General features: G+C 56.4%; 53 protein-coding genes (2 of these 53 cut by a window edge). 19 read left to right on the forward strand and 34 right to left on the reverse strand.

All coding sequences use genetic code 11. From position 1 onward, the window contains the following. From nifJ to HUV30_RS17845, 4 genes are all read right to left on the reverse strand, one after another. Positions 1-1,952, reverse strand: partial view of a pyruvate:ferredoxin (flavodoxin) oxidoreductase gene (gene nifJ, locus HUV30_RS17830; protein ID WP_174406849.1) — the 5' portion only. The gene continues 1,699 nt to the left of window position 1, outside the view; 1,952 of the gene's 3,651 nt are visible here — the first part of the coding sequence; the start codon lies at positions 1,950-1,952; its stop codon lies beyond the left edge, outside the window. A 492-nt stretch (positions 1,953-2,444) separates the two neighbouring features. Continuing rightward, the gene (locus HUV30_RS17835) at positions 2,445-3,956 is read right to left on the reverse strand and encodes a sigma-54-dependent transcriptional regulator (RefSeq protein ID WP_174406850.1); all 1,512 of its coding nucleotides are present in this window, start codon (positions 3,954-3,956) and stop codon (positions 2,445-2,447) included. Between the two features lie 126 nt (positions 3,957-4,082). Next, entirely contained in the window at positions 4,083-7,514 is a 3,432-nt protein-coding gene (locus HUV30_RS17840) for a PAS domain S-box protein (protein ID WP_243452239.1), read from the reverse strand. 91 nt (positions 7,515-7,605) lie between these two features. Then, entirely contained in the window at positions 7,606-8,079 is a 474-nt protein-coding gene (locus HUV30_RS17845) for a hypothetical protein (protein WP_174406851.1), read from the reverse strand. A 189-nt stretch (positions 8,080-8,268) separates the two neighbouring features. Between HUV30_RS17845 and HUV30_RS17850 the strand changes: the two genes are divergently transcribed. From HUV30_RS17850 to HUV30_RS17860, 3 genes are all read left to right on the forward strand, one after another. Then, a complete protein-coding gene (locus HUV30_RS17850) occupies positions 8,269-8,772 on the forward strand; it encodes a hypothetical protein (RefSeq protein WP_174406852.1) in 504 nt (167 codons plus the stop codon). 9 nt (positions 8,773-8,781) lie between these two features. Next, the gene (locus HUV30_RS17855; protein WP_174406853.1) at positions 8,782-9,957 is read left to right on the forward strand and encodes an HDOD domain-containing protein; all 1,176 of its coding nucleotides are present in this window, start codon (positions 8,782-8,784) and stop codon (positions 9,955-9,957) included. Between the two features lie 434 nt (positions 9,958-10,391). Next, a complete protein-coding gene (locus tag HUV30_RS17860) occupies positions 10,392-10,742 on the forward strand; it encodes a YbjQ family protein (RefSeq protein ID WP_174406854.1) in 351 nt (116 codons plus the stop codon). Positions 10,743-11,040: 298 nt separating this feature from the next. Here HUV30_RS17860 and HUV30_RS17865 read toward each other — a convergent pair whose 3' ends face one another. The 9 genes from HUV30_RS17865 to HUV30_RS17905 form a co-directional block, all read right to left on the reverse strand. Continuing rightward, positions 11,041-12,054, reverse strand: coding sequence for an FAD:protein FMN transferase (locus tag HUV30_RS17865; RefSeq protein WP_174406855.1), 1,014 nt, complete (start codon positions 12,052-12,054; stop codon positions 11,041-11,043). Positions 12,055-12,067: 13 nt separating this feature from the next. Further along, positions 12,068-12,949: an RnfABCDGE type electron transport complex subunit B gene (rnfB, locus tag HUV30_RS17870; protein ID WP_243452240.1), complete on the reverse strand. Its 882-nt coding sequence runs from the start codon at positions 12,947-12,949 to the stop codon at positions 12,068-12,070. A gap of 70 nt (positions 12,950-13,019) precedes the next feature. Then, on the reverse strand, positions 13,020-13,592 hold the full coding sequence (locus HUV30_RS17875) for an electron transport complex protein RnfA (protein WP_174406966.1): 573 nt from the start codon (positions 13,590-13,592) through the stop codon (positions 13,020-13,022). A gap of 16 nt (positions 13,593-13,608) precedes the next feature. Next, the gene (gene rsxE, locus HUV30_RS17880; protein ID WP_174406856.1) at positions 13,609-14,283 is read right to left on the reverse strand and encodes an electron transport complex subunit RsxE; all 675 of its coding nucleotides are present in this window, start codon (positions 14,281-14,283) and stop codon (positions 13,609-13,611) included. A 29-nt stretch (positions 14,284-14,312) separates the two neighbouring features. Next, the gene (rnfG, locus tag HUV30_RS17885; RefSeq protein WP_174406857.1) at positions 14,313-14,891 is read right to left on the reverse strand and encodes an RnfABCDGE type electron transport complex subunit G; all 579 of its coding nucleotides are present in this window, start codon (positions 14,889-14,891) and stop codon (positions 14,313-14,315) included. A gap of 3 nt (positions 14,892-14,894) precedes the next feature. Continuing rightward, positions 14,895-15,854 carry an RnfABCDGE type electron transport complex subunit D gene (locus tag HUV30_RS17890; RefSeq protein ID WP_174406858.1) on the reverse strand — a complete coding sequence of 320 codons (960 nt, stop codon included), beginning with the start codon at positions 15,852-15,854 and terminating at the stop codon, positions 14,895-14,897. Next, on the reverse strand, positions 15,854-17,035 hold the full coding sequence (locus HUV30_RS17895; protein ID WP_174406859.1) for an NADH:quinone oxidoreductase subunit RnfC: 1,182 nt from the start codon (positions 17,033-17,035) through the stop codon (positions 15,854-15,856). The genes HUV30_RS17890 and HUV30_RS17895 overlap by 1 nt, the downstream gene beginning before the upstream one ends. Before the next feature lie 9 nt (positions 17,036-17,044). After that, positions 17,045-17,812, reverse strand: coding sequence for a cytochrome c3 family protein (locus HUV30_RS17900; protein ID WP_174406860.1), 768 nt, complete (start codon positions 17,810-17,812; stop codon positions 17,045-17,047). Positions 17,813-18,268: 456 nt separating this feature from the next. Beyond that, positions 18,269-20,041 (reverse strand): methyl-accepting chemotaxis protein, encoded by a 1,773-nt coding sequence (locus tag HUV30_RS17905; protein WP_243452241.1) that lies wholly within the window; start codon positions 20,039-20,041, stop codon positions 18,269-18,271. Positions 20,042-20,408: 367 nt separating this feature from the next. Between HUV30_RS17905 and HUV30_RS17910 the strand changes: the two genes are divergently transcribed. Further along, positions 20,409-20,873, forward strand: coding sequence for a hypothetical protein (locus tag HUV30_RS17910; RefSeq protein ID WP_174406862.1), 465 nt, complete (start codon positions 20,409-20,411; stop codon positions 20,871-20,873). 90 nt (positions 20,874-20,963) lie between these two features. Here HUV30_RS17910 and HUV30_RS17915 read toward each other — a convergent pair whose 3' ends face one another. Beyond that, positions 20,964-21,356 carry a Ros/MucR family transcriptional regulator gene (locus HUV30_RS17915; RefSeq protein WP_174406863.1) on the reverse strand — a complete coding sequence of 131 codons (393 nt, stop codon included), beginning with the start codon at positions 21,354-21,356 and terminating at the stop codon, positions 20,964-20,966. Between the two features lie 651 nt (positions 21,357-22,007). On the opposite strand from HUV30_RS17915, the gene HUV30_RS17920 reads away from it, so the two are divergent. From HUV30_RS17920 to HUV30_RS17950, 7 genes are all read left to right on the forward strand, one after another. Further along, positions 22,008-22,247 carry a hypothetical protein gene (locus HUV30_RS17920; protein WP_174406864.1) on the forward strand — a complete coding sequence of 80 codons (240 nt, stop codon included), beginning with the start codon at positions 22,008-22,010 and terminating at the stop codon, positions 22,245-22,247. A 6-nt stretch (positions 22,248-22,253) separates the two neighbouring features. Continuing rightward, complete coding sequence (locus tag HUV30_RS17925) at positions 22,254-23,630, forward strand: cobyrinic acid a,c-diamide synthase CobB (protein WP_174406865.1); 1,377 nt, start codon at positions 22,254-22,256, stop codon at positions 23,628-23,630. Beyond that, positions 23,608-24,285: a precorrin-8X methylmutase gene (locus HUV30_RS17930; protein ID WP_174406866.1), complete on the forward strand. Its 678-nt coding sequence runs from the start codon at positions 23,608-23,610 to the stop codon at positions 24,283-24,285. Before HUV30_RS17925 ends, HUV30_RS17930 begins: the two co-directional genes overlap by 23 nt. A gap of 890 nt (positions 24,286-25,175) precedes the next feature. Continuing rightward, complete coding sequence (mnmM, locus tag HUV30_RS17935) at positions 25,176-25,829, forward strand: tRNA 5-(aminomethyl)-2-thiouridylate-methyltransferase MnmM (RefSeq protein WP_174406867.1); 654 nt, start codon at positions 25,176-25,178, stop codon at positions 25,827-25,829. 85 nt (positions 25,830-25,914) lie between these two features. Continuing rightward, positions 25,915-26,190: a hypothetical protein gene (locus tag HUV30_RS17940; RefSeq protein ID WP_174406868.1), complete on the forward strand. Its 276-nt coding sequence runs from the start codon at positions 25,915-25,917 to the stop codon at positions 26,188-26,190. Between the two features lie 207 nt (positions 26,191-26,397). Further along, positions 26,398-27,312 carry a radical SAM protein gene (locus HUV30_RS17945; RefSeq protein ID WP_205245254.1) on the forward strand — a complete coding sequence of 305 codons (915 nt, stop codon included), beginning with the start codon at positions 26,398-26,400 and terminating at the stop codon, positions 27,310-27,312. Between the two features lie 325 nt (positions 27,313-27,637). Beyond that, the gene (locus HUV30_RS17950; protein ID WP_174406869.1) at positions 27,638-28,735 is read left to right on the forward strand and encodes a putative NPN-dependent ornithine cyclodeaminase; all 1,098 of its coding nucleotides are present in this window, start codon (positions 27,638-27,640) and stop codon (positions 28,733-28,735) included. A 63-nt stretch (positions 28,736-28,798) separates the two neighbouring features. On the opposite strand, the gene HUV30_RS17955 is transcribed toward HUV30_RS17950, so the two are convergent. The 14 genes from HUV30_RS17955 to fliR form a co-directional block, all read right to left on the reverse strand. After that, entirely contained in the window at positions 28,799-29,746 is a 948-nt protein-coding gene (locus tag HUV30_RS17955; protein ID WP_174406870.1) for a chemotaxis protein, read from the reverse strand. A 96-nt stretch (positions 29,747-29,842) separates the two neighbouring features. Beyond that, positions 29,843-30,688 carry a 4-hydroxy-3-methylbut-2-enyl diphosphate reductase gene (gene ispH, locus HUV30_RS17960; RefSeq protein WP_174406871.1) on the reverse strand — a complete coding sequence of 282 codons (846 nt, stop codon included), beginning with the start codon at positions 30,686-30,688 and terminating at the stop codon, positions 29,843-29,845. 30 nt (positions 30,689-30,718) lie between these two features. Beyond that, the gene (locus HUV30_RS17965) at positions 30,719-31,753 is read right to left on the reverse strand and encodes a tRNA dihydrouridine synthase (RefSeq protein ID WP_174406872.1); all 1,035 of its coding nucleotides are present in this window, start codon (positions 31,751-31,753) and stop codon (positions 30,719-30,721) included. A gap of 50 nt (positions 31,754-31,803) precedes the next feature. Next, the gene (locus tag HUV30_RS17970; protein ID WP_174406873.1) at positions 31,804-32,766 is read right to left on the reverse strand and encodes a hypothetical protein; all 963 of its coding nucleotides are present in this window, start codon (positions 32,764-32,766) and stop codon (positions 31,804-31,806) included. 90 nt (positions 32,767-32,856) lie between these two features. Further along, complete coding sequence (locus tag HUV30_RS17975) at positions 32,857-33,276, reverse strand: hypothetical protein (RefSeq protein ID WP_174406874.1); 420 nt, start codon at positions 33,274-33,276, stop codon at positions 32,857-32,859. A gap of 171 nt (positions 33,277-33,447) precedes the next feature. Beyond that, a complete protein-coding gene (locus tag HUV30_RS17980) occupies positions 33,448-33,780 on the reverse strand; it encodes a hypothetical protein (protein ID WP_174406875.1) in 333 nt (110 codons plus the stop codon). Between the two features lies 1 nt (position 33,781). Next, entirely contained in the window at positions 33,782-34,501 is a 720-nt protein-coding gene (locus HUV30_RS17985; protein ID WP_174406876.1) for a flagellar basal body-associated FliL family protein, read from the reverse strand. A 53-nt stretch (positions 34,502-34,554) separates the two neighbouring features. Further along, positions 34,555-34,935 carry a chemotaxis response regulator CheY gene (locus tag HUV30_RS17990; protein WP_174406877.1) on the reverse strand — a complete coding sequence of 127 codons (381 nt, stop codon included), beginning with the start codon at positions 34,933-34,935 and terminating at the stop codon, positions 34,555-34,557. Positions 34,936-34,955: 20 nt separating this feature from the next. Beyond that, a complete protein-coding gene (locus tag HUV30_RS17995) occupies positions 34,956-35,771 on the reverse strand; it encodes a FliA/WhiG family RNA polymerase sigma factor (RefSeq protein ID WP_174406968.1) in 816 nt (271 codons plus the stop codon). Continuing rightward, positions 35,725-36,540, reverse strand: coding sequence for a MinD/ParA family protein (locus HUV30_RS18000; protein WP_174406878.1), 816 nt, complete (start codon positions 36,538-36,540; stop codon positions 35,725-35,727). The genes HUV30_RS17995 and HUV30_RS18000 overlap by 47 nt, the downstream gene beginning before the upstream one ends. A gap of 18 nt (positions 36,541-36,558) precedes the next feature. Further along, the gene (locus HUV30_RS18005; RefSeq protein ID WP_174406879.1) at positions 36,559-37,659 is read right to left on the reverse strand and encodes a flagellar biosynthesis protein FlhF; all 1,101 of its coding nucleotides are present in this window, start codon (positions 37,657-37,659) and stop codon (positions 36,559-36,561) included. Then, the gene (flhA, locus tag HUV30_RS18010; protein ID WP_174406880.1) at positions 37,659-39,779 is read right to left on the reverse strand and encodes a flagellar biosynthesis protein FlhA; all 2,121 of its coding nucleotides are present in this window, start codon (positions 39,777-39,779) and stop codon (positions 37,659-37,661) included. Before flhA ends, HUV30_RS18005 begins: the two co-directional genes overlap by 1 nt. Before the next feature lie 56 nt (positions 39,780-39,835). Continuing rightward, a complete protein-coding gene (flhB, locus tag HUV30_RS18015; protein ID WP_174406881.1) occupies positions 39,836-40,906 on the reverse strand; it encodes a flagellar biosynthesis protein FlhB in 1,071 nt (356 codons plus the stop codon). Positions 40,907-40,918: 12 nt separating this feature from the next. Further along, positions 40,919-41,710, reverse strand: a complete 792-nt coding sequence (fliR, locus tag HUV30_RS18020; RefSeq protein ID WP_174406969.1) for a flagellar biosynthetic protein FliR — start codon at positions 41,708-41,710, stop codon at positions 40,919-40,921. Positions 41,711-42,029: 319 nt separating this feature from the next. On the opposite strand from fliR, the gene HUV30_RS18025 reads away from it, so the two are divergent. Continuing rightward, entirely contained in the window at positions 42,030-42,629 is a 600-nt protein-coding gene (locus HUV30_RS18025; RefSeq protein WP_174406970.1) for an IMP cyclohydrolase, read from the forward strand. A 63-nt stretch (positions 42,630-42,692) separates the two neighbouring features. Beyond that, the gene (hflX, locus tag HUV30_RS18030) at positions 42,693-44,594 is read left to right on the forward strand and encodes a GTPase HflX (RefSeq protein WP_174406882.1); all 1,902 of its coding nucleotides are present in this window, start codon (positions 42,693-42,695) and stop codon (positions 44,592-44,594) included. A 73-nt stretch (positions 44,595-44,667) separates the two neighbouring features. Here the strand turns inward: hflX and HUV30_RS18035 are convergent, their stop codons facing one another. From HUV30_RS18035 to HUV30_RS18045, 3 genes are all read right to left on the reverse strand, one after another. Next, complete coding sequence (locus tag HUV30_RS18035) at positions 44,668-45,663, reverse strand: hypothetical protein (RefSeq protein WP_174406883.1); 996 nt, start codon at positions 45,661-45,663, stop codon at positions 44,668-44,670. Then, a complete protein-coding gene (locus tag HUV30_RS18040; protein WP_174406884.1) occupies positions 45,653-47,179 on the reverse strand; it encodes an AAA family ATPase in 1,527 nt (508 codons plus the stop codon). The genes HUV30_RS18035 and HUV30_RS18040 overlap by 11 nt, the downstream gene beginning before the upstream one ends. A gap of 221 nt (positions 47,180-47,400) precedes the next feature. Then, complete coding sequence (locus HUV30_RS18045; protein WP_174406885.1) at positions 47,401-48,552, reverse strand: iron-containing alcohol dehydrogenase; 1,152 nt, start codon at positions 48,550-48,552, stop codon at positions 47,401-47,403. 362 nt (positions 48,553-48,914) lie between these two features. Between HUV30_RS18045 and HUV30_RS18050 the strand changes: the two genes are divergently transcribed. The 6 genes from HUV30_RS18050 (at position 48,915) to HUV30_RS18075 (ending at position 54,135) form a co-directional block, all read left to right on the forward strand. Continuing rightward, complete coding sequence (locus HUV30_RS18050) at positions 48,915-49,793, forward strand: AraC family transcriptional regulator (RefSeq protein ID WP_174406886.1); 879 nt, start codon at positions 48,915-48,917, stop codon at positions 49,791-49,793. Between the two features lie 209 nt (positions 49,794-50,002). Then, the gene (locus HUV30_RS18055; RefSeq protein WP_174406887.1) at positions 50,003-51,535 is read left to right on the forward strand and encodes an RHS repeat domain-containing protein; all 1,533 of its coding nucleotides are present in this window, start codon (positions 50,003-50,005) and stop codon (positions 51,533-51,535) included. Continuing rightward, positions 51,525-51,710, forward strand: coding sequence for a hypothetical protein (locus tag HUV30_RS18060; protein WP_174406888.1), 186 nt, complete (start codon positions 51,525-51,527; stop codon positions 51,708-51,710). The genes HUV30_RS18055 and HUV30_RS18060 overlap by 11 nt, the downstream gene beginning before the upstream one ends. 112 nt (positions 51,711-51,822) lie before the next feature. Beyond that, positions 51,823-52,005, forward strand: a complete 183-nt coding sequence (locus HUV30_RS18065) for a hypothetical protein (protein WP_174406889.1) — start codon at positions 51,823-51,825, stop codon at positions 52,003-52,005. Between the two features lie 1,020 nt (positions 52,006-53,025). Beyond that, positions 53,026-53,535 carry a hypothetical protein gene (locus tag HUV30_RS18070; RefSeq protein WP_174406890.1) on the forward strand — a complete coding sequence of 170 codons (510 nt, stop codon included), beginning with the start codon at positions 53,026-53,028 and terminating at the stop codon, positions 53,533-53,535. A 9-nt stretch (positions 53,536-53,544) separates the two neighbouring features. Beyond that, the gene (locus tag HUV30_RS18075) at positions 53,545-54,135 is read left to right on the forward strand and encodes a hypothetical protein (protein ID WP_174406891.1); all 591 of its coding nucleotides are present in this window, start codon (positions 53,545-53,547) and stop codon (positions 54,133-54,135) included. A gap of 144 nt (positions 54,136-54,279) precedes the next feature. Here the strand turns inward: HUV30_RS18075 and eno are convergent, their stop codons facing one another. The 3 genes from eno to HUV30_RS18090 form a co-directional block, all read right to left on the reverse strand. Continuing rightward, entirely contained in the window at positions 54,280-55,578 is a 1,299-nt protein-coding gene (gene eno, locus HUV30_RS18080; RefSeq protein WP_174406892.1) for a phosphopyruvate hydratase, read from the reverse strand. Positions 55,579-55,650: 72 nt separating this feature from the next. Beyond that, positions 55,651-56,442, reverse strand: a complete 792-nt coding sequence (locus HUV30_RS18085) for a type III pantothenate kinase (protein WP_174406893.1) — start codon at positions 56,440-56,442, stop codon at positions 55,651-55,653. A gap of 116 nt (positions 56,443-56,558) precedes the next feature. Continuing rightward, positions 56,559-56,774 carry the 3' end of an SRPBCC domain-containing protein gene (locus HUV30_RS18090; protein ID WP_174406894.1) on the reverse strand. Its footprint extends 237 nt past the window's final position, so the window shows 216 of its 453 coding nt (coding positions 238-453); the start codon falls outside the window, past its right edge — the gene reads right to left on this strand; the stop codon is at positions 56,559-56,561.

Genomic DNA, 56,774 nt, shown 5'->3' on the forward strand with positions numbered 1-56,774 from the left:
TTGTCACCCTGCTGACCCAGAATGGGACGAACAACGTTCTTGATGAAATCAGGAGCGTCATCATCCTTGGTGCAGCAGCATGCGGCTTCAGCCCAGGTGGCGGGGTACTTGACTTCGACGAGTGCGTCGACAGCCTTGTCCACAGCCTGGATGTTCATGTTGACGATCTTCTCGCCCTTCTTGCCGTAAGCCTTGTGGATGGACTTCTTCAGCAGTTCGATAGCCTTTTCGAAGGGCATGACGTTGGCGAGCTTGAAGAACGCGGTCTGCATGACCATGTTGATGCGGCCGCCAAGGCCCACTTCGCCGGCAATCTTAACGGCGTCGATGTTGTAGAACTTCAGACCCTTCTTGGCGATGGTACGCTTCATGGAAGCAGGAAGTTCCTTTTCCATGTCTTCGAGGGTCCAGTGGGAGTTCAGCACGAAGGTGCCGCCGTCCTTGATACCTTCCAGAACTTCGTACTGGTGAACGTAAGCGGACTTGTGGCAGGCCACGTAGTCGGCGTTGTTAACCAGGTAGGTGGACTGGATGGGGGAGTTACCGAAACGCAGGTGGGATACGGTGAAGCCGCCGGACTTCTTGGAGTCGTAAGCGAAGTAACCCTGTGCGTACATGTCGGTGTTGTCACCGATGATCTTGATGGCTTCCTTGTTGGCGCCAACGGTGCCGTCTGCGCCAAGGCCGAAGAACTTGCACTGCACGGTGCCTGCGGGCACGGTGTCGAGCACGCCGCCCACTTCAAGGGAAGAACCGGAAACGTCGTCGGTGATGCCGACGGTGAAGTGGTTCTTGGGACCGGCAACCTTCATGTTGTTGTACACGGCCAGAACGTCGGCGGGGGTGAATTCCTTGGAACCAAGACCGTAGCGGCCGCCGATGATGGTGGGCATTTCGCCGCGTTCCATGAAGGCAGTGCAGATGTCGAGGTACAGGGGATCGCCCAGAGAGCCGGGTTCCTTGGTACGGTCGAGCACGGTGATGGTGGTGGCGGATGCGGGCAGAACCTTCAGCAGATGCTCTGCGGAGAAGGGACGATACAGACGAACCTTGATGAGGCCGACCTTTTCGCCCTTGGCGAGCAGGTAGTTGACCACTTCTTCAATGGTTTCGTTTGCGGAACCCATACAGATGATGACGCGCTCGGCTTCTTCGTGACCGACGTATTCGAACAGACGGTACTTACGGCCGGTCAGGTCGCCAACCTTCTTCATTGCAGCTTCAACGTGAGCGGGAACTGCAGCGTAGTAGGGGTTGCAGGCTTCGCGTGCCTGGAAATAGATGTCGGGGTTCTGCGCGGTGCCGCGGATGTGGGGATGTTCGGGGTTCATGGAGTTCTGACGGAACGCCTCAACCTTTTCCCAGTTCACCAGCTTGGCGATATCTTCGTAGTCGATGACTTCGATCTTCTGCAGTTCGTGCGAAGTACGGAAGCCGTCGAAGAAGTGGCAGAAGGGAACGCTGGACTCAATGGCGGCCAGGTGGGCTACCAGAGCCATGTCCATTGCTTCCTGAACGGAGTTGGATGCCAGGAAGGCAAAACCGGTCTGGCGGCAGGCCATGACGTCCTGATGGTCACCGAAGATGGACAGTGCATGGGAAGCCAGAGCACGGGCGGAAACGTGGAAAACGCCGGGAAGAAGTTCACCGGCGATCTTGTACATGTTGGGAATCATGAGCAGCAGACCCTGCGACGCAGTGAAGGTCGAGGTCAGGGCGCCTGCGGCGAGAGAGCCGTGAACGGCACCGGCTGCACCGGCTTCAGACTGCAGCTGGCGAACTGCTACGGTCTGACCCATGAGGTTTTTCTTTCCCTGCGCTGCCCATTCATCGGCAGATTCGCCCATGTTGGAGGAAGGGGTGATGGGGTAGATGGCGGCGGTGTCGCTCAGTGCGTATGCGATATACGCGGCGGCGGTGTTGCCGTCCATGGTCTTCATCGTCTTGGCCATTAGAATAACTCCTTTTTCTGACCTTGAAGCATGGTGTCATGCTGTCCCGGTTGCCATTTCCAGGCAGTGATCTTCTATGATCATCAGCATCGGGTGCGAGTTTTTTCCCCGTCTCGCTCCCTGCGGTTGGTTGGCTGTGAAACCGGTTGTTGCCTTAACAAGAACTATGCCATAGTGCGCGATATTAGAAAGTTGTATTATTCCCCCGCGTTACCTCCTTTATCAGCGTGCGGCCTGTGGTGGGGCACACGCGATTGTCTGAAAAAAAAGACAGTCGTCCTGATGTAAAGGCACACCCGTTACAACTTAGCCATACAGGGTCTGGGTCTCGCGGGTGCTCAGCTCCTGGGTAATCCCGGAGTCTGAAAAAACAGACTAACTATGGGTGAATGGGATTTCATACAGCAAAATGAGCGCACAAACAATAGGGAAAGAAGCCTCCGATCCAGCACCGGAAGACTTTTGTAAATGCTACACCATAGCTTCGTAAAATTATAGGGTGATATTATTCTTTTTCAGCAAGGCGTAGAAGTGTGAGCGGGAAAGGCCGGAAAGGCGGATAATCTCCTGCACGTTGCCGTCTGTCTGCGCAATAATGGCCTCAATATATTTGCGTTCCATCAAATTCTTGAAGTCCTTCAACTCAGGTATTGGTCCATCCAATAGTGAATCGCCGCAGGTGGCAGTGTCTTTTTTTCCAGACAGAGAATAGGAGGCGCTGCCATCTGCCGGTGCCGGGCTCCGGCCGGGGGCGGGCACGGCCTGCGGTGTAATGCCGTACACCGGCGATTCCACCTTTGCGGCATGGGAGCTCCCTCCGCGGGTGAGGTTGGCCTTGGCTATTTTGATGCGCAGGTCCTGCGGCAGGTGCATGGCGTAGAGCATGGATTCCATGCCGGAAGCCACAAAGGCCCGTTCCAGCACGTTGAATAGTTCACGCACGTTGCCCGGCCATTCGTAATTGGAGAGCATGGTGAAGAAGTCGGACGAGAATCCCTTGTTGGGCACGCCGTACTGCTCGCACAGTCTGTTTATGTAGAACATGGCGAGGGGCTTTACGTCTTCGCAGCGCAGCCGCAGCGGGGGCAGCTCGATATGCATGGTCTTCAGGCGGAAGAGCAGGTCCTTGCGGAATTCGCCGCGCTCCACCATCTCATCGAGATTCTTGTTGGTGGCCGATATGAGGCGAAAGTCGCTCTTTATCTCCTGTGTGCCGCCCACTGGGCGGAACACGCGCTCCTGCAGAAAACGCAGGAAAGATTTCTGAATGGAAAGCGGCATCTCGCCCACTTCATCAAGAAAGAGGGTGCCCTTGTCGGCAACCTTGACCAGACCGTCCTGATCCTGCTGCGCGCCTGTGAACGCACCTTTCTTGTGGCCGAAAAGGGTGGATTCCACAAGGGTTTCAGTCAGCGCGGCGCAATCAACCACCACAAACCGGTTGTTTCGGCGCAGGCTGTTGGCGTGCACTGTGCGCGCGGTGAGTTCCTTGCCGGTACCTGTTTCGCCGGTGATAAGCACGTTGGCATCCGTCATGGCCGCCTGTGCCACAAGATTGAAGCAGGTGCGCATGGCATCGCTGGAGCCGATGACGTTCTCAAGGTTCAGCGCAACAGGGGCAGAGCCCTTGCTCTGTTTTTCTTCGCGGTATTGCAGCGCGCGCTTGAGCGTGAGGGTGGTCTGCTTTATGGGCGTGGGCTTGACCAGAAAATCCCATACACCGCCCTGAATGGCGAGCTCTGCGCCATCGGGGTCACCCTCGCCGGTGAGTATGATCACTTCGGGTGCGTCGGGCGTGCTGCGTATCTGCGGCAGGGCGGTAAGGCCGTTGCCGTCCGGAAGGCGTATGTCGAGAAACACCACGTCGAAAGAATCTTCCTGCAGGGCTTTCAGGCCGTCGGTAATGGTATGCTCGGCCCGGTACTGGTAGTTCAGGCGGGCAAGCAGGCTCTGGATAGTCTCGCAGATGTGTCTGTCGTCATCTATGACAAGGATCTTGGGCATGGTTCTCGGGCTGTTGGCTGTGTTCGGTGTGCGGGAAATACTCTTCAAACTTTTAGTGATACTGTCTTTTCATCATCATCGTAAAAGACACTTTTGTCCAGAACTGCGGTGCGCAGGAAGAGGGTGCTATACCGATCGCTGGACAAGGATGCGGTGTATGGCGTCTGCCAGCATGATCTTGTTGTAGGGCTTGCTGATAATGGTGCGGATGGATGGAATGGCCCCCGCCCCCTGCGACGCGACATCGCGTCCGGACACAAGGATGATGGGCAGGCCCGGTGCAATGATGGTAGCTTCTTCGGCAAGCTCCAGACCGTTTATGTCCGGCATGTCAAAATCGGTTATGAGCAGGTCAAATGCCTGCGGTGCTTCCCGCAGCAGGGCCAGAGCGTTTCTGGGGTGCTCGGCGGCATGCACGGAATAGCCCAGACTTTCCAGTACTCGCGGTATGGTGTGCAGCTGATCTTCATCGTCTTCCACAAACAGAATGTGTCCGGCACCGGCAACGGGTTCGCCAAGCGGGCCATCGTCCGGTGCGGCAATCTGTTCCATGCAGGGCAGATATATCTCGAACGCGGTGCGCTGGTTCGGCTTGCTGTTGACCAGAATGCCGCCCCTGTGCGCCTTGACTATGCCGTGCACCACGGCAAGGCCGAGTCCTGTGCCTTCTGTCTTGCCCTTGGTGGTGAAGAACGGATCAAAAATCTTGTCCAGAATTTCGGGTGGAATGCCCGGCCCGTTGTCTGCCACCGTAATCATGAAATAGTTGCCGGTTGCAACGTTGAGCAGCTTGGCTATCTCGTCTTCCAGCCGCACAAGGTCCAGACTGAGTTCAAGGAACCCGCCCAGATCACGCAGCGACTGGAACGCATTTGTGCACAGGTTCATCACCACCTGATGAATCTGGGTGGGGTCGGCATGCGCCACGGCGGGGAATTCCGGCAGGCGTTCGCGTATCTCGATGTTGCGGGGCATGGACGCCTTGATGAGGCCGGAGGCTTCGGACAGCACTTCATTCAGATTGGTGCTCATGAAGCCTTCCAGCGAGGGGCGGCTGAAGGTGAGAATCTGCTTCACCAACTGGCTGCCGCGCTGTGCGGCCCTGAGTGCGCGGGTCATGTCGCTCCACGTCAGGGAATCCTCGTCCACGTCCGAGAGCGCAAGCTCAACGGAGTTGATGATGGACGTGAGAATGTTGTTGAAGTCGTGGGAAATGCCCCCGGCCAGCGTGCCGATGGCTTCCATCTTCTGCGACTGCAGCAACTGGCGTTCAAGGTTGATGCGCTGGGTGATGTCTTCCGCCGCCGTGAGCAGCCCCACCACCTCGCCGTCGTCACCGTGCAGGGGCACGCGGTTGGTCTCAAGCCACACCTCGCCGCCCAGCGTGTCCGTGATGGAAAGGCGCGTCTGGTACTGGGCGCTGTTGTCCGCCACCACCTTGGCTTCGGCATCGAACAGGGCTTCCGCCTCTGACGGGTTGGGGAAGATGTCCATGTTGGTCTTGCCGATGAGCGCATTGGTGGCGGTAACACCGAAGAAGTTCATGAACGACTTGTTCGCGCCGAGGTAGCGCAGGGTTTTGTCTTTCCATGAAACCAGCTGGGGAATGTTGTCCAGCACGAGCTGGAGCATGCGCTCGGATTCGCGGCGGGCCTTTTCTGCCCGTTTGCGCTTGGTCACGTTTTCGGCAAAGCCTTCGAGCAGATCCACGTTGCCGAGCCGGTCGCGGATGATTCTGATGGAGATGTTGGCAATGAGGGATGAGCCGTCGCGGGTGGTTATGGCCTTTTCAAAGGTGCGGATTTCTTCGCCCGTGGCGCTGTCGCCCGTGAGCTTCAGCTCACTGATGAAATGGCGGGGAATCTCCGGCATGTTTTCCAGCAGATCCTGCTGGGAATCGTATCCGGCCATCTTGGCGAGGGCGGGGTTAATGTCCACAAGGTCGCCGTCCGGCTTGATACGGAAAATGCCCAGCGGAGAGTTTTCAAATATGGAGCGGTATTTTTCTTCTGCCGCGCGCAGGCTGTCTTCTGCCTTTTTACGGTCAGTGAAGTCGAATATGATGCCCACGAGTCCCGCAATTTCCTTGCGGGCGTTTATGTTGGTGGCCTTGTGCAGAATGATGTTGTGGGGCAGGCCGCCGAGCGGACCGCTCGCGGGGGTAATGGTCTGTTCGTAAATCTCTACGCCGGGTTCGCGCAGCAGCACGCTGTCCACCGAGTCATGCAGCTGCGAGAGGCCCAGTCCCTGCAACTGCCATTCGTTGCGGTTGAGAATCTCTGCGCGTGAAACATTGAAAAAGCGTTCGAATGCCACGTTGCATTCCTGATACCGCCCATACTTGTCTTTGGAATAGATGGGTATGGGAATGGTATCCATGAGCAGCCGCAGGAAGGAAAGCTGGTCCTTGATGCGCAGTTCGACCGAGCGCTTTTCCAGCACGTTCATGACCAGTAGCACCAGCGTTACCGTCAGGATGACAAGGCTGACGATGATGGTCCAGAAAACCTGCTTGTTCAGTTCATAAAACCGGCTGGGGGCGTTGATAACGATGGAGCCCTTGGGCAACTGGCGTTCGCTCACGTGCATGCGTTTGAGTTCGTTGTAGTCGAACTCCCACGGCTCGTCGCTCTGTGTGACCACGGGAATGTCTCTGGGGCTGGTGCCGTTGAGCACCTTGAGAGCCAGACGGGCGGCGGCCGCACCGTGGGCCTCGCCGGAGAGCAGTTTGCCGCCCACTATGCCGTAGCCGAGCAGGAAGGACCAGTTGGAATAGAGCGGGGCGTTGGTGTTGGCGCGAACCTTTTGCAGCAGTTCACGGGCCGAGAAGAATTGCCCGTCTATGTCGCGGTACATGGGAATGAAGTAGAAGAAGGTATCCTGCCCGGCCTGTCTGACGCGGCTGAGCATCTGGTCCAGGGTGTATTCGTCCCAGTATTCGACCGTGAGCTGGTCCTTGAAGAAAGGCAGCGCCTGCTGAATCTGCGTGCGTATGGCCTTGCCGGTGACGGACTTGTCACCGATGACCACCATGTGGTGCATGCCGGGATGCAGGCTCATGGCCGTGTCCAGATTGGCGAGCACGTCAAAAGATTCCACAACGCCGGTGATGTTGCGCCCTTCGATACTTGCGGCATTGAAGTCGTTTACCCCGCAGAAAATGAGCGGCACGCCGGGGAACAGCTCTTCGCCGTACTGGAGTATGAAGTCGTAGGCGATGTTGTCGGAAACAATGATGGCGTCGAAGTGCTTGTCGCGGAACTTGTCGCGGTAGAGGCTTACCAGCGTCTGTACCGTGTCTTCATAATGGAACTTTTTCGAGTCCATGTATTCGACCTGCAGCACAATGGCATAGTCGCTCTGCTCCAGCGATTCCTTGACGCCGGTGAAGATGTTGTCCGACCAGGAATAGCCGTTGTGATATGAATTCAGAAACAGAATGTTCTTGCGCACCTTCTGGGCGGCAGAAGCATGCACAGGGAACAGGGCCACGGCGAACAGCATCAACATGACCGCAGCAAGGAAAGCGGAAAGGGTACGGGAACGGAATAGGGTCACAGGGGCCTCTGTGCTGCGGGGTTGATGTCATGCCGGCCCATGCAGGGCGCAGGAAAGGTGTGTTTCATGAAACAGGGGGTTATGGGGCAGGCTATTCCGGCGATTTGTCTGCCGGGTCGTTTGCCGGATCGTTTGTCGGATAGCTTGCCGGATTGTCTGTCGGATCGTTTGCCGATTCATTTGCCCGTTCATTTGGTAATTCGTCCGGCTGGTCGCTCGGCTGCCGGGCTGGCTGCCCGTCACTGTGCTGGTCCGGAGTCGTGGCGTCTGCCGCGGGCCGGATATCGTCAGCGAGCAGGGATTCTGCCTCGGCGCAGGCCTCTTCCCACCCGCAGCCATGCAGCGTGCCGCAGAGGTCCTCGCCGGCATAGCGTGCTGCGGCGCATATCTGCGTGCGGATTTCATGGGCGTGCGTCTTTATCCATTCCAGCCCGTGGCGCTTGTACCGTTCTGCAATACCGTAGAGTATGGCGTTGTACAAATGCAGTTTGGTCGCGGGAATTTTGTCTGCGCCAATAAGCGTGATGACCTCCCACGGAAGGTCAAGCTTTTCAAGTGTGTTCATTGTCTCGATCGTATCCGGTTGCATGCTGAATGTGAGGTGGGTGATGATTCCTTGCACCTTGGACGGCATCACCTATGCGCCCATTAATGAAGCAGCATAGCCAAGTCGTCAAGCTGCTTGGTTCGCGGTGGTAGCGTGCCTGCGGGGCAAAGGGCCGGAGGGCATCTTCAAAAGTGTATGTATATTGCCATGGAAGATGATTCCTGTAACTATGTGGAAATGAAAAAGACCATCGTGACTGAAAAGAACAGAGAAGAGTTTCGCTACATGCTTTCAGTGCTCGGCAACGAGGCCGAGGTGTGGAAGAGCCTGCAGGGGCAGTTTGCCGTGCTGCATCAGCGTACACAGGCTGTTTTCGGCATCGGTGCGCTGGCCATTTCCGTTACGGGGTTTTCGGGCCATCGCATCGTGGCAGCGGGACCGTGGAGCGGCTATCCGCTCATCATCGGGCTGGTGTTCGTGCTTCTGAGTCTGGCTGTGGCTCTGAACGGCGTGGTGCGGCTGCACTGGATATCCGAGCTGCGCGGCGATACCACCGCAGAAGGATTGGCGCTGGTTATTGCCATGCGCAACCGCAAGACACGGTTCTTTCTTCTTTCCCTTAAGATAGTGCTTTTCGGCCTTGTCTGGTATGTCATTGCTGTGGGTGTGTATCTGCTGAAGGCGTCACTCGGGCAGATTCCTATTCTATAAGGGAGGAACATGCAGGATTCCGGCAAGCCTATTTCCCGCAAGGGAGTACAGACAGCCCGTCCGGATGCTGCGGTTTCTGCCGTACCCGCCGGTTCGGAGGGCTCAGCCCTTCCTGAAGGCGGGCAGGATCCGCTGGTGCATGCGGCCAAGGTGTGTGCCGCGCGCTTCAAGTTTGCGGATAACCGGCACCCGGTGAATGCGGCCCTCTTTGACATGGCATTGCGCTGGTGCCTCAAGGATACGGTAGCCTGCACCCTGTCTTCCGACGTTGCTCCTGCGGGCGTGACTGGCGCAACCGGTGTGACTGGTGCGCCCGGTATGACTGGCGCGGGCGCGGATCGTACCTCTCTGGACCCGCTGGATGTGCTGCAGGGCGACATGAAGCTGCCCTCGCTGCCGCAGATCGTGCTTGAACTGCAGCTGATCATCAATAATCCGGAAAGTTCCGCCTGCGACGTGGCCGCCGTGGTGAGCCGCGATGCAGGGCTCTCCGCCTTTCTGCTCCGTCTTGTAAACAGCGCCTTCTACAGCTTTCCTTCGCAGATAGACACCATTTCCCGCGCCGTGACCGTGGTGGGCATGAAGCAGCTCAGCAACATGGCACTCGGTGTTGCTGCCATGGATGCCTTCAAGGAAGCCGGAACAGGGCGGTTTGACATGAAGTCCTTCTGGAAGCATTCCATTGCCGTGGGGAGTATCGCCCAGCGGCTTGCGGAAAGGGCAAAGCTGCCGGAACCGGAACGCTACTTCGTGTGCGGTCTGCTGCACGATATCGGGCGGGCGGCGCTTTGCACATCCCGGCCGGGCAAGGCCTCCCTCATCATGCGGGTGGCGCTGGAAAAGCGCATACCCCTGTATGCGGCGGAAGCCGAGGTGGTCGGGTTCGATCATGCCCGTCTGGGCGGCATCCTGCTGCGCAAGTGGAATTTCCCCTTTTCGGTTACTATGGGGGTGCTGCATCATCATCTCCCCGAAAAGTCCGAAAAGTTCCTTGAGCCGCATGTGGTGCATGTGGCGGATATCATGGCCAAGGCCATCGGGCTGGCTTCGACCGAAGAGGCTCTGGTTCCCCCGCTCAGTGAAGAGGCATGGAGCCGCATGGGGCTTTCCGTTGCCGATCTTCAGGCAGTGGAGAATGAGCTCGACGCGTTGCTTGCCGACATGTTCAGCGTGCTGCTCCACTAGCGCGGGGCAGGCTGCCGCTGTTTCCTCTCTTATTCCCTTACTCCCTTGTCCTTTCTCTACCCGCATCGGTTGCTCTGGCCGCGTGGTGTCAATTTTCCGTACGCTGCGCGCATGGTGACATGCATCGAGCTTGCATCGGGCTTGCCTCCGGCTGCAGACCGCATGAACCGGTCCATGAACCGATTTGTGAACCGATCTGTGAACTGATCTGTGAACTGGGCGTCCTTATTTTCCGCCTTACCATGTTACCTGTACGCCGTACGAGGACGGGGGGGACCTCTGTGTTTCCCGTGAAACAACGCTGTGTTTCCGGCTGGTTGTCGAGTATGTAACCGCATAGGGGGAATTTTCGGTCATTCTGGCAAGGGGTTTGCACAGTCTGAAGCATACTGACAACAACATGGCGCTGCGGCGTCTGTGATAAGGAGGATGCCATGCTGTTTTTACTTGGTGGGAACGATAAGAAGGCCCGCAAGGCGGATGCCCCTCGTACGGAAAACATGGAAGTGGTGAAGGAACTGTTCATGACGGGACGTTTTCCCGTGGTCACCACCGAAGTTCTTGAAGGCAGAGCGCTGGGCAAGGTGCTCGGTCTGGTTGTCTGCCGCGGGTATGATTCTGACGAAGCCTTCTTCGGCATGGCCGCCCGCGCCGTGAACAAGGGTGCGCAGGCCATTATCGGCTACAAGGAAAACGTGGCTTTCCACCCTGACGGAAGCAAATATTTCTGCTGCTACGGCACGGCCGTACAGTTCGAGAAGCCCAAGAAGTCCATTACGGTCTAGCTGGTGCTTCGTTCAGGCACGGGAGTTTCTTGCTGGTCTGCGGGATGCAGGCCGGAAGGAATGGAGTGTCTCCATGCAGGGGGGGCCGGATCGTCAGTAGTTTGACGTACAGACTCCGTGCCGCTATCCGGATTCAGGAGCTGACTCCTGCTTTGTGAAATGACGTATGTGATAAGAACCGTCTCCGGCTGGGGGCGGTTCTTTTTTTGCATTGTTTCGTAATGTAATCGGACATGAGAACCGGACATGAAAAAGGCCGCCCCGAGGGGCGGCCTTTCATATTGCTGTGCTGTTCAGTCTAGGCCCAGCGGGGGGTAGCGAACTGCTCGCCGGTTCTGGCGATGATGAGAGCTTCGCGCCCGGGCAGGCTGTTGATGAACTGCAGGCCTTTGCGGGTCTGCATGATGCTCACTGCAGTCGCCAACGCGTCGGCTTCCATGACGGTGGGAGCGGTAACGGACACGGATGCCACGTTATTGGGGCTCTTGCCGGACACAGGGCTGACGAGGTGTGAGTACATGTGCTTCTTGTCGTAGAAGACTTCGTATCCGCCGGAGGTGGCAACGGCACCGGTGTTCATGGAGATCACGGTGGGGTAGTTGCCGTTCTTGGCGGGGTCTTCAATGGCGATGGTCCAGGGGGTTGCCTTGTCCTTTTCGCCCATGGTGCGGATATCGCCACCGGCATTGATCATGTGGTTCACGGCACCATGTGCCGCGAGAACGGCGGATGCCTTGTCCACGATGTAGCCCTTGGCGATGCCGTCCAGCGTGATGCCCATGCCTTCGCGGTCCAGACGGATGCTGCGGCCGGAAAGCTTGAGGTCCTGCTGGCCGACCAGAGACAGCGCGTGTTCGAACTCTTCTCTGGACAGGTCGAGTGCACCGTTCAGGTTCTGCTTGGCGCGGAACAGGTCCACAACAGGCTGCACGGTCACGTCGAAGGTGTTGTCGGTAAGGCTGCCGAAACGCTTGGAACGGTCCATCACTTCGGCAAGCTCGGCGGGAATGCCGGATACCTTGCCATCCTTGTTCAGCACGGACACGGGGGTGGAAGCGTCAAAGCGGGAGAACACGGCTTCAAGGCGTTTGATTTCCTCAAAGGCGCGGCCCACGGCTTCCTCACCCAGCTGCTTGGAAGGATGCAGTGCGGTGATGGTGACAATGGTGCCCATCATCAGGCGGGTCTGGTGCACCGAGTATTCCTTGCCGATGCGGGCAGCTTCGGAAACCACGGGGAGCACACCGTTAACGGCGGCGCCGAGGCCGAGCAGGCCGCATGCCTTGAGGAACTGGCGACGATCAGTATTCATGCTCTTCGCTCCTTTAGGCGGTGGCTTGGGGTTGCTGTTCCGGAGCAGCTGCCGCGGCAGCGACAGCGGCTTCTGCCTTATGCGCCACGCTGTTGTGGCACATGAGGCGCAGAATGCTGCGGGGACATGCTTCCACACAGGCTTCTTCACAATCGGGGCCATAGGCAAGGCAGGCCACGTGATCGATCCTGATGTTGCCTTCCGCATTGGAAATGGCGTTGGCAGGACACTTCTTCACGCACTTGCCGCAGTTGATGCAGCCGGCTTCGCACACGTTCATGACGTCTTTCATCTTGTCCAGGGTGGAGCAGAAGACCTGAACGCGGGCGCGACGGGGAATCATTTCCAGAATCTTGTTGGGACACACGCCCACACAGGCGCCGCATGCGACGCACTTTTCGGGATCAATGCGCACCAGTCCGCCTTCAAGGTACATGGCGTTGAAGTTGCAAACCTTCACGCAGTCCCCGAAGCCGAGACAGGAGTACTTGCATGCATCGGGGCCGTCCTGCAGCTGTGCGGAGGCCGCACAGGAGTCAAGGCCCTGATACTCGTATTTTTTCTTTACCTTGCCCTCGTCCTTCACGCAGCGGCGGAAGGATATCTGGGGTTCGGCACTACCGGCAGCCTTTCCGGCAAGCTCGGCAACCTTGGCAGCAACCTCCGGACCACCGGCGCAGCACAGGCCTGCGGAAACCGAGGGGTCCTGAATAACGGCAGCGGCATAGGCGTCACATCCTGCAAAACCGCAACCGCCGCAGTTGGCGCCCGGCAGCGCTTCGGATACGGCTTCCACTCTGGGGTCTTCTTCCACGTAGAACACGCGGGAAGCCACGGAAAGCACGACCGAGGCGATGAAGCCCAGTGCGAGCAGAGAAAGTACAGATGTCAGCATAATGCTTATCCTTGTGGTTATGCCCCCGTATCAGGGGGTCAATTACCTCTTTGCCCTAGACGTCGTATGCCTAGATCATGCCCGAGAACGCCATGAACGACATGGACATGATACCCGCCAGCACCAGTGCGGCAGGAACGCCGCGCATGGCGAGAGGCAGACGGGAGATCTCCAGCCGTTCGCGGATTGCCGCGAGCAGGATCAGCGCCAGCATGAAGCCGAGGCCGGTGGCAAACGAATAGTAGGTGGACGTGCCGAGGTCGAAGCCTTCACGCTGTACCACGATGGCCACGCCGAGAACGGCGCAGTTGGTCGTGATGAGCGGCAGGAATATGCCGAGAGAGCTGTACAGCGGGGGAACGGCCTTCTTCAGGAACATTTCCACCAGCTGAACCAGTGCTGCAATGACCAGAATGAACATGATCGTCTGCAGATAGTCCAGCCCCAGGGGTACAAGCACGTTGAACTGAATAAGCCAGGTAATGGGGGTGGCGATGATCATAACGAAGATAACCGCCGCGCCCATGCCGATGGACACGCCCTTTTCCTTGGAGCAGCCAAGGTAGGGGCACTGACCAAGATACTGGGCAAGAACAACGTTGTTAACAAAGACCGCTGATATGAGAAGCAGGAAGTAATCCATCATGATTCAGTACCTCCTAATCTCTGCCCATTGCACAACCGCGACAGGATTCGCAGCCGGGCATGGGGTTTTCGGCGGGCTTTTCACCGCGGCGCATAGCCTTGCGGATGCTCATCAGGTTCATGCAGGCGAGGATAAGACCGAGCGATACGAACGCGCCGGGAGCCTCTACCATGAAGTGAACCGGATGGAAGCCGGGGCCGAACAGGTGATGACCGAACAACGTGCCGTATCCGAGAATTTCGCGGAGGGCGCCGAGGAAGGTCAGCGACATGGTGAAGCCTATGCCCATGCCAAGGCCGTCCGCAATGGACAGGTGCACGGGGTTTTTGCCTGCAAAGGCTTCCGCGCGGCCGAGGATGATGCAGTTAACAACGATAAGGGGCACGAATATGCCCAATTGCTGGTAAAGGGGGTAGGTGTACGCCTGCATAAGCAGTTCCACCGCCACAACGAGCGAAGCTGCGATGGCGATGTAACAGGCGATACGTACCTTTTTGGGGATAATGTTACGAATCAGCGAGATAACGGCGTTGGACAGGGCAAGAACGAAGATAACTGCAAGACCCATCCCGAGACCGTTGTTGGCGGATTTCGTAACGGCAAGCGTAGGGCACAGTCCGAGCATAAGCCGGAACGGCGGAATTTCCGCCCACAGACCCTTGGAAAACTCTTTCCACATGCTGGCCATTGTATTCTCCTTTATCGGTTCACGACCGGCTATTTCCAGGTGCCCGTGGCTTCGGACTTGATGGCCTGATACACCTTGGCAGCGTTCTGAACGGCAGTCACAACACCGGTGGAAGAGATGGTAGCACCGGAAAGTGCGTCAATCTGTCCACCCTTGGACTTGAGGTCCACATTCATGGGCTGCTTCTTGAACTGTTTGGTGAATCGGGCATCCGCTACCACGGTGCCGAGACCAGGAGTTTCCTTCATGGTCGTAACGCCGATACCGGCAAGGGTGTCGTTTTCCACGTTAAAACCAACGATAACGCCAATGTCACCGCCGAAGCCTGCGCCGAAGTCTTCAAGGGCGATGGCAACGAGCTTGCCGCCCTTGATGGCGGGAAATACGTTGATTTCCTTGCCGGTGGCGGGGTTCGTGAACTTCTTGCGGTCCGCAATGGGGTCGTTGTCGGTGTCGGCCAGAACCTGCTTGATGGCCGGACCCTGCACATAGGTGAGAACCTGGTTCTCAATGGCGGGGGCGGTCAGCTGCTTGAGGTAGGATAGACAGAAGCCGGAAAGACCGCAGATTGCGGAAAGCACAACGATCATTTTGATTATTTCACGCATGGCTTACCTCGCTCCGAACGGTTTGGGCTTGATGAGGTCCACCAGCGGGCTGACCATGTTGGCGAGAAGAACCGCAAACATGACACCGTCGGGATACTTGCCGTAGGTCCGGATGAGAACCACCAGCACGCCGCCGACAATGCCGTATACCAGACGGGATACGTTGCCGTTGGGCGAGGAGGAGGAATCCGTCATCAGGAAGAAGGCTGCCAGCATGGTGGAGCCGGTCAGCAGGTGGAACACGGGGTTCGCATACAGGGTGGGGTCTATGGCGTAGTAAAGGCCGCCGAGACCCAGCACACCGATGATGAAGCCCGCAGGAATCTGCCAGCGGATGGTGCCGCGGATGATGAGATAGATGCCGCCGATGATCAGGGCACCCACCTGCATTGCACCCAGAGCGCCGAGCTGATCGCCGGAGAGCAGGGCGGGAATGCTGAAGTTGCTCACCTGCGCAGCACCGAAGTACTTCAGCTGGGTAAGCGGGTTCACCATTTCGGTGTTCAGCATGGTCGCGTTCGGGTCAACGAACAGCGGCCAGGAAACGCGGCAGAAGGCCCAGCCCACTGCGGGACCGACAACCGGAGAACCGCCCAGTTCGCCGAAGAGCATTTTGCCCATCAGCATGGAGACGGCAGTGCCGGTTATAACCAGCCACCAGGGTGCACCGGCGGGGAGCAGGAAGGCGAAAAGCAGGCCGGTTACAACGGCGTGCAGGTCGTCTACCATCACTTCGCGGTGCATGGCCTTGGTTGCGAGAACTTCAACAACAACTGCCGTGGAAACGGCAAGAGCCATTACCCGTGCTGCTTCCATGCCATACCAGTACAGGGCACCGGCAATGGCGGGAGCAAGGGCGATGAGGATGTTGCGCATCATGCCCTGAATGCTTGTGCCGCAATGGAAATGGGGCGCGGCACCTACAGCCAGAATGGGCGCGGTTGGCAATGCTTCGTTGGACATTATGCAGCCCCCTCTGCACCCTGCAGGGAACAGGCGCTTACCTGAGCTTCCTTGAGGGCGATCTGATGTTTGCCGAGCCTGATCAGCTGCAGCATGGGACGGCGGGCCGGGCAGTAGTATGCGCACAGGCCACATTCCATGCAGACGTCAATGCTCTGGTCGGAGCACTGGTCGAACTGACGGAATTCCACATAGCGGGTAATGAGGTTGGGCATTATCCGCGAGGGGCAGTGCAGCACACACTCGCCGCAGCTTATGCACTGCTTGTTGGTCACGGGAGCGAAGGTGCCCTTCTTGATGAGGAAGAGACCCTGCGTATCCTTGCCCACGCCGCGCATGAGGTCGGCTACGGCAGTGCCGCGCATGGGGCCGCCGACAATGATCATGTCGCCGTCGGCAATGGTGTGGCCGGCGTGCTGCAGCAGGGTGCTCACGGGGGTGCCGATGGTGACCATGTAGTTCACGCCCTGTACGCTCACCACGGTTTTGGTGAGGGGCATGCCGGTCTGGGCAACCTGGCCGAGGTTGAACAGGGTATGCAGGGGCAACACCCGCACACCGGTGCTCTTTTCGCTGCCGGTGGCCTTGGCGATAAGCAGTTCATCAAGGCTGTTGGGATATACGGGCTTCACGGCAACATTGGTAAGGCCCGAAAGGGAGGCGGCTGAACCTTCTGCACAGGCCAGCATCATCTTGCTGGCGGGAGAGAGCTTTCTCAGCACGGCAAGGCCGGCTTCGATGGTTCCCTTGTGCTGCCCCAGCAGGGTTTCGGCAAAGGTGATGCCGGGCTCGGGGTTCAGTCCGTTGATAATCAGGGTGTCGCACTTCTTGATCAGGGGGCGCACATCCACGCCCAGTTCCTTCAGTGCGTTGGAAAGCGCATCGCCGGTAAGGGCGGACACGTCTACGGCTGCTACGGATGCGGGTTCGGCGGGTTCCTGCGCGGCAATGACTATGCTGTCTGCGGTGATGTCGGTCACCACCCCGGCTATGCCGGCGTGCATGTTACCTGTCTTGGCGTTCTTGTGGTCGGCCACGAGTGTACCCGGAACCACTTCTGCCTTCTTCTTCACGGTCTTGAGTTCATGACCGGCAAGAGGAATGCGCAGTTCGGCGGGAACAGGACCTTCCTGAAAGCTACCCATGTCTCCGTAGGTCAGAGAGAAAACAGCGTTACTCATATTGCTCTCCTAACGGAAGTGACACTGGTTACACTCGCCCTTTTTGTAAGGGCCGGCATCCTGCTTTTCGTGGCAACCCATGCAGCTGGCGTGAAGGGCGGTCATCCGGCTGGGGATGACTTCGGTCACGCCCTTGTCAGTGTGGCAGGAAGTACACTTGGTGAACTTCTTGTCCATCTGGCCGGCCTTGAGTGCTTCCTTCTGGTTCACTTCGCCGTGGCAGTTGCTGCAACCCTTGAGTTGCGCCTCGAACATTTCCGCGTGGCAGGACTGACACTTCACGTGCACGGCATCGCGCAGGGCGGGCATCTTTCCATCTGCTTCGGCCTGGTGGCAGTCCGCGCAGTTGGTGGGCTCCGGTTCAATGTTCGTGTCAGCGTGGTGGCAATCCGTGCAGGAGGCGATATCCTCATGCATTTTGTGACCCCAGTCGTGGTCCTTGGCGAACTCGACATGGTGACAGGTCGCGCACTGGAGGTCCTTGGTAAAGGATGTCTGATGTTCCTTCACCCAGGCATCGGTGACGTTGGCCCCATGGCACTGACCGCAGGAGAGAGGTTCCGTATCTCCGGCTGCGGTCTCATGGTGACAGGTTTCACAGGCTGCGCCGTAATCCCTGGTGTGGGCCACATGATTGAAAATCACCTTGCCGCCGGCATTATCCATGAGAATGCGGACGGGGGTGGTTTCCGACTTGGTCGGAGTCATGTAGCCGAAAAGGGCGACGGCTGCCAGAATACCGGTCAGCACGGCGATGGGAAAGTATCTCTTTGGCAAGGTACACCTTCCTCGAAACTTGGTGTTAAACCTAACTGTACGAAATGCGAAAGATATCTGTTGGCGTCGATTGCTTTAGACCATTTTGCGAATTTTGAAAAGATCGGGTGCTTTTTTGTGTGCTCACTCATAAAAATGGGACTATGATCCTGTTTTCAGGTGGTTAAGCAGTTATGTGAGTACTCAAACGCTCCGCAGAGGCAGTAAAAAAACATAATTTACTGCAAATAATGCCAGAGGAATGACGTTCTTTTGTGATGATGCCGACCGTTTTTCCTCTTCCATCGAGGGCGGGCTGAAATTTGATGTGCGGGCATCAGAATGCATAATTGATGGTGCCGGATGATCGTATTATGGAAGCGTCGCGTGGGTGCCGCAGAGCTGCACGGTAAAAGGCCAATAAGAAAGCCCCCGCAGGGTACCTGCGGGGGCTTGTTTGTCGGTTTTGCGGAACTGTTAGCTTTGCTTGTTCATTTCGCTGATCAGGGCAGCCAGATTTTTTGCCAGTTCGGCAAGGCTGTTCACAGCTTCAGCTGCCTGCTGCATGCCGTCTGAGGTTTCTCCAGCGATGCGGCTGATGTCATCAATCGCGCGGTTGATCTCTTCACTGGTGGCGGACTGCTGTTCGGCGGCCGTGGCAATGGCACGGACCTGATCGGAGTTTTCCTCGGAAAGGGTCACAATCTTCTGCAGGGCCTTTCCTGAGTCGTGCGCCAGAGATGTTGCCGTTTCAACGCTGGAAGCTGCCTCGTCCATGCTGCGGATGTTGTTGCGGGCGCTCTGCTGAATGGCATTGATGGCCTGCCCCACTTCCTTGGTGGCCTGCATGGTTTTTTCTGCCAGTTTGCGCACTTCGTCGGCGACCACCGCAAAGCCTCTGCCTGCTTCACCTGCACGGGCAGCCTCGATGGCCGCGTTAAGGGCCAGCAGGTTGGTCTGGTCGGCAATGTCGCTGATGACGTCCATGATGCGGCTGATGTCGTCCGCCTGCTTGCCGAGCTGGGTCATCTCACCCTTCAGGCTCTGTGCCTGCTGGTGAACCTTGCTGATGGCGGTAACGGATTCTTCAACAATCTTTGCGCCTGTCAGGGCCTGTGCCTTGGCGGCTTCGGCGCTGGCGGCAGAGTTGCCGGAACTGCGGGCCACTTCCAGAACCGTGGCGTTCATTTCTTCCATGGCGGTGGCTGTTTCGCCGGTGCGGGTCGACTGCTGGGCCATGCCGTCGGAAACATCGTCCACCTGTGCGGCAAGCGCCTCGGTTGCCAGCGATACCTTCTGAGCTATATCACTGGCTTCCTGCGCCACATGGGTTATGGTGGTGAGCAGCGTGGAAACCTTCTGCTGCTGCTGATTGGCCTCCGCAAGGGCGGATTCCGCCTGCTTGGTTGCCTGTGCTGCCTGCCGGTTCTTTTCTTCTGCTTCCAGCATTTTGGCGCGCAGGGTGTCCACCATCGTTTCAATGGCACCCTTTACCTTGCCGAGTTCGGCCGAGAAATTTCCCTCGGGTTTGGCATTCAGGTTGCCACCTGCAACAGCAGAAGCAAAGTTCTGGATGCTGAGCAGAGGGTTGATGACGCTCTTGTTCATGAGCAGCCAGACAACGCCGAAGATGATGGTCAGAATCACGGCAGTGAACAGCGATATGGTTATCTTTGCCTGGAATATCTGGTCGTTGGCTTCTTTGAGGGGCGTGATTATTTCGAACGCACCGTGAATTTCTCCCTCTCTCCAGCCTTCCTTTATGCCGCCGACCACGTCTTTTTCGCCTGCCGGATCACCGTGGCAGTAAAGGCATTCCTTCGTGAGACGCACTGCGCGGAAATAGCGCACGGCATCATCTGATACCAGCACCTTTTCAGAAAGATTTTGAGCCTTGAGCTCTTTCAGTACGGCAAGTTCAAGTGCTGTGGGGGTGTTCTTCGGGTTTCTCGGAGAAACTTTGGGAACCCGCAGTTCATAGCCTGCTTCTTTGGCCTTGAGTGCGGCAGTCTTCATGGCGGTGACAATGGGAACCGCTTCGAGAATCTTGTCGGGCGGAAGCTGGTCGAATGGTACAATAACGCCCAGGCTCAGTTTGTTTGACATCTCTTCCCGCGCTGCTTCCGCCATAAGCACGAGAGAACGGCTTTTCTTTACCTGTGCCGCAATGGCGTTGGTTTTGATATCATCCACCCGTAGCCAGGCCATGATGAAGGATATCACCACTGGACCAAGCAGTACCAGCAACATAATTTTCCAACGAATGCTCATGTTCTTCACGAAGGAACCCCTCACTTGCTGTATCGATATCTTTTTGCGATCAGGCTGAAAGCGCTGTGACAGATGGGCCAAAAATAGAGTAATGGCTATTTACGCTGCATATTGAACCGGAATTGGAGCAACTGTAATGGCTGTCAAAAAACTATTGGTATTGTTGGTACCATATTCTTTTTGCAAACAGCGTGCAATCCGCTGTCGTTATTTTCTGTATGTCTTATTGCTTATATTGTGTCCGGTCGCCGTGCGGGGTGACACCGGTGCCCTGTTGACTGCGAATGCACCTTTGAACGCAGCACGGAGCAGTGCCGGAAGCGGTGCGTCTGTACTTGGGACACGATTGGGGGATTCTGCAGCTGCCGTGCTCGCGGCGCATCCGCAATCGCGTGTGGAAGAGTGGCGTAATGGAAAAGGGGTACTGATGGGGCAGCGCCTTGTAACCCGGCAGGGATATGCGGACGGCGGGTTCTTTCAGGTGTTGCTGACGCGCAAGGAACTGGGCGGTGTTGTCTGGTCCGTTACAAGGAATATCCGCACCCATGTGGCGGGTCAGAGCCCCGAAGTGCTGCTGGAGGCATATGTTGCAGAGTATGGCCCGTACGAGCTGCTCTGCACACAACGTTTTACGGAACATGCCGTCTATCATGTGTACTGGCTGAATGCCCCGGACGACTGTTCCGTGGCGGGGGGGCGGCCGGAGAAGCCGTATTTATATTTGAATCTTGTGACAGGAAAATGGACAGAAGAATTGCTCATGCTCGTGGACCCAGCCCTTGGCAGAGCAAACGGCAACAGCGCGGAATAGGGGCCAGGCTCATTTCCAGTCTGCAATAGGGGGCAGGAAATAGAAAAAGGCATCGTGCGATGCCTTTTCGTAAAAATCGTGTGACAGGGGCTAGTCCTGATTGCGGCGTTCCCACAGCTTCATGTCCTTCATCTTCTTGCGGCGTTCCCGTTGCAGGGACTTGCATACAAGGGGGGTGCCCTTCTTGTAGCCGCACTTCTCACGGTACTCTTCAACCGTCAGTCCGTGAGTGGCGAGATGTTTTTTGGTCAGAATCTTGAAAGACTTGCCACATTCGACACAGGTGATGGTCTTTTCCTTGATGGCCTTCTTGGGGTCCATTTCCACCGTGTCAGTATCATCGCCCGCGGCACAGCCTTCGCTGATGGCTTTAATGCCGTCAGCGAGTTTCTTGACCATGGTGGTGATTTCCTCTTCCGTCATGGTCCGGACACTGGCCTGAGCCTTTACTATTTCAAGAGCTTCTTTCAGGTAGTTTTCCATTCTTCTGCTCCTCCGGGTGGGACAGTGGCACGATTTTCTCAACAGTGGTGAAGAAGGATCGTGACTCCGGCGTTTTATTTCAGAAAACATCGAAAAGTGCAATGCTTTTTTGAATATAATGTTATTGGTAATGCGGATGCGATGTCGTAACGGTAATAGAGAGACCGGTTTAAATAAGGGAAAGGACAAGAGGGGATAGTTGCCATTGAAATATGTCTCCATGCTATGAAGTAGCGTACGGAATGAATGTGGATAAGGGTTTATGATGCAGCTGATGTGGATTACTGCGCCGATTTGCGTGATCTTATGCAGTTTTGAAATTTGTCCGGGTTCCTCTGATGAAGTTTTGCGCCGTAAATCACATGATAATGACGTAGGAAGAGTGGGACTGCAGGCGGGTATCTGATGCCCGCAGGCGTTTGGTCTAGACGGCATTCCGGAACGCCGGAGGAGGTTGGACCTCTCCGGAAGAACAGACGGTTGCCGAAAGCTGCAGGGCTTGGAGAAACGGGAAGCTGCCATGCCGATCCCCTGTGGAGAAGAAGAGAAGCAGATTGGCTGCAGGCTTAGTGTTCCGGCCGGATGGACGTTTTTGAGCAAAATGCGTAAAAGGGGGAATCAATGCCATAGTCACATCCGGAGCCGAACCATATGAAGTACATCATGTTCGAAGATTTTTCAGGTCAGCCTGTCCCCTTCATCTTCCCCCAGAGAGTCGACCACGCCGATATGCGTGAACAGATGCCTTATACCAAGGTTATCTCCGCAGGGTATGTCATCATGGAGCGGGGGGAATTTACCTGCTTCGGATCTGCTCCTGAGTTGCAGGTAAGCGCTCAGCCTGACGATGCGGAAATAATGGCACGTAAATTTTCCCGCAGGGAGCTGTAGCAGTTCATGACCAGAATGCTTGTAGTGGGGGGAACGCACAGTGGGTGCGGCAAGACGCTTGTGAGTCTTGCGCTCATGGCCGCTCTTGTGCGGCGCGGACTCAAGGTGCAGGCGTTCAAGGTAGGGCCGGATTTCATCGATCCCGGCCATCATGCCATTGTCACCGGGCGCACCGGCCACAATCTTGACGGCTGGATGACCGATGCCGGGACGGTGCAGGATATTTTCACCCGACACACCATTCAGGCGCAGGACGTACCCGATGTCGCCATTATCGAGGGCGTCATGGGGCTTTTTGACGGCGCTTCCGGCAGCAGCGAGTCCGGTTCCACGGCCGAGATCGCCAAATGGTTGAACGCGCCGGTGCTGCTCGTGGCCGACGCCCGCTCCATGGCCCGTTCCGCAGCCGCGTTGATACAGGGGTATACCTCGTTCGATCCGGGCCTGACCTTTGCGGGTGTTCTGTTCAACAGGGTGGGAAGCGATAATCACGTATCCCTGCTTGCAGAGGCCATGAAAACCTATTGTCCCGACGTGCATCTTGCCGGCTGCCTGCAGCGTGATGACACGCTTGCGGTGCCTTCGCGGCATCTGGGACTCATGACTGCAGATGAGCATCCGCTCTCGGCAGAGCACAGGGATGCCATGGCCGACTGGATAGAAAGCGCTGTGGATATTCCCGCCTTTCTTTCCCTGTTGCCGGAGCTCTATCCCGGGCTGCCGCGCGTGACCCCCAAGGTGCCTGTGCGCGCCCGAATCGGCGTGGCGCGTGACGCCGCATTCTGTTTCTATTATGCCGACAACCTGCGGCTTCTTGAGGAAGCCGGAGCTGAGCTGTGTTTCTTTTCCCCGCTTGAAGACGAGGATCTGCCCGAGGGAGTGAGCGGCCTGTATTTCGGCGGCGGCTACCCCGAAGTGCATGCCGAAGCATTGGCAGATAACGAGTCCATGCGGCGGGCCGTGTTCCGTTTTTCAGAGAGCGGCAAACCGGTCTATGCGGAATGCGGCGGATTCATGTATCTGATGCAGGGCCTGCGCACCGGCGCAGGGACACTGCTGCCCATGTGCGGTTGCTTTGCAATGGAATGCCGCATGGATGTGCGGTTCCGTGCGCTGGGGTACCGTGAGATAACAACCATGGCGCCTTCCATTCTGGGAGCGCCGTGGACCGTGGCGCGCGGGCATGAATTCCACTATTCCCACATTTCGGAAGAAGATCCCGAGGCGCTCGCCATATACAAGCTGCGCGACCGGCGGGACTGGCGCCCGCAGTCGGAAGGCTTTGTCCGCAGAAACACCTTGGGTTCATACGTCCACCTCCATTTTGCCTCGAATCCCGCTCTTGCAACGGCCTTTGTGGATGCCTGCGCCGGAGCGCGGTAAAGGAAACAGCATCTTGACCACGCTTCAGCCTTATTTTACCCCCGAGACCATCGAGGCGCGTTCCTTCGAGATCATCGACAGCGAAGTGCCGGAACCCCGCCCCTTTGCCGGTGCGCAGTGGGAGATTGCCCGCAGACTCATTCACACCTCGGCTGATTTTGATCTGCTGAACCATATCGCTTTTCATCCTCAGGCTGTGGAAGCGGGACTGAACGCCCTTGGCAACGGGTGCACCGTGTTTACGGATACGGAAATGGCCCGTTCCGGCATGCCCCTGCGCCGTATGGAGCCTCTGGGCTGCACGGTGCAGTGTCTGCTGAACAGGCCCGATGTGGTGGCGGCTGCCAAAACGAACGGCACAACCCGCGCTCATGCCGCCATGGATGCGGCCCGTGGCGAGCTGCAGGGATGCATCATGGCCATTGGCAACGCACCCACCGCGCTTATCCGCCTGATGGAACACCTTGCAGCCGGAGGGCTGGCTCCTGCCCTGATTATCGGCATGCCCGTGGGATTTGTGAACGCCGCAGAGTCGAAGGAACTTCTCGTGGGTCAGACCGCAGTGCCCTATATCACCATTCGCGGGCGCAAGGGGGGCTCACCCCTTGCCGCGGCAACGGTGAATGCACTGGCCGAGATGGCGCTGCGTACATAGATGTTGGCCTCTGCCGGTGAAACGGCACTTCCCTTGCTCTGTCAGGCTGGTGGAAGCTCTCTTGCACAAACTGCGAACGGCCCTTTCGGGCCGTTCGTGTTTTCCGGCGGGGGAACCGGACTGTTAAGGGAGTTTCTGGAGTTGAGGAGATGAGCTGGAAAATTTGTTCCGTCTCCTTCAGGGCGGGGAAGCTTCGAATCCCCGCCCTGATGCGTTGAGGAGATGAGGTGAGTGCTTAGGGAGGTTCCAATGCGTTTACTGGGTATGTACAGGGTGTTCACTTTCGGGAGTGAGGTGGCGGCCAGCTTCAAGCCACCACCTCATAAGGAGGCGAACTGATTGCCGTTGGGCTTCTGAGGAGGTGGCAATCTGTTCTTGTATGAAATCAATCATGGGAGTGAGTTCATGATTGGTGAAAGGGGATTGAGTATATGTTGAATTGCGTTGCATTTGTGCTCCGTTTGTTGTGAGCAATAGAGCATGGAGCGTGCCAAAATGTGTTGTTCTTTAAAATCAGTGCATTGCGGCTGTTTGTGTTTGAGTGGTTGTGCAATGGAAGGTGCAAGGAGTTGCGCGCAGGGTGAAAAACCTTGCACAATATGCACAGGACCTCAGCGTTGCACATGGTGAAAATTATGAAGAGTGATGCGCTGTTGAGATGTGGTGAGGGGCTGGAACCGGTTTCACCTGTTCCGTTTTGACCGGTCCGGAGCTCTGCTGTCTGTACTGTCGGTGCTGCGCTGTGTCGGGTTGTCTCATACCGGATTGATCGTATGCGGCCTTTGGGGTGCCTTTGGTATAGGTCGTCACTGATCCAAGGGCTGTTGATGATACGTTGCAGCGGCCGCAGCGATGGCGTAGGACCAGCCCATGCGATCGGAGGAAATTCTATGAGGCCGTCTGTTCTCATGTCCGTACTGAATTTGACCAAGCAGTTCGTGCGGCAGGCCATGCAGGTATCACCGGCCGGCGATGCGGATGCAACCCTGTTTGCCGTGGACGGCACCGTTGGCAACGGCCATGACACCCTGTTTCTGGCAGAGCTTGCCGGTGCGCAGGGGCATGTATATGGTTTTGATATTCAGGAAGCGGCTCTGTCCAATGCCCGCAGGCGTCTGGCCGCCGCCGGTGTGGACGGGCGGGTCACCCTGTTCCATGCGGGGCATGAACAGGCAGGGAAGTTGATACCGCCAGCCGTGCACGGGCGGGTGCGTGTTGCCATGTTCAATCTGGGGTATCTGCCCGGAGGCGACAGGACCATAGTCACACAGCCGCAGGCCACCATTGCCGCTCTGGAAGCTGTGTTGTCCATGCTGAGTACGCATGGCATTGTGACCGTGCATGTCTATACCGGTCATGAGGGTGGCAGTGCCGAAGGAGCCGCTGTGTTCGGGTGGGCCTGCGCATTGCCGTGGGAGGCATTTCGCGTTGCCCGCTACGAGTTCTGCAACAAGACCCGCAATGGTGAGGCGCTGCTCGTGATCGAGCGGCTGGCCGGAGCCGGACCGGACTTTTCCGAACCTGCTTCTGTTCAGAGCAGTTGACACGCAGGCTGTAATGCAGGCACATTTCCGGCTTTCGCGGTATGCATTGCCGCAACCCGTTTTGCAGGAGACACCAGGAGACACCATGATGAGCACTGAAAAGGTTTGGCCCGACATTACGGATGACGATCTGTGGCTCGCCGTGCAGGCTGATATAGAGGCCCAGTACCCCGGCCGCTTTACCATGGAATATGTGCGCGACGCCTTTGAGCGTACCTGCGCAAAGTATGACAACTATGTGCCTCTGGACCGGTTCATGAAGAAGGTGCGCATGGTCTGCCTGTGGGAACGTCCTCTTGTTCCCCACAAGATTCTGCATCCGGAAGATTTTCAGGATGAAGAGACACAGGAAAATTCCTGATTTCATGTTGTATGATTTCAAGGCCGCCCTCGGGCGGCTTTTTCATTGCACGGGAACCTGCCATAGCCGTCCGGCATAGAAACGGGGAATACCGCGGGCGGGTCTGATAGGCAGGATAAATGCTCTGGATTCGTGGGGGGGGATTGATGTAAGGTGCGCGGCAGGCAGGCACTTTCCGGTCTGTCATGAAAATCGCCGGATGGAGGCATGATGATTCAGGAACGTACTCAGGCTTGGAATTTTACCCCCAAAGGGGAGCCCCGCGGCTTCATTGAACCGGAAACTCTGCGTGAACTCTGGTTTCACACCGGAACCAACTGCAATCTTTCCTGCTCCTTCTGTCTGGAAGGATCTGGGCCGGGAGTGTTCCGGCTTGATGAAATATCGCTGGAAGATGTGGCCCCCTATCTTGATGAAGCCGTGCGCCTTGGCGTGGAACGATTCAGTTTTACGGGCGGCGAACCATTTATGGCCGCCGGCTTTCCCGCCATTCTGGAATATGCCGCCAGCCTGCGCCCCTGTCTGGTGCTGACCAACGCCACCCGGCCCCTTTCGCGTTCGCTTGCCACCATCGCGCACCTTGCGCATGGGGCCAATCCTGTATCCTTCCGCGTCAGCCTGGACCGCCCCGACCCTGAACAGCACGATGCCGCACGGGGCGAGGGCAGCTTCGAACGGGCGCTGCACGGCCTGACTGCGCTGTATACGCTGGGATTCAGCGTTTCCGTGGCCCGCCATGCCGACAGGGATGAGGACGCGGCAGCGGTGTCCCGTCGCTACGCTGCCCTGTTCAAGAATGCCGGTCTGCCGGAGAATCTGAATATTGTGGCGTTTCCCGATCTCGGACGCCCGTCAACCTCGCCGGAAGTACCCCAGATTACCACCGACTGCATGACCCGCTATCACACTGCGGAAAGCCGTTCCCGCTTCATGTGTGCCTTCAGCAAGATGATCGTGAAGCGCGGCGGCAAAATGCAGGTGCTGCCCTGCACGCTTGTAGATGATGACGAGGAATATTATTTCGGGACCGATCTTGAGGCAGCGTTGAACGAGCCTGTGAGCCTGCGGCATCACCGCTGTTTCAGCTGCTTCGCCTATGGTGCTTCGTGCAGCGAATCGTAATGGCCGGATAGCCGGACCTGATCACCGGCGTTCTTCGGGCCTTCGAGTTGTTTAAGCCTCCGGAAATCCCTTTCCGGAGGCTTTTTCTATGGGGCTTGTTTTCCGGCAGCTTTGAGCAGAGCACGGCGTTGCGAGCGGGGCAGGCAGGTCAAAGCGGCTTCGAAAGCCGGATGTATGCAGGTATGGCGATCCGGCGAATTGGCTGCCCGGTTGTTCTGGCGGGATGACCGTTGCGGGACGGAGGGGTTCCTTTCATCCCGTGAGCATGGTAGAAGCATGGTATCTTTAAGGCTTGGCGTCAGTCCCGAACCCCATGGAGGTGCCCATGTCCCGTTTTGTCCTGCCCGAGTATCATCATCCCGACTTCTCTTCTCCCGGATTGCGCGATGCGCCGGTTGCCCGTTTTGCCCCCTGCGTGCGGGCCGGAGTTGCGCCTGCGGACTATCACGCCACAGCGATCTATCCGGAGTATGTGCAGACGGTGAAGGGCAAGTGGATTCTGCTCAGGCAGTCCCGCATGGACTGCGTCATACGCAAGGTTAACGATGATACGCTGGAAGTGGTGGAGTTCCGGCGCCTCAAGGTGGGCGATCTGGTTGCGGTGGGCCGTCGTGAAAACGGCGAAGACGGAATCTATGTTCACACCACGGGCTTTATGGGGGCGGATGCGGAAGCGTGCGAGAAGTTCGCCTTTCGTACTTCCACAAGCAGAGAAACCTCGTTTTCCATCGATTATGACACGCTGTATGAGATTCTGCGCCACGACCGGAAGAACGGCTTCATCCTCTGGGTCGGCGGTCCGGCGGTGATCTTTGATTCCGATGCCCGCAGGGCCTTTGCCTCGCTGGTGGACAAGGGCTATGTGCACGGCCTGCTGGCCGGTAACGCACTGGCGACCCACGACCTTGAAGGGGCCTTGTATGAAACCGCGCTGGGGCAGGGTATCTATTCCAAGAAGCAGGCATCCATGGGGCATTATCACCATCTGGACGCCATAAACGCCATCAAGGGATACGGTTCCATTGAACAGGCTGTGCATCAGGGGGGTGTGCTCAATGGAGTGATGCGCGCCGTGGTGGAAAACAAGGTGGACTATGTGCTTGCAGGTTCCATACGCGACGACGGGCCTCTTCCCGGAGTGGTGGGGGATGTGTATGCCGCGCAGGATTGCATGCGCGCCCTCGCCCGCAAGGCCACTACGGTCATTGCCATGGCCACCCAGCTGCATACCATCGCCACGGGCAACATGACCCCCTCGTATCAGGTGATGGAGGACGGCAGCGTGCGGCCCGTGTATTTCTTTATTGTGGATATGTCAGAATTTGCGGCGGGCAAGCTGGCGGATCGCGGCTCACTGACTGCCCATGCCATTCTGACCAACGTGCAGGACTTCATCGTGAACCTGAACAGGGCGTTGGTGTGAGGCGGCCGGAAGCCTTGTATGCAAAGATGAAGGGCGGTGCCTTGCGGCACCGCCCTTTGAATATCAGTCTTGCTGTGACGCCTGAATCAGCGCCAGCGCGCGTTGCGCAAGGTGTGTTACCTCGGGCTTGGATACCTGATCGTCCGCCCCGACGGCATCGCCCTTGTGGCGAAGCTTGTCGGTGATGAGAGACGAGAACAGGATGACCGGCAGCTTTTTCAGGCTCGGGTCTTCCTTGATGCGCTTGCAGAGGTTGTGTCCGTCCATGCTGGGCATTTCAATGTCGGAGACCATGACCTGCACGTAGTCGGTGATGTGGCGTCCTTCGTTTTCCGCCTTGGCCTTGATTTCGCAGAGGCGGTCCCAGGCTTCTCGGCCGTTGGTCATGGCTTCCACATCAAAGTTGGCCTTTTCCATCAGGTCGCGCAGCATTTCGCGGATAAGGCCCGAGTCGTCTGCGATGATGGCGCGGTAGCGCACGTTGGCGGACCAGTCTATGGCCTCGTCAAGGCGCAGACCAAGGGCGGGGTTCAGGTCAGCCACGATTTTTTCAAGGTCGAGCAGGAAGATGATGCGCTTGTCGATCTTCACCACGCCGGTAATGGAGTAGTTGCTGAGCGATGCCACATATTTGTTCGGCGGTTCCACTTCTTCCCAGCTGATGCGGTGGATGCGGTTGACGCCGGACACCTGAAAGGCCGTGCAGACATTGTTGAATTCCGTGACGATGACCTTGGGGGGTTCCACTTCGCCGCGGTTTTTGTTCAGCCACTTTGAAAGGTCTACCAGCGGAATGATGTGATTGCGCAGGTTGAATGCACCAAGGACGCTGGTGTGCTGTCCTTCAGGCAACTCGGTAACGTTGGGCATGCGGATAATCTCAAGCACCTTGGCGACGTTCACACCGTAGTAGCCGCGATAGGTTTCTCCGCCGACCTCCACCTCATCGAGGAAGAACTCGACTATTTCCAGTTCATTCGTGCCGGACTCCAGCAGAATGTTCGTCTGCATATTCCCTCCCGTACCCTGGGATCAATGTGTCAAAAGAGTATCCGGAATGATTCCGGCGATAACGTCTGTGTCGGGTGCTGGTATGCTCTTCTTCTACTATAACGCTTCCAATTTTTTTTGCATAGCGTCAATTATGTGCTTCGGGGTGGATGCACCCGCCGTCAGGCCGACTACGGCGGCACCCTTGAGCAGTTCCGGATCGAGCTCTTCCGGTGTCTCCACATGCACGGTAGGGCAGCCCTGAGCCTTGGCAACGTCGGCAAGGCGGCGTGTATTGCCGCTGTCGTAGCCGCCCACGACAACCATGGCGTCCACTTCCCGTGCCAGGGCTATGGCTTCTTCCTGCCGTTCACGGGTGGCATCGCATATGGTTTCGAGAACAGGTAGATTGTCACCCAGTCTCTCGCGTAACCAATCGACTATTTCTGTAAAAACTTTACGGTCTTGGGTTGTCTGAGCGGCAACGCAGTATTTTTTGTGCGCTTCGAAATGATAATTTTTCAGCTCGTCGAACTCGCCGAACACAAAGGCGTCATCTCCGGCATAGCTCATCAGGCCACGCACTTCCGGATGGTCCTTTTCGCCGAACAGCAACAGCGTGCACCCTTCGCGCAGTTTGCGGGCAATGCCCAGCTGGGCGCGTTTTACCTTGGGGCAGGTGGCATCCACCACGTCGCGGGCATGGCTGTGCAGGGTGGTTTCCACGGTATGCGGAATGCCGTGTGCGCGGATGATGACGCGCTCGTCCTTATGGGCGTCGCCGGGGTCTTTCAGGCAGCGCACACCCAGATTTTCATAATGATGCAGCACCTGCGGGTTGTGGATAATGGGGCCAAACGTGGCAATGGCTCCCTCCTGTCTTGCGACTTCGGTATCCAGCTTTTGCAGGGCGAGGGAAACGCCCATGCAGAATCCTGCGGTTTCAGCTCTGCGAACTTTCATGATCTTCCTCTTGGTGTGGGGCGAGCGCGTTCAGGGCATGGCTATGCGCTGCGGTTCAAACTCCGCGCCTTCTTCGTTCCAGCGGATGAAAAATGTTTCCAGCAGCGAATCCAGTGTTTCCCAAGTGGTGCATTCCGTCAACTGGTTGCGCATGTGCCGCGCACCGGGAAAGAGTTTTATATATCGCGGCACCAGAGAACGCATCTTGAAGAGGGCGGTCTTGTCCGGGCAATGCTTGCGGGCCAGTTCCACGTGTCTGCGCAGAATGTGCATGGTTTTGACCGGATCAGGGCGCACAAAGCTGCCCCCCTGCATGAGGGTGGTGAATTCTTCGAAAATAGCCGGATTGTTCAGGGCGCCACGGGCAAACATGACGGCGGATACGCCGGTTTCGCGGACGCAGCGCACGGCGTCTTCCGCGTGGAACAAGTCGCCGCTTGCCACAACGGGAATATCGACAGCCTCAACCAGCTCGCGCAGGGCGCTCCATCGGGCTTCTCCCGAGAATCCCTGTTTTGCATAGCGGGGGTGCAGGCTCAGCCAGCCCGCGCCCACATCCTGCAGGCGTTTGGCAAGATCGAGATAGACTTCGCTGCCTGCTTCCCAGCCGAGGCGGAATTTGAATCCCACACGCCCTTCGCCAGCCATGCGCACCATGGTGCGGGCCACTTCCACGGCATTAGGCACATCGCAGAGCATGGCGGCACCGCAGCCGGTTTTCACCACCTTGCGGACCGAACATCCCATGTTCAGGTCGAACCACGTGTAGCCTGCCTCCACCAGTGGTTCCATGGCGCGTTGCATGATATCCGTGTCGTTGCCGAAGAGCTGCAGCATCATGGGGGCATCTTCTGGGGTGGTTTCAAGCAGCAGTTCCGTGCCGGAACTCTTGTAGTAGAGCCCTTTGGCGCTGACCATTTCGGAGCAGACCACATCCGCTCCGAACTCGCGGCAGAGGAGGCGGAAGGCAAGGTCGGAATAGCCCGCGAGCGGGGCAAGCCATGGTTTGTGGGGGGCAATATCAAGGCCGCTGTCGTTGCGGCGTGTTGGCATTTCAATAGTCATGATCAAGGATTCCGGAGTGACCCGTGAAAACGGGAGTGTCGTAGCGGGCGTTACGCCCGTCTGTTCAGTGAGCCGGACGTGCCGCCGGAAAGTCCTGCCGGTCGCAATATGCTTGTGAGCACGTCATGGATACCGGCCGGCAGCGGGCCGCAGCCCAGACAGACAATTGGCAGAAGCTGCTGCGGGCGATGCTCGTCCCGGATGCGGCATACCGTTGCCGCAAGTGTTGCCACCGGTTCCGACCTGCCGGAGGGAGGGCCGGAATGTTCAGATCGGGCGCGTTCCAGAAAGAGCCTGTAGGCCATCCTTTCCGTTCCTGCAAGACATTGTATGAGTGTGCGTCCGCATGCAGGGAGCTGTGCGCTGGCGGTGATGCGTGCTGTTCCGGTGTTATCGGACGACATCAGAATTTCCATGGCGTGTGCTTGGGGCATGAGCCACGGCAGATAGTGCAGGGTTCCGGAGCGGGTGGCAGCGAGCAGCAGGTTGACGTTCAGGCGATGCTGCTGCACCTGCGTGAACAGGGAGAGTGCTTCGGCATCATCCGAAACGAAGGTGGCAAACGCCGTAAGCGCGGCCGGGGCTGCATCGGGGATATCGGCGGGGGAAACGATGGATGGCCAGAGGCGGGCGTGCAGCATGGCATCGAAGGCATCTCTGGCTTCGAGATACTGACGGATGAGATCGGCCGGAGAAATGCTCTGGTTGGCGGCTGCGGTTTCGTCCCCGTCCACTTCCTTCAGGATGATGTCCGGTACCAGTTGTTCCACCAGAAACCGCAGGGGAACTCCGGCTTCAGGCTTGGTCTGCAACTGGGCCAGCAGTTCCTGCCCTCCCACATGCACCCATGCCATGCCGCCCCGCACCCAGCGCAGCACCTTGCCGTGGAGAATCTGCCCCACATGGTGAGAACGTCGAAAGGCGGCTGCCCTGCCTGCGGAATCCTGTCCTGCGGAAGGGGATTGGCCTGCGTCCTGCCAGTAAAGAGGCGATGTTCGGTTAAGCGGTCTCATGGTTTGCTGGCGTGTGCCGGACTCCGGCAGGCGGAATCGGGAAATGGATAAAGAGGGAGCAGGCTGCAGGCGTTACGGGAATACCCCGTGCTAGCGTCCTGCCTTCATGAGAATCAGTTCCACCTCGTCCACGGAAAGACCGGTGGCGCGGGCAAGTTGCTGCGGCGAGTGCCCCTTGCGGTTGCCGTCCAGAATCATCTCGCGAAGAAACTGCGGGGAGCGGCTCAAACTTTCAGCCTGTTTGATAAGTTTTTCCAATCCTGCGGCACGGGCCTCCAGCTGAATGTCCAACTGCCGGAGCTGTTCCTGGCGCTCTGCGAATGATTCCATCAATTCCTGCTCAAGCTGCGCGTTGAAGTGCATTTTGGTGAGCAGGGTTTCCTGCTTGGCCTGCATTTCGTTGAGCAGGGATTCGGAGCGCTTGAGGCGGAGAAAAAAGACGAAAAGCAGGACGAGCAGTAACAGTTCGGTCAGACTCAGAGCAAGGAGCATCCAGTGGGCAAATTGCATGGCGTTTCACAGGTGGGCCGCTTGCGGCGATAAAATGTTGTCGGAAAAGCCGCAGCCGCCTGCCTGTGCCGCGACTATGCGTCCCGTTTCGTGAAGGGGCATGGTGTCGGCGCATCCGCTAAGCGGTCGGGCTAGCCGGAGCGTTGCACGGTATGCAGGTTCCGGGGCGGGTCAGACCTTCACGTTGAGGATGTTGCCCTGCCACGGGCTTTTTGCCGAGCGTTCCGGCTGTTCATCTTCTTCGTCTATATCCGGTGGGGGCTTGGCTCTGCGCTTGCGGGGCTTGCCGCCAGATCCCTGACGGCCGTCCTTGTCCACCACTGCCTGCGCATCCTTGGACTGCGGTGTTTTTTCCACCGACTGTTGCTCACGCTTGAGCTCTTCCGCGGCGTTTTGCTTGGCGGCTGCTTGCTGCGCCACAGGATGGACCATTTCGTCGTGGGCTATTTTTTCCACATGGGCCATCTGCGCAAGAAGAACAGGCAGGCTGGAGTCCAGCGACATGTTATTTCACCAGATAGTTTTCTATAAGAAGATCCTCGAACTGGCCGTTGTTCATGTACTGATTAATCACGGCCAGAAGGTCGGCCTTAAGTACATCCACATTAGTCTTATCGGACAAAAAGATCAGATCTTTGTTGCGCAGGTAGTAGAAAATCGCATCTCTGAGCACGGTTTTCTTGGTGCCTGCTTCCCAAGAGAGCTTTTCGTTCTCGGTAGGGGCGGCGAATTTGCATACCAGAAAGCGTATGTGGCCCTCTGCATCCTTCATTTCCACCCAGAAGGGCTCCCATGAAACCACAAAGGAGTCCGGCTTCTGCGGTTCCGGCTCTGGTGCCTGATCGGGCTGTATAGTCATAACCTGCGGTTCAGGCGGCAGTTCCGGTCGCGGTGCAGGCTTGAGCACAAGCCACGCCACGAGAATGAGCAGCAAAACGCCCACACCTGCAAGAGAGATAACTATCTTTTTGTTGCCGAGCAACGCCTTCAGGGCGTTGGGCTTTTTTTCGGAAGCGGGTTCGAGGCTGACAGGCTCGGGTGCGGCCAGCGGCGGAGGGGCCTCTTCCTCTTCGTCATCTTCAAGGAAGGGGGCATCTTCAAGGTCGAGTTCAACCTTGTCGTCGGCAGGAGCGTGACCGCCACCATCCGGCACGCTCAGCTCTTCAGTGTCGAGCTGGGCCTTTTCTGAAAAGAGGCCGTCTAATGAAAGATCTTCATCTGCCATGAGCGGATACGGTTACAGGACAAAGCCCTCCGCCGGGGCGGAGGGCAATTGGCCTAGGGGAAAATCTTGTCGATTTTCTGCTTCATGGTTTCAGCGGTGAAAGGCTTTACGATGTAGTTCGAAACTTTCGCCTGCACAGCTTCAATGATGTTTTCCTGCTGGGCTTCTGCCGTAACCATGAGGAAGGGCAGATCGCTGAATTCTTCGCTGGCCCGAACCTTGCGGAGCAGTTCGATGCCGGTCATGTTCGGCATGTTCCAGTCGGAAATGATGAACTCGATCTTGTCCTTGTTGAGCGTTTCCCACGCGGTGGTGCCGTCGTCGGCTTCCACAATGTTGGTGAAGCCGAGCTGGCGCAGGATGTTCTTTACGATTCTGCGCATGGTGGAGAAGTCGTCAACGACAAGTACTCGCATACTGGGATCGAAAGCCATGCGGAACTCCTTAAAAAACGTTAAATGCTTTCGGTGTTGCCATACGATGTATGGAATTCCCGGCGCAACCGCTGCAGAGCCTGAGTATGCAACTGAGATACGCGGCCCTCGGTTATGCCCATAACTTCGGCGGTTTCACGCATATTTAATTCGTCACTATAATAGAGTGACAATACCAGCTTTTCCCTAGGTGTCAATTGATCGATAAGTGACGCAACCCTTTCAATCAGTTCCTGAAGTGCTGTGGCCTGAAAGGGCTCTCCGTCTATGGAATCGCGGCCTTCGGTGGAAAATGTTTCCTGAATGGCGTCAAGGCTCAGGCATAGCTGGTTCTGCAGTGCCTCCAGTCCGGTGCGGACATCTTTTTCGTCCAGTCCGGTGGCCTGCTGCAGTTCTTCTTCGGTGGGGATGCGGCCCTTGTCGTTTTCTATCTTATGAATGGCTTCTTCAAGCTGCCGTACCCTGTGCCGCAGGCTGCGGGGGAACCAGTCCAGCCTTCGCAGTTCGTCGAGCATGGCACCGCGGATTCGGCTTTCCGCGTAGGTATCGAACTTGATGCCCATCTTGGGATCGAACTTGCCGAGCGATTCCATCAGCCCGAGCGTACCCGCACTGATGAGTTCGCCCAGTTCCACGTTCTTGGGCAGTTTGGCCTTCAGGCGCAGGGCAAGGAACTTGATCTTGGGTGCATAGTGCCGGACAACGGACTCCTGCTGGCGGGGAGACATGTCCACCCACGCAACGGCACCGGTCTCAAGCAGTTCCCACGGCTCAGTGCCGCTTGCGGGACTATTGCCTGAAGAGGAGCTTTTTCCAGAAGAACTTGATATTTCCATCAAGGTTGGCCGATACTTCCCAGTTTTGAATGGTCTTGGCCACCTGCTGCACTGCAGTGCATGCGGGGCCGCCTTGCGGATTGGCGCAGAAAGGCCGCTGATTCACCACCGCCTTGCGCACTTCCGGATCGCGGGGAATGTAGCCCAGAAGGTCGAGCGACACGCCGGAGAGGAAGTGGTCGCAGGCCGCATACAGTCGGGTGTACATTTCCTTTGCCGTTTTCGGGTCGGGTGCCATGTTCACCAGCACCTTGAAATGCTCAACGCCGTGATTAAGCTTCATCACCTTGATGAGGGCATAGGCATCCGTCAGCGAGGTGGGTTCGGGCGTGAGCACTACAATGCGTTCCTGCACCGCAAGGTTGAAATACAATACGTTATCGTTGATGCCGGCGCCGGTGTCAACAATCAGGTAGTCCACCTTGTCTTCCAGCGCGTCCATGGCTTCCAGCAGTTCCAGCTTCTGACCGGTGGTGAGCGAAAGCATTTCGCTCATGCCGGACGAGGCGGGCAGGATTTTGAAACCGTAAGGAGTGTCGAAGAGAATGTCTTCGAGCTTAGCCCCTTCATGGAACAGATGAAAGAGGTTCCTGGTCGGGGTCATGCCCAGAAGGACATCCACGTTGGCAAGGCCCAGGTCGGCATCGAGCAGCACCACATTCTTTCCGGAACGGGCAAGGCTGCAGGCAAGGTTGACGGATATATTCGTCTTGCCTACGCCCCCCTTGCCGGAGGTGATTGAGAAAACCAGAGGAAAATCGCCCTTCATGTGAGGAACTCCGTAAGATCACATACCGTTGCGCGGGTCGGCATCACAGGGAAGCTGGTGCTTGAACAGAAGCCTCCAGATGGTGACGTCGCGAGCGGCGATAAGTGTATTCTTCAAACCCGGACCGAACGAGAGAGCGGACACCGGCAATCCGGACGATGCTGCTAACGATACCAATGCACCAAAAGTACAGGCTTCGTCCAGTTTCGTCCAGATAATGCTTCCCGGACAGTCGGTTACATATTGACGCATGAATGCGGTAAGCTGCGCGGGGGCGTAAGAGGGCGTAAGCACAAGATGCACGGCAAGGTCGCGTGCGGTGCCAAGCCCCAGCTTGTCCGCTATGGTTGAAAATGTGTCGTTTCTGCCGAGGCCCGGCAGATCTATGAGCACTTTGTCATAGTCGCGGGTTTCGCGCAGCATGTTGGCAAAACTGACGGGGTCGCCCGCTTCAAGATAGGTTATGTCGGAAAGTTCCGCGTAGTGCTTGAGCAGCAGGCGGCCGTTGCCCCGTTCGCAGTCGGCGTTGACAATGCAGATGCGTATGTCGGGGCGGCGGCTGCGCAGGCTGATGGCCATGCGGATGAGGGTGCTTGTCTTGCCGGCACCGAAGGGGCCAGTCAGGGCGTGGCAGTGCTGGGGCCATTCTTCTTCACCCCACGGCTGCAGCGGCACTATTTCGGAAAGCGGCACCAGCACGGAAAGGTTGGGGCTCTTGTGCAGCCTGCGGAAGAGTGAGAGCAGCACGACATTGTCCACGCCCTCGCGTTCGAGATATTCAAGCGCCACGCGCTGGCGCGGGGCAAGTTCATCCAGCTGAATGCCCGGCTTCATGAGCGCGAGCAGATGTTCGCGGATTTCACTCCACTCACGGTGCCATTCGTTCCAGCCGGTAGGGGTGCCGCTGCCGTTTCCGTTGCCATTCCCGTTTCCGTTGCCGGAACTCATTTTTTTGACAGACGTTGCGGAGCGCTCCAGACCGGCAGTCATTTCGCACCAGGGGCCGCCGTCATCGGCTCCTTCGTGCTTGGAGAGAATAACCGCTTCAAGCCCCATCTCCTGCTTGATGCGGGCAAGGACGGTTTTGGCGTCCGGGCCTGTAAAAGTCTTGACCTGCATTACTTCAATCCTACGCTGCCCACTGAAGTGAGCCTGATGTCAGAGGGAATTTCCGCCTGCGAGATGACCGGCACCGTAGGCAGGAAGCGGATGAGCAGCTGCGCAAGATGCGGGCGGGACACCGGAGAGGTCAGCAGAACGGGCTGACCGTCCGTTCCCACGGCATTTTCCACGCTCTGGTTGACGGCCTGGATGAGGCGCTGGGCCGTTGCCGGATCAAGCGCCAGATACGAGCCGCCATCGGAACGACGGATGGCCTCTTGTACGGTTTTTTCCACAGAGGGGTCCAGCGTAATGATGGGCAGAACGCTGCTGCTGTCCATGTAAGGCTTCACGATGGTGCGTGACAGGCGTTCGCGCACATATTCCGTGAGCACGTCGGGGTCCTTCACGCCGGGGCCGAAGTCGGCCAGCGTTTCCACGATGGAGAGCAGGTCGCGGATGGACACGTTTTCCCGCACCAGATTCTGCAGCACCTTCTGCACCACGCCAAGGGAGAGAATGCCGGGAACCAGCTCTTCCACAACCTTGGGGGCATGCTTGGCAAGGTTGTCGAGCAGGCTCTGCACTTCCTGCCTGCCGAGGAAGTCGGACAGGTGGCGCTTGAACACTTCCGTAAGATGGGTGGCAATGACCGTTGAGGGGTCCACCACGGTGTAGCCTGCGAGCATGGCTTCTTCCTTCTGGCTCTGCGGAATCCACAGGGCGGGCAGGTTGAAGGCGGGTTCGCGGGTTTCTATGCCCTTGATGTGATGCTTTGCATCGCCCGGGTCCATGGCAAGGTAGTGGTCTATGAGAATTTCCGCTCCGGCCACGGTGTTGCCCTTTACCAGCACGGAATACTGGCCTGGCTTGAGCTGCAGGTTGTCGCGCAGGTGCAGCGAGGGAACCACCACGCCCACATCCAGAGCGAACTGCCTGCGGATGGAGCGGATGCGGGAGAGCAGGTTGCCGTCCTGTTCTTCGTCCACCAGCGGGATGAGGCCGTAGCCCACTTCCAGTTCCAGTGCGTCCAGCGGCAGCAGGGCCTGCACTTCTTCGGGAGTGTCGAGGCTCTGGGAATCTGCCTTGCCGCTCTTGCCGCCCTTTGCGCCCTTCTGCGCTCCGGCACGGTCCACAATGCCGTTGTTGGAATCGCTGACCAGTTTGGCGATGAAGAACAGACCGCAGGAAAAGAGCATGAAGGGCAGGAAGGGCATGCCCGGCACCAGCGCGAAGACGATAAGCACGAAGGCTACCAGCTTCAGGGCGCGGGAGTTGAAGGTCAGCTGGCCGATGAATTCTTCGCCCATCTTTGCTTCTGCCGCAGCACGGGAAACAATGATACCTGCCGAGGTGGAGATGATGAGTGAGGGAATGGTGGCAACCAGACCGTCACCGATGGTGAGCAGGGTGTAGGTGGTGAGCGCGTCCTGCCAGGGCATGTCCTTCTGGACTATGCCGATGAGGATGCCGCCGATGATGTTCACCATGGTGATGAGCAGACCGGCGGTCACGTCACCCTGAACGAACTTGCCCGCACCGTCCATGGCGCCGTAGAAGTCTGCCTCGCGGCGGATGATGTCTCGTTTTTCGTTGGCGGTTTCTTCGTCGATGAGACCGGCGTTCAGGTCGGCTTCAATGGCCATCTGCTTGCCGGGCATGGCATCAAGGGTGAATCGGGCTGCCACTTCCGCGATACGCGTGGTACCCGCCGTGATAACCATCTTGTTGAGAATGAACAGAATCCAGAAAATAACTGCGCCGACGACGTAGTTCCCGCCGACGACGAATTCACCGAAGGATTGAATGACCGAACCGGCGGCGTTTGTGCCCTCGTCGCCATGCAGCAGAATGAGTCGGGTGGAGGCGACGTTAAGGGCAAGGCGGAGCAGCGTGCTCACCAGCAGCAGGGACGGGAAGATGGAAAATTCCAGCGGGGAGAGCATGAACATGGACGTCACCAGAATGATGAGCGCCAGCGAAATGCTCAGGCTGAGCATGATATCCAGAAAGAAGGTGGGCAGCGGCACCAGCATGACGAAGAGGATGGTGACCACGCCGCCCGCCAGCAGAATGTCACCATGTTTGGAAAATCGTTCGTAGTTGATTTTCGGTGCTGTTATTTCTGCTTTTGCCATTTTTCCGACACCTTTGATGGATAGCGAGTGTGTTTCGTAAGAAGCCGGTGTTTGTCCTAACCTCTTCTACTTCCTTTGAATTTGTGCAGGCTTGCGAGTATGGATGCCACAGCCTTGTACAGATCCTCGGGAATCATGTCCCCTACTTCCACCGACTTATACAAGGCACGTGCCAGAGGGACGTTTTCCCGCAGGGGAATGCCGTTTTCGCGGGCAATTTCCTTGATCTTCTCGGCGAGGTGGTCGGCACCCTTGGCCAGCACGCGGGGGGCCGGTGCCTCCAGCGCATCGTAGCGGATGGCAACGGCGATATGGGTGGGGTTGGTGATAACCACGTCGGCCTTGGGTACGTCCTGCATCATGCGGCGCATCATCACCTGCAGCATCTTCTTGCGCTGTTCGGCCTTCACCTTGGGGTCGCCTTCGGCCTGCTTGCGTTCGTCCTTGACTTCGTCCTTGGTCATCTTGAGGTTTTCTTCATAGTCCCAGCGGGTGAACCAAAGGTCGCCGATGGCAATCAGGATCATGGGTACCAGCGCATACAGCACCATGCGGTGGCTGGTTTCCAGCATGTAGACGCTGAGTCCGGCTGCATCCATGTAATAGAGCGGCAGAAAGTTGTGCATTTCGGCCTTGAGCACCAGATAGGGGGCAAAGCCGATGGCCACGGCCTGCAGCAGGCTTTTACCGAGCCTGAGCAGGGTCTGCGGCGAAATGAACATGCGTTTGAGGCCCGCTATGATGTTGAACTGCATGCCCTTGAACTTGAATACTTGTGTTGTCCACAGCTTGCCGACCTGCAGGCGCATGTTGAGATAGGCCAGAAACCCGATGAAGATGAGAAGCGGCAGCAGCATCTTGGCCAGCTCGATGGATAACCACTGCATGAGGTCGTAGATGCTTTCGGGAGTGACGGAAAAGGTCATGCTTTCACGCAGGAAACGGACCATGATCTTGTGCAGGCTGTCATAGATGACGCCGATCCATGCGTAGAGCCCATACATGCCCGCGACAACGGAAACGACCTTGCCGAGCTCCTGCGATTTCGGAACATTGCCTTTGTTTCTGGCTTTTTTGCGATGCTTGTTTGTCGCTCGCTCTGTTCTGCTTGGGTCCTTCTGTGGCATGCCGGAATCTCCTTATTTGGGAAGCGGAGACATGGCGTCAATGAGATGGCTGAACAGGGGCCCGATCTCAATGATGAAGTCGCCGATGCGCCGGGACATGATGGTGAAGAGAAGGCCCATGAAGAAGAAGCCTACACCGATCTTCAGGGGAAAACCGAGCTGCAGAAGGTTCATCTGCGGTGCGGCACGGCCCATGAGGGCGAGTGCCAGCTCCACGAGAAAGAGGGCAGCCATGACCGGGGCGGCTATTTTGACTGCCAGTGTGAACATGATGCCGGAAAGGTCCAGAATCTGGTGCACGATGGCCGGGCCGATGACCAGCTGGCCGGGAGGAATGGCCTCGAAGGTCTGGGCAAGCGCCCTGAGCATGTGCAGGTGGCCGTTCAGCGTCATGAAGGTGAGCAGCGAGACCAGGTAGAGAAAGTGCGAGGTGATGGAAACCGTGGTGCCGGTCAGCGGGTCGGCCACGTTGATCATGGTGAAGCCCATCTGGAAGCCGAGAATCTGGCCGCCGGTCTGGATGCCTGCAAAGATGAAGTCCACTGCAAGGGCCAGCACCAGTCCGAGAACGGCTTCGGAAGCCATTATCCGGATAAGGTCGAAGGGGTGTTCGGGCATGGCCTGCCCCTTGATTGCAAGTGCCGGGAAAAGAGCCAGCGTCAGCACAATGCAGAGCGCCGCCTTTACCGACTTCGGGGCGCTCTCTCCACCGAATACGGGGAGCATGAACACCACAAGGCTGAGGCGCATGAATGTCAGCAGGAAGCTGAAAAATTCGGTGGTATTGAAGTTGAACAGGTCCATGCCGTCTGATTTGCAAAGGGCGAGCCACTCACGCGTTGCAGATGCGCGCCAAGGATTTTCAGGGGTTGAAAGGCAACCGGCCGCGTTTTCGTCCATGCATGAGTCATGCTTTTGGCGGTGATCCGTTTATGCGGTTGCCAGCTCCTGAGATTGCCAGTTCCTGCGCTTGCGCTCGCTACAATGCCGGAAGCGTGGTACAGAGAGTACAGGGAAGGCTGCGTCCATGGCTGGCATGCCGCCATGGGCGGGCGGGCTTGCCATCGGTCCTGTATTCTGGCAAGCCACGGGGACCATTGAACTGTGCATATATGGAGGACGCATGGACCTTTTGCCCATTAAACGAGCATTGCTCAGCGTGACCGACAAGTCCGGGCTGGTGGAGTTTGCCACCTTCCTGCACGAGAACGGCGTTGAGCTGGTATCTACCGGCGGCACGGCACGCATGCTTACCGAGGCGGGGCTGAAGGTCACGCCCGTGAGCAAGGTTACCGGTTTTCCGGAAATCCTTGGCGGACGCGTCAAGACGCTGCACCCGCATATTCATGCGGGCATCCTTGCCGACAAGGATAACCCCGAGCATCTTTCCACGCTGAAGGAACTGGGCATTGCCGCCTTTGATCTCATCGTGGTGAACCTGTACAACTTTGCAGAGGCCGCCCGTAAGGGACTGGATCTCAGAGCCGCCATCGAGGAAATTGATATCGGTGGTCCCTGCATGCTGCGCGCAACCGCCAAGAACTTCCACAGCATGCTGGTGCTGCCCGATCCGGCAGACTACGCTGAGGTTTCTGCGGAACTGAAGGCCAACGAAATGCGTGTGGGGCTGGAATTCCGCCGCCGCATGGCTGCCAAGACCTTTGAGCGCACCTCGAACTACGACCGCATGATTACCGACTACCTGTCTTCCAAGACAGCGTAGCCCGCGCACCGGCAACACCGGTACGTGCCATGTGTCTGACGTAACCGCCTCCGCAGGCCGGGCATGACCCGCCTGCGGGGCGTTCGCGTATTCGGGAGCCGCAACGGCGGTTCCCTGTTTCACAACCCGTTCCAGAAGGAGCACGCCATAGCTTCCGTTCTCGGCAACACTCAGGGGCTCAAGCCCAGTCAACTCAAGGCGCTGCAGCGGCTCTATACCCGCAGATACCCCTCGCAGGGGGGCTACACGCTTGAGCAGGGGCGCGAACTTGCCGCGCTTTCCGCCAGCATTGCCCGCCAGATAGGTCTGCTTATCGACCGTCAGGGGCGGCCGCAGCTGGTCATCGTGGGCGACACCGGTGCCATCTACATTCCCGAACTGCCCCGCGCCCGTCTGGGCAGCGGGCGTCTGCGCGGTCTGCGCCTCATGCATACCCACCTCACGGATACGCCGCTGTCGCAGGAAGACCTGATGGACATGCTCTTTCTGCGGCTCGATTCAGTGAGTGTGCTCACGCTGGACGAGTTTGGCTCTCCGGCGCGGTTTCAGTTTGCGCATCTGCTGCCCACCCGGCAGGAAGAGGACGATGACACCGGGGCAGAAGAAGTCGTTTCCGTCAGCCGCCGCGCGCCGCGCAGGGGAGAAGTGTTGCCCGACGGGCCCAAGCCCTACACCCTGCACGACTTGGAGCCGTGGGACAGGGTTGAGGTGGACTTCAATGTCCAGACCGAGGCGCTGGAAGATGAAATGGCGCGCGCTCTCACCGATGCCCGCGTGGCCGACGGCGATGGAGAACGCGCCGTTCTGGTGAGCGTGAGCACCCAGCCGCGCAAGGTGCAGGAATCCTATCTGGAAGAGCTGCGCGAACTGGCCCGTACCGCAGGCATTGCCGTGGTGGGGCAGATCATCCAGCGTGTGCCGCAGATGAACCCCAAGTTCATCATGGGCAAGGGCAAGCTGGCCGAGCTTGAGGTGCTGTGCCTGCAGGGGAACGCCGGACTTGTGGTCTTTGACGGCGAACTGTCGCCTGCGCAGCTGCGTAACCTGACGGATGCCACCGAGCGCAAGGTGCTGGACCGCACCCAGCTCATTCTCGATATTTTCGCCCAGCATGCAACATCGCGTGCGGGCAAGCTGCAGGTGGAAATGGCCCAGCTGCAGTACACCATGCCCCGCCTTGTGGGGAAGAACCGCGCCATGGACAGGCTGATGGGCGGCATCGGCGGCCGTGGTCCCGGTGAAACCAAGCTGGAGACGGACCGACGCAAGATCCGCGACCGCATTGCGCGCATCAAGGGCGAGCTGAAGACGCTGAGCAAACAGCGCTCATACGCCCGCGACCGCCGCGCAAAGGCCCGCGTGCCTGTGGCCGCACTGGTGGGCTATACCAACGCGGGCAAGTCCACCACGCTGAATACTCTGACCAACTCCGATGTGCTGGCGGAAAACAAGCTTTTTGCCACGCTGGACCCGACCACCCGCAGGCTTCGTTTTCCGATGGAGCGCGAGTTGATTCTCACGGATACCGTGGGATTCATCCGCAGTCTGCCCAGAGAACTGAAAGAAGCTTTCGAGGCCACCCTTGAAGAACTGGAAGCCGCCGACCTGCTGCTGCACGTGGCGGATGCCGGACATCCCGAGGTGGACAAGCAGATTACCGCCGTGGAATCCATTCTGAACGAACTGGGGCTGCACGATATTCCCACCATACTCATTCTGAACAAGTGGGATACGCTGGACGAAGAGGCCCGTCAGGGCATGCGGTATTCCTACCCGCAGGCCATACCCATCAGCGCGAGCAGCGGCGAAGGGCTGGATGATCTTTCCAAGGCCATTGTCTCCCGCGTGGACTGGGAGCGCGGGCTTGTGCAGTATCAGGGCATCATGGCCGAAGAGGTCGTGGAGGATGTCCCCTATGATGAATGGGACGCCTGGGACGGCGACGGCAAGGGAATCATTCAGTAGCAGTGATGTTGTTTGAAGTATGTGAAAAGGCCGGAGCGGCGACGCTCCGGCCTTTTGTTAGTCGCGAAATAAATCATAAAAATAGATTGCTGGCTAGCGATGTGCGGGTAGTGATGAGATCGCGAGAAAAGTCATGCGAGTCTGTATAGGCAAGGTAGTATTTAGTGTTGTTTTTTACTCCTAAAAGTAACCGCCTTGGGCCACTGGTTTTAATCCCCGTACGTGTTGGGGGGAGTACATCTATTCGATAAAGTGTGTATCCATTGATTAGTTTGGGTGTGTTTGGGTGCCAGTCTATGCTGTGCGTGATGGCTCTTCCTTCAGGGGATGTTCTGCTTGGATATGCATATGATCTGAATAATGAAAATACAATGTGCTCTAGCGGTGTTGTTGACTTCCGGATGTCGTGGATAATGTCAGGATGTAGGAGATAGCTGTCTTGTTTGGGTAGGAGATTTTCTGGGGTATCGTGTAAACATGCGAGTAGATAGGATAATATTTTGATTTTGTTATGGTCTGTGTCGGGTTTGGATGTGTACCATGTGTCTATTGTTGTCTGGCATATCTGTTTTATTCTTGTCTTAAATGTGTTTATGTTGTTGGCTGTTATTTGTGGTATGTTTATTGTTATTGAGCATGGTTTGCCTCTTCCGCATGCATTGCAAGTTTCTTTTTTGATTGTCTGTGCAGTTCCGCCTATAGAAAAAGGGAGTTTTTCATTGTGAACTGTTGATGCAATGAAGTTGTATATTGCTGGTGCGGTGTGTTCGTTTGGAAATAAATTTAATGTGTTGGTGTTTTTGCATCCATCTCTATGTGGTGATTTGACAAATCCTATGTTGATTTGTGGGTCAGACTCTATTGTTTCCATAAACATATTTAGCAACATGTTGGAGTGAAAAGCTGGCTTAATTTCTATAGGAATGGCAAGAAAAATTAAGCTCTTGATATTTTGTATTTCATTTTTTATCGTATAAAAAAGCTCAGCGTTTGTTTTGTTTGTCGGGTCCCATAGAGATGCTTCTATTTCTGGAGATGGGCAAGCTAAGGTGGTGAAGCTATTGTCCATTGGACAGTCTCGCTATTCGAATGTTGTTGAGTTCTTCGACCATTTTCTTTTTTTCATTTAAAAAGCCTTCTGGTTGGTTTTTGATAAATCCCAACTCATCGAATGAGATGCTTTCGAGGTTTGACGATCCATTTTTTTTGTTTACCCAATACATTTTTATCTTGTCTGAAGTATCTTGGTATTTTACGCAGTTGAATATCATTTTGTCTATGAGGTATTCACTGTGTGTTTCGATTATTATGTGTTTTCCAGTGAGTGCAAGTTGTAGAAAAAAGTCTGCAAGAATTGATTGTATTGAAGGATGTAGGTGTGTTTCTGGTTCATCTACAATATATATATTGTTATTTAGGCCAGATAGTATTTTAAATATCGTTGGTATGAGTTGGCTTGTTCCGAATCCAACGTTGTTTATAGGGGTATATTTCCCTGATATTTGAATGAATATTTCTGTACTTATTCCAGGGATTGTTTCTTGTATTTTTACTTTTTCGGCGAGCTTGAATTTTTCAACAAGCCAGTAGTTGATTGCTTGTTTTAAGCTCCCTTTTATGGGTTTGTTGTTTTCAATGTCGTAGGCGTAGTTGATGTATGTATTTCTGATTCTATTATATCCGCTTAGCGGAGTCTCTTCAGGGTCAAGGTATATTCTTTTGGGAAGACCTCTGAATGGGGGTATGTGTATTGTTTTTTCTATGGTTGGGGTGTGGTGTTCGTCCTGTAGTGATGTTGTGTTTAGAAGTGTTATCTGTTCAAGGTGTATACTTTGATCATACATTTGTTCTTTAATTTCTTCAAAATCTATGTGTTCTTGTATTTCTTCTAGGTAAGCGCATTTCATATCTTCAAAATGAATATTAAATTTATTCAGTTTCCTATCTGAAATATCGATACAAAGCGCATTGCTGAAAGTTACATTGTTTTTGAAAATTCTGCATATTTTGCAGAATCTTTCGTCTTCGCTTGTGTCGTTGTGTATTTTTAATTTGTTTTTTACAATAGATAATCCATGTTTTTGTAATATGTTGCTAAGGTCGTAGCTGGAAAAAGATAGTATCTCATTTGCGCTGATTTCCCATGTGTCATTTTTTAAGCTTACACAGTAAGAGCCTATTTTGTTATGTGTTGTATATTTTATTTTAGATAAGAAAAAGTTTATTCCAAGTTCTTCGTTGTATCCTGTTGACTGTTCATTCTCTGGAAGAGAAAATGTGTATTCAATTTTTGATTTTTCATTAATTTTAAAATAAAAATATATTGATTTATCATTTTCGTCGCTCAAAATTTCTGAGTTTGTTCCTAGTGTGACGAGGCTCCCGTTGAGTTTTAAGAAAGGTAATTTGTTTCCTTTTATGTCATAAAAGTTATACCCAAATGATTGCTGTAATAAGAGGATGGCTTGGTATATTGTGCTTTTACCTGAGCTGTTAAGGCCAGAGAATAGTGTGATATTTCCAAATGGAATTTCGGTATACTCTGAGAACGATTTGAAGTTTCGTATGCCAATTCCCGTTATCATGTTTGCCTCAATGTTGTTGATTGTTATCAATTTGTGCTTATTATTTTTCGACTATGTTTTTCAAGTCTTTTGTGTTGGTAGTAATGCCGTTATGTTTCGCCGTATAGATTATTCCGACGATGCTGGTAGTTTTTTTACTCCTTATTGACAGCAAGTTATCCTATAAATAAGGCCGGAGCGCACCCGCTCCGGCCTTTTATATTTGCGTATCCGCTTGGTAACTACAGGGCCAGCTTCAGGATGGCGCGGCAGTCTTCGGGGGTGATGTCTCCGCGCTCACCCATGCCGGTGCGGTTGTGTTCCGCAAGGCTCTGCACGGCCTTGTCGATGGCGGCGGCATCAAGCCCTGCATCGGTCAGGGATACAGGCACCTGCATGGTACGGAAGAAGTCGATAGTTACGGCAATGGCCTTGTCGATGCGCTCTTCGGCGGTGCCTTCGGTTATGCCGAAAACACGCTCGGCATACTGCAGCAGCTTGCCTTCCTTCTGCGTGCGTCTGTAGCGCATGACCGCAGGCAGCACGATGCTGAGGGTTCTGCCGTGATCCAGTCCGAAGTGACCGGTAAGTTCATGGCCGATCATGTGGGTGGTCCAGTCCTGCGGCACGCCGCAGCCGATGAGATCGTTCAGGGCAAGGGTGGCAGTCCACATGATGTTCGCGCGCACGGCAAGGTTTTCCGGCGTGGCAAGGGCCTTGGGACCTTCTTCTATCAGGGTGAGCAGCAGGCCTTCCGCAAAGCGGTCCTGCACCTTGGCGTTGACCGGATAGGTCAGGTATTGTTCCATGGTGTGCACAAAGGCATCTACAACGCCGTTGGCTACCTGACGCGGCGACAGGCTGAGCGTGGTTGCGGGGTCGAGCACGGCAAACTTGGGGCGCACAGGTTCGGAAACGAAGAAGAGCTTGTCGCTGCCACGGGAAACCACGGCTCCGCCGTTGCTTTCCGAACCGGTGGCGGGCAGGGTGAGCACGCAGCCGATGGGCAGGGCCTGCGACACGGATTCGAAGTTGGCCAGAATGTTCCACGGGTCGCCCTTGGTGTAGGGCACGGCTGCGGCGATGAATTTGGTGCCGTCCAGCACGGATCCGCCGCCCACAGCGAGCAGGAAGTCGAAGCCTTCTTCACGGATGCGGGCCACGGCCTTCATCAGGGTGTCGTACTGCGGGTTGGGCTCAATGCCTCCGAACTCGCTCCATGTATGAGCGGCAAGCGCTGCGGCGACCTGATCGTACACGCCGTTTTTCTTGATGGAGCCTCCGCCGTAGGTGACCAGCACCTTGGCGTTTGCGGGAATGGCGTCGGCAATGCCCTTGATCTGGCCTTCGCCGAAGATGATGCGGGTGGTGTTCTGGTAAATGAAGTTGTTCACGGTGTTTCTCCTGTGAAGAATCGGGTTTTCATGCTGCCCGTGTGCCCGGTGCGTTGCGGGGCGTGAAGTCGTGAGCGGGCAATGTGTATGCTGTAGTAATCTCGCACATGCCGGAAGAATTGAATACCTGATTCTGCAGAAGTCGTGCCTATTCATGCAAGCCGCGGCCAAAGAGTGGTTCTACTGTCGGACGTGTGGTATGCGGTTGCGGAATGTGGCCGTGAGGCCCAGTCGCGGCCCAGTCGCGGCACGGTTCCGCACTGTTCCGCACGGTTTCGCACTGTTCCGCTCGGTTGCCGTACAGTTGCTGTCCAGCTGCGGTGGGCTGACCAGCGTGATATGGTGAAGGAAAGGAGAATGACATGACAGATCCGGCACTGCGCAGTGCTTTTGTCCGGCTCGCCCAGAGTGACGGCGCGACTCCCACGTTTTTGAACAATGTCACGCTGTACAGGGCGGGAGCACCCGTACCCAAGAATCCGCTGGTATACAATGCCTGCCTGTGCCTTGTGGTGCAGGGGCGTAAGACAGCGCACCTTTCCGACAGGTCATTCACCTATGATACGGGCCACTATCTGGTGGTGCCTGCGGTGGTTCCCTTTGAGTGTGAAACCGCTGCCACGCGGGAAGAACCGTTTCTGTCCGTGACGGTCGGCATTGATTATCTGGTGGTGCGGGAGATTCTGGATACGCTGGGCAGCGGGGCCGATGCTGAGGCGGACGGCACGGACAGACACGCAGGCGCGTTTCTCGATACCATGACGGAACCTATGCAGAATGCCATGCTGCGCCTTCTGCAAAGTCTGGAAAGCAGGGAAGAGGCGCTCATTCTCGGCAGGCAGGCCGTGCGTGAAATCTATTACCGCGTGCTTGCGGGGCGGCAGGGGCATATTCTCGCCTCGGCGGCCCGTGGAGAGAGCGCCTATGCCCGAGTGGTTTCCGCTCTGCGGGTGATGCACGACAGCTACTCCTCTCAACTGGACGTAACCGCGCTGGCGGAGACGGCCAACATGAGCGTGCGTTCCTTTCATGATCATTTCAAGGCGGCCACTTCCTTGTCGCCCGTGCAGTATCTCAAGCGCATCCGGCTGGAAAAGGCGCGGCAACTGCTGGTGGCGCAAGGGCTGCAGGCGGGGGTTGCCGCTCATATGGTCGGCTATGAAAGTTCCTCGCAGTTCAGCCGCGAGTTCAAACGGCATTTCGGCTATGCGCCCAGCGAGGCTGCGGAGGTGCGGGCCTGATCCGTCTTTGATCTGAATATCCTGTGAATACCGGCCATGCCGTGCGGGGATGGTGCAGAAATGACTGCGCCTGCGTTCCTGTAGGGTGTGGCCTTTTGTATTAATGGGAAATGAGTTGCGAGGTATTGAACCTGCTGTAGTGGTTTGTGTATGCATTACCAGGCTGCCCGATGGATGGGCAGGGAAACAAACCAGAAGGGAAGCGAGATATGCACACAGCAGGGCAGAATCAGATGTTTGTCGAAGGCCGTGCCGCTCTGTTGTCCGGAGGGCAGACCGGACAATGGGGAGCGGGAGCGAAAAACAGAACCGTTGAACGTCCGCACTACGGACCGGAGATCCACCTGACAATGGGGGAGAACGGCAAGCTGCGGGAAAAGCTGGAAACTATCGGAGGCAGGCAGTATCGCTACGCCTATTCCTACGATGCATCCGGCAGGCTGGCTACCGTTCATCTCAACAACAGATTGGTGGAAGCGTATCACTATAACGGCCTTGGTCAGCGGATCCGCGATTGGCATGCCGGGCGTGGGACTGAGCGTCGTTTTTCTTATGCACCGGATGGCCAATTGCAGTCTGCGGGGGATGTGCGTTTCTTCCATGACGCGGCAGGTTCCTTGCGATGCCGCCAGCAGGGCAGGGTGAACCTGTATTGCTTCTACGGGGATGATACCCGTCTGGATGCTGTCCGCCTGCCGGATGGTACACAGATAACGTATCGTTACGGCGCGTCGCTCGGTCCTGTGGCGAGTTTTCTTAACGGTGAACCGGCTGAGAGTTTTGTATGGCTCGATTCCACGCGGCTTGCCACCTATCATGATCACATCCGTGGGCTTTCATATCATTTCCAGTATGGAGCAGAGAGGCTTCCGGAAGCCGTGACAGTGATGGAGAACCTCGCGGGGGTCAGCATGCAGAGTGCCGGCAGCGAGATGGCGACTTATCTGCTCGGTTATGATCAGGTGGGCTCGCTCAGGGCGGTGTGGTCGCAGAGCGGGGAATTGATAAAGGAAATCGTGTATGATAGCTTTGGCAATGTGCTAAGTGACTCAAACGAGTGGTTTTATATGCCCATTGGCTTTGCCGGGGGACTGCCTGACCGTTACACCGGCTTTGTCCGTTTTGGCTACCGCGATTACGATCCCGCCGTGGGCCGTTTCACCGCCCGGGACCCGCTGGGCGATACTGGCGGCGATCACGATTTGTGGGATTATTGTGTTGATGATCCGGTGAATGCGAATGATCCGCTGGGACTGTTTGCATTTCTTCTTCCCTTTGCCGGTGCCATGGCCGGTGCCACCGTGCTTGGCTATGGTGGTACCAAGGTGGCAGCCAGCGCAGCGGATACGTTTAATAAATCCGGTACCAAGGCACAGGCCGCAGTGGATAAGCCACTGGATACCGTGGCCAATATCAACAGTGCCATGGTCGAGATTGCCGCATTGCCGGAGCTTGGCGCGGCTGTATTGAAACAAGCACCGCAAGCCGCAAAGGTGGCGGTGAAGGGAGCGGTTCAGGCGGGGAAAACTGCAACTCAGGCCGGACGAGCTGCAGGGCTGGAAGTCGCAAACAAAGTTTTAACTGATCCTGTTTGGTATCAGCGGGCGCAGGATTTTCTTTCTGGTATGTTGGGCCCTGAAAATCCTACGGTAAGTCTTTCTGAGTATGTCGGTGGAAAGGTAGGAGACGGTATCAAGAGTGCCATCAAAGGGGCTAAGGAGGCCAATAATAATGAAAGATAGAATACTGATGAGGGTTGCTGGTGCAGTGGTCTTTATGGTTGGGCTTTTGGAAAGCGTGAGTGACTCCCCATCATATAAGCATATACCGGTGGATCTGTGGGTTCCCTATCTCATCATGTTTGTAGGATGTATGATTTTTGCCATGACGTTTCTCAGCAAGAAAATGGAGAAATGATATTCGGAGCTAACGGGTCACTTTTAGTGGCCTTGCTTTTAATTACACATTTCAGCACCAAATTACTTATACCGCCTGCGTTCCGCACGAAATCTCCATATGTTGAAGGAAAATGAAGAGAAAAATACTGAATAGTTTTTTAGGATTGTTCGTCTTTTTGCTTGGTGTCAGCAATTTAGGCGAAGAGTATCTTTACTGGCATTCGATAGCAGTTCCGGGATGGGTGAGCTATCCCCTTGTTGCGATCGGTGCTGGGATGCTCGCCTATGTTTGGCTGGTAAAAGAGAAGCAATAAGTCATCTTTTGGTTTGTCCGCGCTGTCCGAGCAAAGTATGCTTGAGTGAAGTGAGGCCACTTTTAGTGGCCTTTCTTTTAATTACGCACTCCAACATCGATATCTTATACCGTTTGGCGGGCTGCATACCCCGAGATTCCGGCTACAAATATTTGGGAACAGATTGGGAGCAGTGGTCGCGATGTGTTTGACCATTTTACAAAGGGCATGAAGCGTGAAAGGAAGCAGTAAACAAAAGTTCAAAAATAGCCTGTATGCCCTTCTTCCACTCTGGATTGCCATCTTTCATTGGGGGGAAGACGTGGTGATTTTTAATAGGAAATTGCTTCCCAGCTGGGTTCCATACGCTTGCGGTGTGATAGGTGTTGTCATGCTGCTGATTGTGTGGCTGAGCCCGAACAAAGGGAAATAGGGATGAAGAAAGGCTACTGCTCAAGCTGTACGCAACAAATGTATTGATGTGGCAAACAAGGTTATGGGGAATCCGGCGGCAGTGGCGAATAGCGTTGGTGCGGCTAGTGGTTTTATTAGCAGTGCGATTGTTCCTGGTCCCTACGAGCCATCTCGGGCGGGAGCTGCAGCTTATGGAGCAGGTGTCGTAAAGGATATTATGCAGAAGGCTATCTAGAGAACGATGGTTGGTGATGAGGACGAATAGGATGAACCCTTTTGAATTATTTATCGGACTCTCAATGGTTATGATCGGGGGATGGGGTGTCTATTCCGGTGAGCTGACGAATAGGGGTGTCGCCATTGATGAGTGGGTTGCCCCTTTTCTGATTATCGCAGGTGTGGGTATTCTCGCATACAGTTGGTTTATGCGCAGGAAGCGGTAGTTGATGGAATGAGGGCATTTACCGTGGCCTTGATTGATGATCGTCCCGTACCTCCACCTGCAGCTGCAGAGATAGAAAGCAGAAAGTGGAACAGAGGGCGGTAGAAGTACGCAAACAGGGCAGCCCGGGAGGTTGCCCTGATACAACCTGTAATATCTGTGGGTGGCATATGATTTGGCGAATAATGCTCTCCCTGTTTTCTCTTGATATAACCCAGCGGGCTATGGTGCTTGTGTGGCATCAGGAAGTGTGGAACGTCTTCATGTATGCTCTTATAGGGATGATGGGGCCGATTGTGCTGGCAGTTCCTTTTGCGGTGACAGGAAGCAGAAGGGCAGCGAAGGTGATCTCTGCGGCTATAGCGGTAGGCGGGAGCTGGGCAGTCTATTTTGCTCTATCCAAATGGGATTACAGGGCGGACTTCACTGAGGCAGAGAACCTTATCCTTTGCGGGGCGGTGCTGTTGGTGTGTGCCGCACTGCTACAGGCTTCATACAGGTTCGGGTATGCATCTTTCGTGGGACCCGCATCCGCTAAAGATAAGGCCGTCAGCTTGGCATTGTTTGCGGGCCTCGTGTTGCTGCTGAGTGGCCGTGTCGTGCTTCCGGTGTCATACCTTGTGGCCTATTGGGTCGCACTGAACGCAGGGTTCGGCTTCCTTCTCTGGAAGCACCGAGCTCCGGACAAGGCATAAGGAGCGGGCATGGAGTTGGCTTTCGGAAATAACACGCTCGTGCTCTGTGCTGGGCTGCTGTCCCTTATCCCCATTCTTTTCTTTATCCCGATTCTGCTGGTTGACGTGTGTTGTGTCATGTTCCGGTTCGACCTGCGGAGGTGGCTCCTTGTCAGGCGTTTTGCAAAACAGGGTGTCCTTGTTGATGCGGATGCGGTGCGCCTTGTCCCCAAACGTATATGTATTACCTCGGCGACCTTGTTTGTTGTGGTCTACGCCTTCTATTGCTTTTATCCACTCGGGGTTGTGTTCTACATTCCCGATTTTATGGTTGTTTTGCTTCTGTTTCTTTCCCTTGGTGTTTCCCTTATCAGCCTGCAGGCCTATGTGAATAGTTTCCGGTGCGGGATGTACTGGGATGATACCCGCTTCTGCGTGGCCTCAGTCCGACCACGGCGGGTGCTCTGTGTTGGGCGGGAGGATGTGCAGGCTGTGCAGACGGCAATCCGGAAGCGGTTTTATCTGTATACCCGGGTGCAGATTGCAGGTGAAGAGTATTATGTGCTCGGCAACTTTCAAGCTGCACGGGAATGCATGCGCGGCACGGGCTTTTATTTGTGATAGGTTTATTGTGTCGCGGTTGGTGCGCTCGTTGGTGAGGCTGCGAAGAGGTAGGCGTTTAATGGGATTTCCGCCGCAGCCAGGAACGCAAAAAAGGCCGGAGCATATGCTCCGGCCTTTTGCATTCTGTCGTACCAGTCCGGCTTATTCGTCGTCGGAAAGGCCGAAGTGGGAGGCCATGAAGGGGCCGAAGTAGATGCCGTCGTCATCAAGGTCTTCCTCGATGCGGAGCAGCTGGTTGTACTTGGCAAGACGGTCGCTGCGGCACAGGGAGCCGGTCTTGATCTGGCCTGCGTTCAGACCCACGGCGAGGTCGGCGATGAAGTGGTCTTCGGTTTCGCCGGAGCGATGGGAGATGATGGTTGAGTAAGCAGCCTGCTTGGCCATCTCGATGGTGTCGAGGGTTTCGGTCAGGGTGCCGATCTGGTTCAGCTTGATGAGAATGGAGTTGGCCACGCCTTCGTCAATGCCCTTGGCAAGAATGTCGGGGTTGGTCACGAAGATGTCGTCGCCCACCAGCTGCACGGAATCGCCCACGGCGTCGGTCAGCAGCTTCCAGCCGTCCCAGTCGCCTTCGGCAAAGCCGTCTTCGATGGAGATGAGGGGATACTTCTGGGTGAATTCGCCAAGGTAGTCCACCATGTCGGCAGAGGTGAGAATCTTGTTCTCGCCCTTCAGCACGTACTTGCCGTCCTTGTAGAACTCGGAGGCGGCGGCGTCGATGGCAAGCGCGATGTCCTGCCCGGGAACGTAACCGGCTTCTTCAATGGCACGCATGATGTACTGGAAGGCCATGTCGTGGCTGGCAAGGTTGGGGGCAAAGCCGCCTTCGTCACCCACGGAAGTAACGTGGCCGTCCTTGGCCAGCAGCTTCTTCAGGGTGTGGAAGGTTTCGGCACCCATGCGCAGTGCTTCCGCAAAGGTGGGAGCGCCCACGGGCATGATCATGAATTCCTGAATATCAAGGTTGTTGGGGGCATGCTCGCCGCCGTTGATGATGTTCATCAGCGGAACGGGCAGCACCTTGGCGTTTACGCCGCCGAGGTACTGATACAGCGGCAGGCCGAGGAAGCTGGCGGCAGCGCGGGCAGTGGCAAGGGAAACACCGAGAATGGCGTTTGCGCCGAGGCGGTCCTTGTTTTCGGTGCCGTCCACGTCCAGCAGGATGTTGTCGATGTTCACCTGACGGGTGGCATCAAGGCCGATAACGGCTTCTGCCAGTTCGCCCACCACGTTGGCAACAGCCTTTTCCACGCCCTTGCCCATGTAGCGGCTCTTGTCGCCGTCGCGCAGTTCCAGTGCTTCACGGGAACCGGTGGAGGCCCCGGAGGGGACGGCGGCACGTCCGGAATGGCCGGATTCCAGAGACACTTCCACTTCAACGGTGGGGTTGCCACGGGAGTCCAGAATTTCTCTCGCCCAAACGGAAACGATGGTGCTCATGTTCATTCTCCTTGTCATGCGGCGCTTGCCGCCCTTTCAGTCTTATCCCGGCGGAAAGGTCGCCGTGTAAGGTTATTCCTTGATGCCGCTTTCCATGTATAAAAGGCGCAGGCCCTCCAGCAGAAGGTCGGGCCTGACATGGTCAAAACACGAGGCAACGCGGGCTATGGACTGGGCGAAACCGCCCGTGGCCACCACCTGCATGGGGCCTTGCAGCACGTTGCCGAGCCGCTGACAGATTCCCTCCGTCATGGCGGCAAAGCCGAAGATGAACCCGTGGTTCAGGCTGGTGGACGTATCCCTGCCCACCACGGGCATATCACCGGAAATTTCCAGACTTATGCGCGGCAGCTTGGCCGTGCGCGATGCAAGCGCTCCGGCGGCCGACTTGACTCCGGGGCATATCAGCCCGCCGAGATAGGCTTCGCCTTCCACGCAGTCGAAGGTGGTGGCGGTGCCGTAATCCACGGAAACCAGCGAATACGGTTCCGGATACAGCCTGCGGGCCGCATAGGCTGCCACAAGTCTGTCCGCTCCCACCTGCTCGGGATGAGTATATCTGTTTTCAAGCGGTACGGGAATATCCCCCGGCGCAAGAAGCAGTCTTTTGCTGAAATATCTTGCCAGCGCGTCGCGGATGACGGGGTCGAAGCTGGGTACGACGGAACTGCCCACGCAGGCTTCCACATCGCCGGGGGCGAATCCCGCGTGGCGCACCATGTCCAGAAGACGCAGGCCGATGGAGTCGGGAGTCTGGTGCTGGTCTGTGGGCAAGACGTAACTGGTTGTCAGGCCGGTATTATCTGCCATACCAATCTTGACGTTGGTGTTGCCAATATCGAACAGGAGCAAGGTTTTTTTCATTCGCGCATTATCCTTGTGGGCGAATCGGGCGTTGCCTGAATGCGGCTTTCTATATCCGGAACGGCAACCGCAGTCCGTGCATGGTCTTGTTGTGGCGGAATGCGGTGTGTTTTTTGTTATCTGCGGGCCTCAGCTCTGGCCTTCAGAGACTGTGTCATGCGCTCCAGATTCGGTTCTGCCACGTTGCGCAGCGCCTTGGCATACAGTGGCGTGAGAATGCCGCTGACGCGGATGCCGTGCGTGAAGCGTGAACCGTATCGGTCCACAGGTGCAATGATAAAGCAATGCGTCATGTCAAGAAAGCCGGGGAGCGCATAGCGGGCCATCCAGAC

Origin of the sequence: Desulfovibrio subterraneus (genome assembly GCF_013340285.1) — a bacterium.
GTDB lineage: Bacteria > Desulfobacterota > Desulfovibrionia > Desulfovibrionales > Desulfovibrionaceae > Halodesulfovibrio > Halodesulfovibrio subterraneus.

Excerpts from the sequence above, each read along its gene's own strand:
- HUV30_RS17875 (WP_174406966.1), bottom strand. The coding sequence starts at position 13,592 with ATGGATTACTTCCTGCTTCTCATATCAGCGGTCTTTGTTAACAACGTT.
- HUV30_RS17995 (WP_174406968.1), bottom strand. The coding sequence starts at position 35,771 with ATGGAAATATCAAGTTCTTCTGGAAAAAGCTCCTCTTCAGGCAATAGT.
- rsxE (WP_174406856.1), bottom strand. The coding sequence starts at position 14,283 with ATGGCCAGCATGTGGAAAGAGTTTTCCAAGGGTCTGTGGGCGGAAATT.
- HUV30_RS17955 (WP_174406870.1), bottom strand. The coding sequence starts at position 29,746 with ATGCAGACGAACATTCTGCTGGAGTCCGGCACGAATGAACTGGAAATA.
- HUV30_RS17845 (WP_174406851.1), bottom strand. The coding sequence starts at position 8,079 with ATGAACACACTTGAAAAGCTTGACCTTCCGTGGGAGGTCATCACGCTT.
- HUV30_RS17990 (WP_174406877.1), bottom strand. The coding sequence starts at position 34,935 with ATGGCTTTCGATCCCAGTATGCGAGTACTTGTCGTTGACGACTTCTCC.
- HUV30_RS18070 (WP_174406890.1), top strand. The coding sequence starts at position 53,026 with ATGCTCTCCCTGTTTTCTCTTGATATAACCCAGCGGGCTATGGTGCTT.
- HUV30_RS17865 (WP_174406855.1), bottom strand. The coding sequence starts at position 12,054 with ATGAATACTGATCGTCGCCAGTTCCTCAAGGCATGCGGCCTGCTCGGC.
- HUV30_RS17895 (WP_174406859.1), bottom strand. The coding sequence starts at position 17,035 with ATGAGTAACGCTGTTTTCTCTCTGACCTACGGAGACATGGGTAGCTTT.
- HUV30_RS17860 (WP_174406854.1), top strand. The coding sequence starts at position 10,392 with ATGCTGTTTTTACTTGGTGGGAACGATAAGAAGGCCCGCAAGGCGGAT.
- HUV30_RS17925 (WP_174406865.1), top strand. The coding sequence starts at position 22,254 with ATGACCAGAATGCTTGTAGTGGGGGGAACGCACAGTGGGTGCGGCAAG.
- HUV30_RS18055 (WP_174406887.1), top strand. The coding sequence starts at position 50,003 with ATGCACACAGCAGGGCAGAATCAGATGTTTGTCGAAGGCCGTGCCGCT.
- eno (WP_174406892.1), bottom strand. The coding sequence starts at position 55,578 with ATGAGCACCATCGTTTCCGTTTGGGCGAGAGAAATTCTGGACTCCCGT.
- HUV30_RS17835 (WP_174406850.1), bottom strand. The coding sequence starts at position 3,956 with ATGCCCAAGATCCTTGTCATAGATGACGACAGACACATCTGCGAGACT.
- HUV30_RS17950 (WP_174406869.1), top strand. The coding sequence starts at position 27,638 with ATGTCCCGTTTTGTCCTGCCCGAGTATCATCATCCCGACTTCTCTTCT.
- HUV30_RS17980 (WP_174406875.1), bottom strand. The coding sequence starts at position 33,780 with ATGTCGCTGGACTCCAGCCTGCCTGTTCTTCTTGCGCAGATGGCCCAT.
- hflX (WP_174406882.1), top strand. The coding sequence starts at position 42,693 with ATGACCCGCCTGCGGGGCGTTCGCGTATTCGGGAGCCGCAACGGCGGT.
- HUV30_RS17905 (WP_243452241.1), bottom strand. The coding sequence starts at position 20,041 with ATGTTGCTGGTACTGCTTGGTCCAGTGGTGATATCCTTCATCATGGCC.
- HUV30_RS17970 (WP_174406873.1), bottom strand. The coding sequence starts at position 32,766 with ATGAGACCGCTTAACCGAACATCGCCTCTTTACTGGCAGGACGCAGGC.
- HUV30_RS17945 (WP_205245254.1), top strand. The coding sequence starts at position 26,398 with ATGATGATTCAGGAACGTACTCAGGCTTGGAATTTTACCCCCAAAGGG.
- HUV30_RS18035 (WP_174406883.1), bottom strand. The coding sequence starts at position 45,663 with ATGGACAATAGCTTCACCACCTTAGCTTGCCCATCTCCAGAAATAGAA.
- HUV30_RS17965 (WP_174406872.1), bottom strand. The coding sequence starts at position 31,753 with ATGACTATTGAAATGCCAACACGCCGCAACGACAGCGGCCTTGATATT.
- HUV30_RS18005 (WP_174406879.1), bottom strand. The coding sequence starts at position 37,659 with ATGCAGGTCAAGACTTTTACAGGCCCGGACGCCAAAACCGTCCTTGCC.
- HUV30_RS18000 (WP_174406878.1), bottom strand. The coding sequence starts at position 36,540 with ATGAAGGGCGATTTTCCTCTGGTTTTCTCAATCACCTCCGGCAAGGGG.
- fliR (WP_174406969.1), bottom strand. The coding sequence starts at position 41,710 with ATGGACCTGTTCAACTTCAATACCACCGAATTTTTCAGCTTCCTGCTG.
- rnfG (WP_174406857.1), bottom strand. The coding sequence starts at position 14,891 with ATGCGTGAAATAATCAAAATGATCGTTGTGCTTTCCGCAATCTGCGGT.
- HUV30_RS17915 (WP_174406863.1), bottom strand. The coding sequence starts at position 21,356 with ATGGAAAACTACCTGAAAGAAGCTCTTGAAATAGTAAAGGCTCAGGCC.
- HUV30_RS18065 (WP_174406889.1), top strand. The coding sequence starts at position 51,823 with ATGAAGAGAAAAATACTGAATAGTTTTTTAGGATTGTTCGTCTTTTTG.
- HUV30_RS17890 (WP_174406858.1), bottom strand. The coding sequence starts at position 15,854 with ATGTCCAACGAAGCATTGCCAACCGCGCCCATTCTGGCTGTAGGTGCC.
- HUV30_RS17930 (WP_174406866.1), top strand. The coding sequence starts at position 23,608 with ATGCCTGCGCCGGAGCGCGGTAAAGGAAACAGCATCTTGACCACGCTT.
- flhB (WP_174406881.1), bottom strand. The coding sequence starts at position 40,906 with ATGCCACAGAAGGACCCAAGCAGAACAGAGCGAGCGACAAACAAGCAT.
- HUV30_RS18025 (WP_174406970.1), top strand. The coding sequence starts at position 42,030 with ATGGACCTTTTGCCCATTAAACGAGCATTGCTCAGCGTGACCGACAAG.
- ispH (WP_174406871.1), bottom strand. The coding sequence starts at position 30,688 with ATGAAAGTTCGCAGAGCTGAAACCGCAGGATTCTGCATGGGCGTTTCC.
- HUV30_RS17855 (WP_174406853.1), top strand. The coding sequence starts at position 8,782 with ATGCAGGATTCCGGCAAGCCTATTTCCCGCAAGGGAGTACAGACAGCC.
- HUV30_RS17920 (WP_174406864.1), top strand. The coding sequence starts at position 22,008 with ATGAAGTACATCATGTTCGAAGATTTTTCAGGTCAGCCTGTCCCCTTC.
- mnmM (WP_174406867.1), top strand. The coding sequence starts at position 25,176 with ATGAGGCCGTCTGTTCTCATGTCCGTACTGAATTTGACCAAGCAGTTC.
- HUV30_RS18040 (WP_174406884.1), bottom strand. The coding sequence starts at position 47,179 with ATGATAACGGGAATTGGCATACGAAACTTCAAATCGTTCTCAGAGTAT.
- HUV30_RS18085 (WP_174406893.1), bottom strand. The coding sequence starts at position 56,442 with ATGAAAAAAACCTTGCTCCTGTTCGATATTGGCAACACCAACGTCAAG.
- HUV30_RS18050 (WP_174406886.1), top strand. The coding sequence starts at position 48,915 with ATGACAGATCCGGCACTGCGCAGTGCTTTTGTCCGGCTCGCCCAGAGT.
- HUV30_RS17850 (WP_174406852.1), top strand. The coding sequence starts at position 8,269 with ATGGAAGATGATTCCTGTAACTATGTGGAAATGAAAAAGACCATCGTG.
- flhA (WP_174406880.1), bottom strand. The coding sequence starts at position 39,779 with ATGGCAAAAGCAGAAATAACAGCACCGAAAATCAACTACGAACGATTT.
- HUV30_RS17985 (WP_174406876.1), bottom strand. The coding sequence starts at position 34,501 with ATGGCAGATGAAGATCTTTCATTAGACGGCCTCTTTTCAGAAAAGGCC.
- HUV30_RS18075 (WP_174406891.1), top strand. The coding sequence starts at position 53,545 with ATGGAGTTGGCTTTCGGAAATAACACGCTCGTGCTCTGTGCTGGGCTG.
- HUV30_RS17940 (WP_174406868.1), top strand. The coding sequence starts at position 25,915 with ATGATGAGCACTGAAAAGGTTTGGCCCGACATTACGGATGACGATCTG.
- HUV30_RS17975 (WP_174406874.1), bottom strand. The coding sequence starts at position 33,276 with ATGCAATTTGCCCACTGGATGCTCCTTGCTCTGAGTCTGACCGAACTG.
- rnfB (WP_243452240.1), bottom strand. The coding sequence starts at position 12,949 with ATGCTGACATCTGTACTTTCTCTGCTCGCACTGGGCTTCATCGCCTCG.
- HUV30_RS18060 (WP_174406888.1), top strand. The coding sequence starts at position 51,525 with ATGAAAGATAGAATACTGATGAGGGTTGCTGGTGCAGTGGTCTTTATG.